Here is a 57671-nt window from a genome sequence, read left to right as displayed (position 1 = left end):
CTCGCCGATCCCCGGAGCATCCGTCACTTTAGCTCCTCCTCTCACCGGCATATTGTCAATCGGCAGCATCAGCAACGGAATCACGACAGGGCTGAACATTGCGGTAACTCCTCAAACCCGGCTGTTAATGGTATTCTCCGCCACTGCGACCGGCCTTTCGCTTATTAATACAGTGGCGGGATATGCAAGCGCGGGAGTTACGATTTCTTAAGTGAAAACGGCCAGACTGGTGCGGATCATCTAAGCTTGGAGAAGATATCACTTTTTCTTCAAGCTTTTTTGTTTTTACTTTTTGGGTAAATAAAGGCTGACGGGAATTTCCCGACAGCCGGCAGAAGTATTTACAAGCCTTCTGAAGTTAATCAGTATCTTAATGAAGACGTTTTTAGTGAGTTCGAATCATCCGTTGTGCCGGGAGTGTGGATCATCATCGAAACAGCGGTGCCCTCATCCGGGGTGCTGGTGATCGTCAATTCACTTCCGCAAAAATGCTTCAGCCGCCGATTGATATTTTTCAAGCCGACACGGCGATTAACATCAGAAGACAAAATATCTTCCTGTATGTCCGGCATGATGCCGGTTCCATTATCCTCCACTTTGATTAAATACGTGTTTTCGCCTTGTTTTTTCGCTGTCAGCTTTATCCGTCCGCCGCCTCTTTTCTTACTGATCCCGTGATGAACGGCGTTTTCCACCAATGGCTGTATCATTAAAGGCGGAAGGGGGAAGTCAATGTCCTGTTCAATATCAAAAGAGATATCAAGCCGTTTGCCGAAGCGTGTTTTTTCTATAGAAAGATATGACGTAATGATAGAAAGTTCGTTTCTGAATGAGCTGATGTCCGAAGTGTTTTGAAAATCAAAACTCATCCTTAAATAGTTTGTAAATGCAGCAGTCGTTTCCCGGGCTTTTTCAATATCCAAATGGCTGAGCGCGATGATCGTATTTAATACATTGTAAAGAAAATGAGGCTTAATTTGCGACTGAAGAAAAGCCATTTCCAAATTTGTGGCTTGGTGAGCCGTATGCTTCATCAAAATTAAATTTTTAATACGCGCGGTGAATTCAGAGTAATGATAAGGCTTTTGTAAAATGTCGTTTGCTCCGGCATGAAACGCCTTGTATTTGTCATGGCTGATAATGGCTGCCGTAACGATAAGAACCGGCAGATCGACCATGCTGAATCTTTCGCGGATGATTGTGCAGACTTCAAAACCCGTCATGTCGGGCATCATCAAGTCTAATATGACCAAGTCAAGCTTCGAGGAAGAGACAGCTTGAAGCGCCTCTTTTCCGCTTTTTACTGCGATTACGTTATAAGGAACACCTTCCAGCATATCCGTTAAAATTTTCAAACTCTCGATGTTATCGTCGACGATCAGAATCGTCGGAGCATCGATTTTTTCTGAGTGATAAGGCGTGACCAGCGAAATATCCGACATTCTCTGTCCGGGCTGTGATTTAGGAAGTTCGGTCTTTGCTTCCGGTAAAGAATCAATTTGAGCGGCGGGTAACGTAAAATGAAAGGCTGATCCTTGCGCCGCCGCTGACTCCGCCCAGATGTCCCCGTTTTGGAGCTTGACGAGCTGTTTCACAATACTTAAACCTAAACCCGTTCCATCTTCTTCCGTTCCTTCCGCTTGCTGAAAAGAATCAAAAATGGTTTCAAGATCAGCCTCAGGAATGCCGCTGCCGGTATCGGCCACCGTGATTTGAATCATTTTGTCATTCAGGCTTTCAGCAGAAAGAATAATGTTCCCCTCGGATGTGTACTTGATTGCGTTTTCAACAAGATTGGTTAAGATTTGCCGGAAACGGTTTTCATCTGCAAGCACCAAAGGGAGATCGTCCGGCACATGATTAAGAATGGCAAGTTTTTTATGTTTGGATAAAAGCCGGTAGAAGTTCATCTCACTGCATATGACGGCATGCACATCGACGGGAACCGGACGAATCTGCAGCATACCCTGCTTCATTTTTTCCAAATCAAGAATATCATTTACGAGATCAGAAAGTCTGTAGCCCATACGGATGATCAGCTGCATATTTTCTTTCTCTTCCTCTATCGTCTTCTTTTTTCTGCCGGCTACAAGGGTTTGGCATATATTAATAATGCTGTTCAGCGGCGTCTTGAATTCGTGTGAAGTTTTGGCGATAAATTCATCTTTCAGTTGGTCGATTTTGACTAATTTCCGTGAGAGGACTTCATTGTCCCGGAAAGCTCCGGCGAATTGCTGCGCCATCAGAAGAACCACCGCCAATAAAGCAATAACTGTCGGCAATGAATAGATCGAATTAAAAGAAAAAGCCGTTTTGCCGCTGTAAGCTGAAATGGTCGTAAGAATCACAAAAGCGCTCATCGAGACGGATGCGAGTGTAAGGTACGTGCTTCCTTTTATTTTTCTTATGGCGGCAATCGTAAAAATGTATGTAATATAAAACAGAGTCGTAACGGCAAGCACAGAATGTAAAATGTATGAGAGGTGGTCAATGAAACTTCCGGACATAAAATCAGTGATCAAGATAATCCCGGATAAAGCGGTTAAAAAGGTGATCGTCGTTTTTGAAACAATTTCTCTGTATGCATAAAAGAGATAAAGAAAAACCGCCATGCTGACAAGCACGGTTGAGATGATACGCAAGGAATTCAGCAATGAAAATGAAATAGACGGAAAGAGGAGAAAGATAATTCTTTCTTTCCCGATCATAAGAATAATGGCTGAAAAAAGCAGACACATCACGGAAAAGAACAATAAATGTTTATCCTTTGTCCGTTGGAGAAAAAAGCCGAGAAAATATAAACCGGTAATGAAAAAAGCCGTAATCATAATGGAATCATTGAAAAAGGAAATTTGATTCTCGCGTATAATTTGTTCTTGAGTCCCAAACGTTATCGGTTTTGCGATCCCCCAGCCGGGAACTTTTCCGAAATTCGAAAAATGCAGGACAAGTTCATTGTCACCTTTGCGAAGCGTGAAAAAGCTGCTGTACGGTTTGTTCTGCGCCTTAAAATCAGCTTTTTCTGAAGGATTGCCGCTCTGTCCGATTACTTTTCCATTAAGGTAAAGACGGTTTGAACTGTAGATAAAAGATGTGCTGATCCCCAAAACCTGATTGTCTTCATTTGATCGGATTGTCAGTTTGTACGTCCCGTAATCCACATCGGCCGTTTTTCCGAACAGCTTCACATTGACAGGGACATCAACGAGTACGGGATTTTTTCCTTTTGCTGAATGAAGCGCCTGCGGTGACAGCATCTGATTTGGATATAGAATCCATTTCCCGTTCAGCTGGACATTTCCATCCTTTTGAAAATCCCACTTTTCCAGATTGATCACTCCCTGTTCCGCTTGAGGGAGGGATGATCCTGAAAAATGATCCATGGCCATAAAAATCATAAAGAAGGCAGCATAGCCGCAAATAATCGAAATCGAAATGAATTTTTCTTTCACATCATTACTCCTTTATCCCATTCAGGGGCATTCTATTATCCTATTTAATGTACAAATATTGTAATCACAAACTTTATAATACAACAAGAGAAAGAAAAAGAATCCAACTATATAGGGCGTTAGACATGGTATAATTGAAATTATTTTCAGATATCTATATTGACGGGTGGGATGCGGTTTGAAAGCGTTAATTGTGGATGATGAGGAACTGGCATTGCTTCATTTTAATCGTATGCTTGAGCGGACAAACGCCTTTCAATCTATTATAACGTTTCAAGATCCGGCGGAAGTTCTGGAGCATTCGGAGCTTTCAGCAGCTGATGCGGTGTTTCTTGACATTGAAATGCCCGGGATAAACGGTATTGAGCTTGCTGAATCGATTCAGGAGGTCAATGAACATATCCAAGTCGTTTTTATCACCGCTTATAATGAATTCGCGATCAAAGCGTTTGAATTAAATGCTGTCGATTATCTTTTAAAACCGGTTGACCATGCCCGGCTGCTGACAACTGTTGAGCGAATCCGAATGAATAAAAAACTCAGGACGGCAGACGAGAATACCGGGACGGATTATGTTATACAATGTTTTGGGAACCTGGACTTTTATCAATCGGTAAATGGTGTCAAAACATACATAACAGTCAAGTGGAGAACATCCAAAGCCCGTGAACTGTATGCATTTTTACTTCTTAATCAAGGGCGCACGGTCAGTAAAGACATGCTGATGGAAATGTTTTGGCCTGCTTATGATGTATCAAAAGCAAGCACCCAGCTCTACTCGACAATATATCAGATACGGAAATTAATCGGTCAGCTGCCCTTCAGCCAATCAATAGAAAATACCGATATAGGATACATTCTCCGGCTTTCCGGGGTAAAGATTGATACAGTTGAATGGGAAAAAACATTAAAAGAGGCTCCTCCGCTCAGCGCAGCTGCACTAACCCGGCACATGAACATTGTCATGTCATATGAGAACCATTACTTCATGGAGAATGGCTATCTGTGGGCGGAGCCGGAAAAAGCGCGTCTTGCCCATCTGTGGCTCAGCAAAGCGTACGAACTGATTGGTTTTCTCATCCAAGAGAAGAACGATCATCAAGCGATGGACATTTGCCTGCAGGTCGAGAAAATAGAGCCCGGTGACGATAAAATTATACAATACAAACTGCAGTTATTTAATAAACTGGGAAAGGTAGAAGAGGCGATAAAGGAATACGAACGCTATAAACAATTGAAGGATAAAATCAATTGACGATTGAATGACCGGACCGGCTGATGCCGGTCTTTTTTTGTGCGCTATTTCTGAAATGATCCCATGTACAGAATTTGTATAGGCCGATTTCATACAATGTAGTTTGGTTCGGATAAGGAGAATCCCATACTTACCGGCTTGTTCGAACGTAAGTCTATATAAAAGGGGAGGAATAAGACTTGGGAGTGAGGAACTTTTCGTTCAGCCCGAAAAAAAGCAAAAGGCTGAGGCCGGCATTGATTTCATGCTTCACGCTGTTTTTCATCTTCAGCCAAGTTGTCAGCTTTACTCCGATCGCAGCCGCTTCCGGATCACAACAAAGCGAGAGCGGGTTCTTTGATTCAGTTGCAGTCAAAGACGGCAGACAGCAGACTGTTGACGGGTCAAAAGCCAGTGAACCGGCTTTAGCACCGGGAGATAAAGTGACACTGACATACGAATGGTCACTAAAACACAAGGAAGATGCAAGTGACCGGAATATCACCATAAAGATTCCGGAAAGTTTTACATTAGATAACGATGCCGAAGGTGAGCTGACATCAGCTGATCGGGTGATCGGTATATATAAAGCTGAAGCAAAAAGCAGCACGCTGGAAGTGAAAGTGAACGATGCTGAAGCGGATGCCGGGAATGCCAAAGGCGTCATTACACTGTCGGCGAAGTTTACTCCCGACATAACAGATGAGACAAAAATGGCAAAAGCTCTTTTTCAACTGGATGCCGGCAAGACCCAGCAGGTGTTAATCCCTGTGAAGAAAGACGGAACAACGGATTCCGATACAGAAAAAAACACCTCTTCAACACCTGCTGAACCTCAGGAAAAGACAGAGAAAAAGTCAGCATCTGCAGGCGGCGGGGAGAAAGCAGAACAGACAACGAAATCAAAACCTTCTGCTAAACGCAGTCAATCAAAAATGGTGATTACAAGCAAATCTGCCGCTAAAAGCCTTCAATCAGGCGGAAGCCGGATTACGCAAAATATTTTAACTGATGTGAAATTGACGGATGAAAAAGGAAAACCATATGACAAAAACAACCCTGCGAATACGAACTCTCCGGCAAATATCACCATTCAATGGGCGATTCCGAATGAGCTGGGAAAAACAATAAACGACGGTGATCGATATGAATTTGATCTGCCTAAAGAATTTATCATGCATAATGACATTACGAACCAGCCATTGACCAACGGCGATAGTACGTACGGAACTTTTTCCATTAATACGAGCGGCCATGTCATCATGACGTTTAACGGCGAGGTAAAAGAAGATTCTAACGTCAAGGGGTCATTGTATGTAAACACCCAATTCAATCAGAAAGAAATAAAAGGATCAACCACACAAAAGATTAAGTTTCCGGTTAACTCTGATACGCCGGACGTAACGGTTTATTTTAAACCGAATGTCAATAAAACCATTGAGAAATCAGGGTCATTGGATAAAGGTATTAATCCCGGAAAGGTAACGTGGACGGTTGATCTTAATAAAAAAGAAGAAGAAGTTAAACATGCGAAATTGACTGAAAGCCTTCCGGACGAATTGACTTTCCGGTCTGTGAAAGTGTATGAACTTGATGTGAATATTGACGGCTCGGTGAGTCAGGGAAATGAGATAACTTCAGGTTATACCGTTGGCGAAAACGGTAATGTCACCTTCGCCGGGACGATCGATTCAGCCTGCCGGCTCATATATGACACGGAAATTAAAGATGAGGCAAAGCCGGGTAAAGGCGGAAAGATCACGCTGACAAACAAGGCGGCATTCAGCGGAGACAATGCGGAGCCGATTTCTGCGGAAGCTTCCGTAACAGCGGGTTACGGAAAAATGATAGAAAAATCTTCGACAGGTTATAAAGGAGAATCCCAAACGTTCAGCTGGGCTGTTATGTACAACTACGGTGAGAAAAAGATTGATCAATCCAAAGCCGGCATCAAGGATACGTTCGGATCAGACGATCTGCATCTTGTTCCCGGTTCATTGAAAGTCCTTCCGATTACATTCAGCCAGAACGGAAGCGAACAAGAGGGCGCCCCATTAAAAGAGGGTGAAGATTATACGCTGACTGATAACGGGAACGGCTTTGAAATAAAATTCAAGCAAAGTGTCACAGGAGCATATAAGATCATTTATCAATCTCAAGTCAACGATGGGGTCATTATTGACAGTCCTGTCAAATACACCAACACAGCAGTGACAGATACGGGGGACTCGAAGGAAACTCCGGGAACCGCCATTCAGCAGAATCTGATCAAAAATTATTCAAATGCAGACTATGAGAAGAAGACGGTTGATTGGACAATCACAGTTAACAAAAACGGTTACACAATGAAAGACTGGACGCTGGATGATCAATTCACCAGCGGAGGCCTGGCGCTCATTGACGATTCATTTCACATGCAAGACACGACTGATAACAAAACGCTGAAAGAAGGAACAGACTATACATTAACAAAAAAAACCGGAAATCAAGGCTTTACAATAGCATTGATCGGGGATTATGCAGAAACAAACAGTCAGTTTAAGATCACGTATACGACAAAATTCAACGCTGACTTTTCAAACGAACCCATTAAGAATACGGCGGAGTCGACATGGACGGATAAAAACGGCGGCAAACGCACAAATAAGGAATCGAGCGGTTTCACACCGAACAATCAGACGTCCCATAACGGATTCAAAAACGGCTCATACAACGCCGTTTCAAAAGAAATCACATGGAAAGTCGGCATCAATTACAATGGCGAACCTTCAAAGAATCCTTATATAAAAGATACGATCACAGATGGTCAGCAATTTTTGCATGGGTCGGTTGCTGTTAAAACGTATACCATCAGCAAAAACGGCTCCATCACTGAAGGAGAGTCGCTGGATTCTTCAAAATATGAAATAGAAGAGCCGTCAGACGGCAACAAAAATACGTTAATCGTACGTCTCAAAACTGATGACGCTTTACCATACCTGATTGAATTTAAAACGTCATTAAAAGGCCAGGCCATCAAACAGAATCAATACACAAACAAAGCAGAGTACTTTAATAATGACCATGCAGACCGAACGCTGACGGGTTCAGTTTCCATCGCAAACGGAGGAAACCTGATTTCTAAAGGCGGCAAGCAGAACGGAAACAATATCGATTGGAACATTAATGTCAATGCCAGCCAATCGACACTGGATGACGTAAAAGTCAAAGACACACCGGATGAGAATCAAATAATAGATGAAGATTCTTTTAAAGTATATCAAGCAAAATATAATGAGAACGGCGTTATGAAAGACAGCAGCGGAAATCTTATTCCGGGTGATGTGAAGCTTGAAAAAGATAAGGACTATAAACTAGATATAAAAACTGACAATGCCACCGGTGAACAATCATTTGTCCTCACCTTTACAGGCGGCTATAAACAAATCGACCGCGCGTATGTCATACAATATCGTTCTCTCATTAATATTTCCGGCAGCAGCGGTCAGGTCAGCAACAAAGTGTCGATATCAGGGACAAATGTTGAGGAGCAGACCCAAGAGAACAACAGCTCAGTGTTTGTCGCCATTTCAAGCGGCGGCGGCTCAGGATCAGGAGAGAAGGGAAGCCTGACGATATCTAAAACAGGATCAGACGGAACATCTCTTTCAGGAGCCGGCTTTCAATTATGGTCTAAAGACGGCAAGCAGCTGCTGCGTACGGGCACAACAGACGATGCCGGTAAACTTGTGTTTGGGAATATCCGTTACGGAACCTATGTACTGAAAGAAATAAAAGCTCCGGACGGCTACACCATCAGCGACGCTTATGTAAACGGGGTCTCCGTTACGATTGACGGCAAATCCTCCGCAGCAGGAGCACTCTATAAAGTCATAAATCAAAAAAATAAGGTGACGCTTATCAAAAAAGACGAAAACAATAATCCTTTGGCCGGTGCTGTATTTAAGCTTGAGAAAAAATCAAGCGACGGCACCTATACTCTGATAAAAAATAATATTGAAAGCGATAAAAATGGGAAAGTTGAGATCAACGGTTTGCCCGCCGGATACTATCGGCTGATGGAGACGAAAGCCCCGTCAGGGTTTATCGTAAACACAAAAGCCATTCACTTCTCAATCGCAAAGAACGAAAAGAATCAAGTACCTGATGTTGAATTGGGATCAATGGTGAATTATAAAGGAAAAGCCGCTTTAACGAAGAAAGATGCAGACGGCCGGAATCTTGAAGGCGCAGTTTTCAAAATCATCGACAGTGATGGTAAAACGGTTCAGGAAGATCTGGTTTCAGAAAAGGACGGAAAAATAGAAACATCCGGCCTTGCACCCGGTCATTACGCCTTCATCGAAACGAAAGCGCCTGACGGTTATGTGTTAAATACGGAGAAAGTGGAGTTTACCATCTCAGAAACAGCGGAAGGAAAGCCGGAGTCAACTGACGCAGGAACGGCCGTCAACTATAAAGGCTCTGTCCGGCTGACGAAGGAAGATACGGACGGCCGGAACCTAGAAGGCGCAGTTTTCAAAATCGTCGACAGTGATGGAAAAACGGTTAAAGAAGATCTGGTTTCAGATAAGGACGGAAAAGTAGAAACGTCCGGCCTTGCACCGGGGCATTACGCCTTCATCGAAACAAAAGCGCCCGACGGTTATGTGTTAAATACGGAGAAAAAAGAGTTTACCATCTCAGAAACAGCGGAAGGAAAGCCGAAGCCGTCTGACGCCGGCACCTTTGTCAACTATCAAGGCTCTGTCCAGCTGATCAAGAAGGATCAAGACGGAAACGTTTTAGACGGTGCAGTATTTAAAATCATTGACAGTGATGGAAAAACCGTAAGAGACGATCTGATGACAAAAGAAGGCGGCAAAATTGACGCCGGCGGTTTGGCGCCCGGAAACTATCAATTTGTTGAAACAAAAGCGCCGGATGGTTATCTGCTGTCAACAACCCCTGTGCCGTTTACGATTAAGGCTGAGAACAGCGGAAAACCGAATCAGGCTGCCCTGACTGCAGTTAACATCAAGAACAGCGTTGTTCTCACAAAATTGGATCAAGGTGACAAACGGAAAGTCCTGCAAGGTGCGAAGTTTAATCTGACAGATGCAAACGGCAAAGTACTGACAGAGGGTCTGACGACAGATGAGCACGGACAAATTATTGTACGGGGACTGAAAGCGGGCGAATATCAATTTATCGAAACAAAAGCGCCTGAACTTTACAGTTTGGATCAAACGCCAATATCATTTAAGATCACAAATACCGACATAAAACCAGTCGAAATCAGTGCGGAGAATACACTGACGCCTGGTGATGTCACACTGACAAAAGTGGATCATGACGATAAAAATAAGGTGCTGGAAGGTGCTGAATTCAAGATCACGGATTCTTCCGGACATCCGGTAAACACCGGCGGCAGCAAAGAACGGCCGGCGGTATGGAAGACGGATCAAAAGGGCCGGTTTACGGTGAAAGGATTAGCGCCCGGGCAGTATCAATTTATCGAAACAAAAGCGCCTGACGGTTATCAGCTGAACGAAAAACCAATTGAATTCACAATTGAAAAAGGACAGTCAAAAGCCGTTGAGGTCGTCGTTTCTAATAAGAAATTAAAAAATCCCGCACCTGGGAAAGACACACCGAATCATCAAACGAATCAAGGCGGGCATCACCCTGATACCAATGGTAAAACCAATCACTCGGATACAGGAAAAAACCTGCCGAAAACCGGTGATACGGACGGTATGATGCCGGTCACGGCCGGTATTCTGCTGCTATTAGCCGGCGGAGCCGCGGCTGTTGTATCAAGAAAGAAGAAAGCAAGGAATAGATAGACGTTATCGCACCTGATCATGTAAGAATCGATCAGGTGCTTTTTTAAAAAGAGAATCATTTCTCACCAAATACTCACCGCATGGCGTACAAGAAAGGAATTTTCTTCATGGTTAAAAAAATGATCATTGCCGTTCTTATTTTGTCCGGGCTGCTTCTCATTTCCTCTCCTCTCATGAAAGGCTGTTTGATCGCGTACCTCAGTAAAAGCCAAATTGAAACGGAATTGACCGCAGAACAAGCGCGGAAAAATAACATGAAAAAAGCGGACTATGATTTTGAATCCATTCATCCGCCCGGTTTCAGTGAAACAGTTCAGTCAAGTTTTAATCGCAAACCAAAACCGATAATCGGACGGATAACCATCAGCAGCATCGATTTAGACCTTCCGATTTTAAAAGGCACAACCAATGAAAACCTGCTGATCGGCGCGGCAACTATGCGTCCGGATCAGAAAATGGGCGAGGGAAACTACCCGTTGGCAGGCCACCATCTGAAGCAGGAGAACCTATTGTTCGGCCCTCTTTTACACATAAAAAAAGGCGCGAAAATCGTGATGACCGACTTTAGAAAAGACTATATTTATTCTGTAACATCAAAAACCATGATTTCAGAAATAGAAGCAAACGCAATTCAGGAGACAAAAGATAAAGAGATTACATTAATCACATGCGACAAAGCGGTAAGAACCGAAGGGCGCCTGGCCGTCAAAGGAAAATTGATTGATATTTCCGGTCATTCAAATGTATCTCGGCCATCATAGAGAAACACTTTGTCAACTGAATATATGTCCGTTGTTAAACATCCCGAGACTGGCTTCTGTCAGTCTTTTTTTTGCGCATCGATTATAAAAAGTTCATCCTTCTTATCTCTCTTAAGGGAAATTATACCAGACTGCACTTTTTGAAAGAAATGACAAGAGAAAAAGATCACGAAAATTCTCAAAAATGAGAAACAAAGATTTAAAAAGTGGTATGATTTTAGGAGGAAAGGACGGCTGGTGCTGTGTTGGAAGCGAAGCGGTTTTATGTCTCTCTGCAAATGAAAATCGCCGGATTAATCACGGCTTTATTAATACTTGTCATCGGGACGCTCACTGTTATATTTGCCTTTCAGCAATTAAAGGAAGGCCAGAAGCAGGCTGAACAGCTGGCGGTGCAAACGGCAAAAACCATTTCATACATGCCTCCTGTAAAAGAGGCATTCCGGCTTGCGGATCAAGAAGCTTTTACAAAGTTAGACGTCATTGAACAAATGAAAGAACAGGCAGGCGCGCACGCCGTCTACATTACTGATCAAAAAGGGCATGTTGCATTTCAGTCGGCCCGCAGCAGCATTCCGAAAGAAAATCAAAATCTGCAAAACAAAACCGTCATGTTCGGCGGGTCTCCGGTTTCCGACGGAATGACGGCCGTCCGGGGAAGCGCCCCGGTTATTCTGGAGGAAAAAAATCATAACGAAGTTGTCGGAACGGTGACAGTCGAGTTTTTACAAGATGAGATAGAAAAAGATATGAAAGCGCATCTGCGGCATTTAGGCTATTTTGCATGTTTGGTGTTTCTTATCGGCATCGGGGGAGCGGCGGCGCTCGCAAAAAGCATCCGTAAAGATACACTCGGCCTTGAACCGCATGAAATTGCAGCGCTGTACCGGGAGCGCAATGCGATGCTCCTTGCGATGAAAGAAGGGATTATCGCCGTAAACAAAGAAGGCGCGGTAACCATGATGAATTTATCTGCGGCTGATATGCTGAATCTTCCGGCACCGATGATCGGAAGGCATATAAAAGAAATCATGCCGGGCGCAAATCTTATGCCGGTTTTGGCAGGGGGAGAATTACCGCCGAACGTGGAGGTGCGTGCCGGAGATAAAGTGTTTATCTTAAACGTGAAAGAAATGAAGCAGACCGGACAAGTATACGGAGCGGTGATCAGCTTCCGCGAAAAAACGGAGCTCAAGAAACTCATTAACAAGCTGACTGAAATGAAAAAATACTCGGAGGATCTCCGGGCGCAAACGCATGAATTCTCGAATAAGCTTTACGCGATCCTCGGTCTGTTAGAGCTGGGAGAATATAATGAAGCCATTGAACTGATAAAAGAAGAGTACGCCATCCAGAATGAACAGCACGAAATCCTCTTTCAAAACATTCATTCACAGCGGGTTCAGGCCATATTATTAGGAAAAATGGGAAAGGCGTCTGAGAAGAAAGTGAAGCTTTCAATAGATGAAAACAGCTTTTTAGAATCGCTGCCGGAGCATGTGGGCTCATCCCAGCTCATTACGATCATCGGAAATCTTATTGATAACGCTTTCGAAGCTGTCGCCGAAAAAGAGAAAAAAGAGGTCGCCTTTTTTATGACCGATATCGGCAGAGATATCGTCATCGAAGTGGCGGATTCAGGAGACGGCGTGCCTCAGGAAAAAACAGAAACCATATTTGAGAAGGGCTACTCTTCAAAGGGGACGAGGAGAGGATACGGCTTAGCCAATCTGAAAGAAGCCGTCAGTGAATTGCAGGGATCGATAGAGATTTCGCAGCAAAAGAGCGGCGGTGCCGTATTTACGGTGTTTATACCGAAAGAAAGGTCAAAGGGGGAATCGGTGTGATTAACATCGCGATTGCAGAGGACGACTTTCGAATAGCGCAAATTCACGAAAAATTTATCGAACATCTAGATGGATTCAATGTCATCGGCAAAGCAATCAATGCCAAAGACACCATATCGCTGCTTGAGAAACGGCAGCCTGATCTGCTGCTTTTGGATATTTATATGCCGGATGAGCTGGGGACAGATCTGCTTCCCCTTATCCGCGGCCGTTTTCCTTCCGTTGATATCATCATTATTACGGCTTCTGCCGAAACAAGACTGCTGCGGGAAGCGCTCAGATCAGGCGTTTCTCACTATGTCATAAAGCCGGTGTCGGCACAGAAATTTACAGAAGTGCTTTTGCAGTACCGTGAAAAAAGAGAATGGCTGCGCTCACAGCCGGAGCTGAGCCAGTCCGTTATCGACATGTTTTTCGGAAGCGGTCAGAAAGAACAAAAACAGCACAATGATCTGCCGACCGGGATTAATTCAATTACACTTCAAAAAATCAAAAACGCGCTCAGGGCAGCCCAAAAAGGGATGACGGCTGAAGAACTGGGCGAAAAAATGGGCGCCTCCAGAACAACGGCGCGGCGCTACGCCGAGTTTCTCGTTTCTCGGGAAGAAGCGCTCGCTGAATTAGAGTACGGCATTATCGGCAGGCCGGAACGGAAATATTATTTAGCACATGAATAAGGGATGGGAGAAATGAAGCGGTTGGGAGTGCTTCTTGTCATGCTGGCGGCGCTGGTTTCTTATGACGGACGGCAGATGGCGGGCATCCGTTCAGCTGAAGGGCCGGTTGAAATTGTCGTCCCGGCGGCGCCTCAAGGGGGCTGGGACGTAACGGCAAAAGCTTTGCAATCGGTAATAGAGCGGAAGCAAATATTAGGCCGGCCCGTAAAGATCGTCTATAAACCCGGCGGAGGCGGAGACAGCGGCTGGAAATATGTAAACGAACGAAAAACGGATGTCATCAGTATGAATTCAAGCCTGCTGTTAAGCAATGAAATTTTGGGACAAAGCCGGCTGAAGGCAGCTGATTTTACGCCTTTGGCCATTATCGCAAAAGAGTGGCAGACCGTCGCTCTTCCGAAGGATTCAAAGATAAAAAGCGGAAAGCGGCTGCTCGGCGATATTAAAGCACATCCGGGCGGCATAAAAATCGGATTTGCGCCCGGCCTCGGAAATGATGACCAGCTCTCCTTTGCGAGAGCGGCGGAAATGGCCGGAATTTCTCCGTTTGATATCCGCTTTTTTCAATACGGGAGCAGCAATGAAGTCATTGAAGCTCTTATCAGCCACGAGATAGACGCCGCCTCAATGACCATTTCAGAAGCGAGAGACGCCTATCGGAAAGGGAAAATCACATTGGCGGCCGTTACGTCGGACAAAAGGCTCTCCGGCTTCAGCGATGTGCCGACATGGAAAGAGCAGGGGGTGCCGTTTGTCTTTGCGCACTGGAGAGGCATCATGGGGCCGAAAGACATGACCGAAGGCGAGATCGCCTATTGGGATCAGGCTTTGAAACAGATTACCTCATCCGCGGAGTGGAAGCAAATGCTGAAAAAACGGGATTGGGAGAGCTTTTATAAAAACAGCAGCGGCGCAAAACGCTTTTTAGAAGAGCAGACCGAGTTTTATAAAGAGATGATGAGCAGCGAAAAATAAGCCTTCCGCATATTTGCGGGAGGCTTTTTATTTATAAATGAACAAAATGAACGAAAAGGTTATAAAAAATTAAAAATCTTTAAAATCCAAAATATTTACTTCAATATCCAATTCTCATAAGATAGCAAAAAGGCGGATAAAGGGGATCGGGCCTTTAAAATGTAAGCGTATTCATGATAAGGGGGACATACTGTGTTAGCAATCTTAGGCTTTCTTATGATGCTTGTTTTTATGGTGCTGATTATGACAAAACGGCTTTCAGTGTTAACGGCGCTTGTATTAACGCCGATCGTGTTTGCGCTGTTTGCCGGGTTTTCTTTTAACCGGGTCGGCGAGATGATGATCTCCGGTATTGAACAGGTGGCGCCGATCGCAGTCATGATTATGTTTGCGATTCTTTATTTCGGCATTATGATTGATACCGGTTTATTTGATCCGATGGTGTCGCGTATTTTAAAGCTGGTTAAAGGCGATCCGCTCAAAATTGTAGTCGGAACAGCCGTTTTGACCATGCTTGTCGCACTGGACGGAGACGGCTCGACGACGTATATGATTACGACAAGCGCAATGCTGCCTTTGTATATCATGCTCGGAATCCGTCCGATTATTTTAGCGGGAATCGCCGGTGTCGGCATGGGTATCATGAACACGATACCATGGGGCGGCGCGACGCCGCGTGCGGCGAGTGCGCTCGGCGTTGACCCGGCAGAGCTGACGGGGCCGATGCTGCCTGTCATTGCGAGCGGAATGGTGTGTATGATTGTGGTCGCTTACGTACTCGGAAGGATGGAAAGGAAACGGCTCGGGGTGATCGAATTAAAGCAGCCGTCCCATACAAATGAAACGGCTGCGGCTGCGGAAGATGAATGGAAGCGGCCGAAACTGTGGTGGTTCAATTTAATGTTAACGCTTTCTTTAGTGGGATTTTTAGTGTCAGGAAAAGTGAATTTAACCGTGCTGTTCATCATTGCGTTTTGTATCGCGCTGATTGTCAACTATCCGAAGCTTAACGATCAAAGGGAGCGTATTTCAGCCCATTCGAGCAATGTGCTTGCGATCGGTTCGATGATTTTTGCCGCAGGCGTGTTTACCGGAATTTTAACGGGGACGAAGATGGTCGATGAGATGGCCATTTCCCTCGTATCGCTTATTCCGGAACAGATGGGGGGATTTATTCCGGCGATTGTTGCCTTAACGAGCGGTATCTTTACGTTTCTGATGCCTAATGACGCCTATTTTTACGGCGTGCTGCCCATTTTATCCGAGACCGCCGTGGCGTACGGTGTAGATAAGGTGGAAATCGCCCGCGCTTCGATTATCGGCCAGCCGATTCATATGTTAAGCCCGCTCGTGCCGTCGACGCATTTATTAGTCGGGCTTGCCGGGGTCACCATTGATGAACACCAGAAATTTGCGATGAAATGGGCGGTTCTAGCCGTTATCGTCATGACGGCCTTTGCGCTCATCATCGGCGCAATCACGATTTTTTAACATAAAACACCCGGTTCGTCGCACACTAAAGGCATCAGAGGAGGTGCCATGATGAGTGATCCGTTTATGCCGCTTTTTTCAGTGAGAAGCGGTGCCGGTTTTAAAGCGGCGGACGGCGTTTACGGACTGACCGTGCAGATTGCGAATGTTTATTTTATCGAAAATCCCTCAGCTCCGCGGGAAATCATTCTGGTTGACGCGGGAATGCCGCAATCGGCGGAGATGATAACAGAAGAAATGAAACGCCGGTTCAAAGAGGGGTATCAGCTGAAGGCGGTCATTTTGACACACGGTCATTTTGATCATGTCGGTGCGATTGAAGAGCTGCTTGAGCTTTGGAATGTGCCGGTTTACATTCATGAAAAGGAGCTCCCGTACGTCACGGGGAAAGCGGATTATCCGCCTGCCAGGCCCGATGCGAAAAAAGGGCTTGTCGCAAAGCTGTCACCGCTGTTTCCGCGCCATACGATCCGTATTCCGTCCGTTCAGGCACTGCCTTCAGACGGTACCGTTCCGTTTCTTGAAGAATGGAAATGGGTGCATACGCCCGGCCACACACCCGGCCATATTTCATTATTCCGGGATAAAGACCGCGTTCTGCTTGCCGGTGATGCCGTGATCACTGTTGAACAGGAATCGCTTGCGGACGTTGTCATTCAAAAGCAAGAGCTTCACGGGCCGCCCGCCTATTTTACAGCGGATACACAGACGGCGGCCGCATCCGTTCAGAAACTGGCCGAACTGGAGCCGGAAGCGCTTTTGACGGGTCACGGAATTCCGATGACGGGAAAAAACTACCGTGAGGATTTGCTTACACTGGCTGAAAAATTGCATTCCGTTTTGTAAAACACCTGCGAAAATCACAGGTGTTTTTTTTGCAGTTTCCAGTATGATACAAAAAAACCATTGTGTTCACTCCTAAAAACGATACAATGGGAAACAGATGTAAATTGAAGGAGAGAGTTTTTTGAAACATACGGAAATACTTTGGGATGAGGCGAAGGATTTTATTGATGTCTGCTATCAGGAACTCGGAATGGAATCGCAAATCAACGCGCGACTACACGCGATAAAAGATGAGATAGAGCGGACGGGAAGTTACGTCCATACGGCGGAAGAGCTTGAACACGGGGCGAAAATGGCGTGGCGCAACAGCAACCGCTGTATCGGGCGTCTGTTCTGGCAATCGCTGAACGTCATTGACCGGCGCGGTGTGAACACGAAAGAAGAGGTGCGCGACGCATTATTTGAACATATTGAAATCGCCACGAACGGCGGAAAAATTAAACCGACAATTACGATTTTCCCTCCTGAGCAGAATGGGGAGAAACAAGTGGAGATCTGGAATCACCAGCTCATCCGCTATGCGGGATATGAGACTGAAAAAGGAAGAGTCGGTGATCCGGCATCATATGAGCTGACGGCTGTCTGCGAAAAACTCGGCTGGCGCGGGAAGCGGACCGATTTTGATATTCTGCCGCTGCTTTTTCGGATGAAAGGGGACGGGCAGCCGGTCTGGTATGACCTGCCTCAGGCGCTCGTGAAAGAAGTGCCGATCACCCATCCGGATATTGAAGAGTTTGCCGATTTAAATCTCAGATGGTACGGGGTTCCGATTATCGCCGATATGAGGCTTGAAATCGGCGGACTGTCGTACAACGCGGCGCCTTTTAACGGATGGTATATGGGAACCGAAATCGGCGCAAGGAACCTTGCAGACGAAAAACGGTATGATATGCTCAAAAAAGCCGCTGCGGTCATGGGGATTTCCGCCAGCCTGAATACCGACCTGTGGAAAGATCAGGTGCTGGTGGAACTGAATAAGGCAGTGCTCTATTCATACAAAAAACACGGTGTCAGCATTGTCGATCACCATACGGCGGCGAATCAATTTAAACGCTTTGAAGAACAGGAACAAGACGCGGGCAGAAAGCTGACGGGCGACTGGACTTGGCTGATTCCGCCGATCTCGCCGGCTTCCACCCACATTTTCCATAAATCATATGACAATACGATTGTGAAGCCGAATTATTATTATCAGGACAAGCCTTATCAGTAACTGATGGAAAAAGTGCGGTATCCTTTCAGACGGTGTGATTCTTCGATGGTTACGCCTGTGACATTTGAGAAGGGGCTGCCTTTTCTGACTGCTTCGGCAAATTGTTTTAACGACTCTTCAGGGCCTTCGGCAAGGATTTCCACCCGGCCGTCATCACGGTTTTTTACCCAGCCGGCTATCTTATGTCTGTCGGCTTCCATCTGGACGAAGTAGCGAAAACCTACGCCCTGAACCCGGCCGTCTGCCATCATATGATATTGAAGCATGGAAAAACCACCTTTTTCTTACTATGATAAAGGAAAGATATGAGATTTCGCAAAGGATGTGAACGAGGTGACGCAAGACTATTCTGTCTTATCTATCAATCTCGGAAAGCCCGCAATTCATGAATTTGCCGGCAGACAAATCAATTCCGGCATCATAAAGCGGCCCGCAGATTCTCCCGTCATGCTGTATAAAACCCATTTTGACGGGGACGGGCAGGCTGATCTGAAGAATCACGGAGGCCCCGATAAAGCGGTGTGCGTGTATCCCGCCGAGCATTATTCATATTGGGAAACAACGCTCGCGAGAAAACTTCCCGCCGCCGCGTTCGGAGAGAATGTAACGGTCAAAGGACTGGCCGAACAAGACGTATGGATCGGAGACGTCTTTCAGCTGGGGGAAGCCGTCGTTCAAGTAAGCCAGCCGCGCCAGCCCTGCGTCAAACTCGCGCTCAAATATGGCATCAAAGATATGGTGCTCCGTGTACAGCAGACGGGATTTACCGGCTTTTATTTCAGGGTGCTTGAAGAAGGATATGTCGATCCGCGTCCCGTCCTCAAGCGTCTGTCGAGAGGCAAAGAAAGCATTTCCGTCTGGTATGCGAATGAAGTGAAATATCGTGATTCCGGCAATCTGTCAGCGATTGAAGAAATACTGCGGGAAGAAGCGCTGTCAGAAAGCTGGAGGGAGTCCTTCCTTAAAAAAAGGGACAGGCTCAGGAATGTATAGAAAAAAAGCCGTGCTGCACTGACAGCACGGCTGATTTACGTTATGCTTGTTTTTTTGTTTCCAGCAGATTGGCAAGGAAGTACTTTTTGAAGCTTTGAAGCTTTCTTCCTTCATAGTGGGTAATTCCTTTTTTCTTTAACTCTTCTACATACCAGCCTTTACTGCCATAATGCATGTCAGAAAACTCCTTTCTCCGTTCTCCCGCTGGGGAGGTTTCTTCAGTTTTTGCCAAACTTTTGGCATTGTAACATCTATAAAAAGACGCTGAAAAGGGATAACACAAAAACTGAGACTTTCGATTCAGAGATGTAAAGCTTTCTTACATATATATGTAAAGGGCGGTCTTTTCATGCTTAATGGCCGGTTAATTTTAACAGCACCGTTCCGAGTGTCATGATTCCGAAAACGACGCCGAAATAAATCAGCATCCCCTTCTTTTTCTTCACCCCGTAAACGGTGAGAATGATGCTTTCAATAAAGAAAATAAACCCGAAGATAATAAACCACATGTTGAAAAATGGCTCCTTTCACAGACATATGTCCAGTGTAGCATAACTCTTATAACGGGGCATAAAAAAGCCGGGCACTGTATCAGTGTCCGGCAAGTTTGACGAGAAGCTGGGCCAAATGCTGTTTTTCATTGTCATCCGCAATGGCCCACAGTTCTTGTAAGAGTTTTTCTTCCGCATTGCGGGGCTCCTCGTGTTTGGCGAGATAGTCCCCGAGGATGGCGGCGCTTTTGATGATTTTGCTGTCATCCAGACCCAGTTTTTTTCCGGCGGAAATTTTCTGATGAAGGTACGCCTTAAATTCCTCGAAATCCTCTAAAATCTGCTGTTTCGTTACGCCGTGCATGGCGTGTATTTCGTTTTCGATTTTGATTTTTTCTTTATCTTTTTTCATGCGTCTCCCTCCTTCGGGTTAGTTGTTGTATACCTGTTTGGGAGGGAGATGAAACATTACAATGCAGTTAAAATAATCGGTTTGTCTTTTGTGATCACGATGGTGTGTTCCACTTGGGCGACAAGGCTTTTATCCGGCGTTTTATACGTCCAGCCGTCTCCCGTTTCAACAATCGTTTCCGCTTTCGTGGAAATAAACGGCTCAAGCGCGATCACGGTTCCGTTTTTAAGAAGCGCGTTATCAAACGGATCGTAGTAATTCATGATGTGGTTCGGCGCTTCATGGAGGTTTCTGCCGATTCCGTGGCCCGTCAGCGTTTTAATGACGGTAAATCCGTTGGAGCGGGCTTCATGGTAGACGGCTCTGCCGATCTGGTTTTGGCGTTTGCCGGCTTTTGCCTGATCCAATCCTTTCTGAAATGCGGATGCTGCGCAGTTACAAAGCTTTTGCAGACGTTCATCGCCTTCTCCGAGTACAAATGAAATGCCCGTATCGGAATAAAAACCGCCGAACTCCGCCGAAATATCGATATTTACAAGATCCCCGGCTTTTAAGATTTTAGAGGCGCTCGGAATGCCGTGAGCGACTTCGTCATTTACACTGATGCATGTCACGCCCGGGAAATCATATTCCTTCTCCGGAGCGGAAGCGGCTCCGTGCTCGTCAAGCACCGCCTTTCCGATCAGGTCAAGATCTTTCGTACTCATGCCGGGCTCGGCTTTTTTCTTCATTTCTTCACGCGCCAGCGCGACGATTCTGCCGATTTTTTTAAGCCCTTCTAATTCTTGATCGTTCGTTACAATCATTGTCATTCCCGCTTTCTATTTTTAATCATCTGATTCAAGCTTACCACAACTGGTTTATAAATAGAAAACCAACAAGCCTTATGTGAATAAATGAAGGAAAATTGGTATAGATCACTAGATAACTTATGTGGTATATTTAAGAAAAAAGAAGGGGGATGGGTAAAATGCTTCAATTTTTGCAAAAACTCGGAAAATCATTTATGCTTCCGATTGCCGTTCTGCCCGCCGTTGGTATTATTTTGGCCATCGGCAGAGAGGACTTATTAAATATTCCGTTCATTTACGCGGCGGGGACCGCGGTATTTGATCATCTGCCGCTGATTTTCGCGATCGGAATCGCGATCGGGATTTCCAAAGACAGCAACGGGGCCGCCGCTCTGTCGGGAGCAATTTCTTATATCATGCTGGACGCGGCTGTAAAATCAATCAATTCGACAAATAATATGGCCGTTTTCGGAGGGATTATCGCGGGGTTAATTGCGGGATACACGTATAATCGCTTTAAGGATACGAAGCTGCCCGAATATCTCGGGTTTTTCAGCGGGCGCAGGCTCGTTCCGATTGTAACGGCGCTGATTACCATTATTTTGGCGGGGATCTTCGGATTTGTGTGGCCGCCGATTCAGTCGGTGATTACGTCTTTCGGGGAATGGATGATCGGGCTTGGCGGAATCGGCGCCGGGATTTACGGGATTTTTAACCGGCTTTTGATTCCGTTCGGTCTTCATCATGTGCTGAATAATATTTTTTGGTTCCAGTTTGGCGATTTTCACGGAAAAACGGGAGATCTGGCCCGCTTCTTTGCGAAGGATCCGACGGCGGGAACTTATATGACGGGATTCTTCCCGATTATGATGTTCGGGCTTCCGGCCGCATGTCTGGCAATGATTGCCGCGGCTAAGCCAAGTAAGCGCAAAGCGACGGCCGGAATGATGATCGGTCTCGCGCTGACGGCATTTATTACCGGAATTACAGAGCCGATTGAATTTGCATTTATGTTTTTATCACCGCTTTTGTACGGGGTTCATGCTATATTAACCGGGTTCTCTTTATTTATCGTGAATGTTCTCGGAATCAGGTCAGGTTTTTCATTCTCGGCGGGGGCGATCGATTATCTCCTCAGCTACGGCATTGCCGAAAAACCGCTTTTGCTGCTCGTTGTCGGGCTTTGTTATGCGGTGATCTATTTTGTCGTATTCTATATGCTCATCAAAACGTTAAACTTGAAAACGCCGGGACGGGAAGATGATGAGGAAGAGGAAGAAGTGCTTAGTGAAGATACGGCCGGTTCCGTCGAAGAACATGCCATGCTCAAGGGGCTCGGCGGCAGGCAAAACCTCGAAACGATTGATCACTGTGCGACCCGCCTCAGGCTGACCGTGCAGGATACGTCTCTCATTAATGAGGCGGCGCTTAAAAAAGCGGGAGCAAAAGGGGTTATCAAAACGGGGAATAAAACGGCGCAGGTCATTATCGGGCCGAACGTCGAATTTGTCGCGGAAGAGCTGAGAGAGGCCGTCAGCCGTGACGACCAGAAGCAGACTTGAAAAATCCGGATCACCTATGTGATCCGGATTTTTTTGAACATATATCAAGTTTCACATAATGTACAAAAAACAATGTTTTCTTCTATGTTAAGATTCATGTAGAACAAGTATGGAGATGATGTAAGGTGACATGGATTGCAGTTGTTTCAATTGTTGTCATAAGCCTGATTAAGATTTTGCTGACATGCCTTCCTACCGGAGCGGTGGAATGGATTCTCCGCAAGTTTGAAACCCATTCAAAGCTCAGTGACGCGTCCGCTGCCGTTTCCCTCGGCGGAAAACGTCTGGAAGGCGAAGACAAACGCCGGGTGATTGATGATTTTAACGAAGCCGTGTTTATCGAACGGCATTATATATACCCAGGGGATGAAGAGCGTTATCTTCATCCGCAAAACGGAGCCGATCCGCTTGTCATTAAGACGAGAAAAGGAAAAAAAGATGTGACGGTATTTGTATACAGCTACGAAGATCATGTAGATGTCGTCAAACAGCAGAAAAAGAAAGTCGTCGCTTATTCAGTTCTTTCCGACAGCCTGCAAAAGCGCTCTATGGCCGCCGGGAGCTGAACATAAAAAAGCCAGATCATTGATATGATCTGGCTTTTGTTTATTCTTTTTGATCATCTGCTGAGGAATCTTCACGCTTCGTATAATCGAATTGTGAAGGGTCCACTTTCTTAAAGCCTTTCGGCTGATAGAAACGAAGCAGATCGCCGTTGATGATCTTATCAGACATTTCAAGCTCAGTCTTGACGAGAGAGTCTTCTTTTTTGTCGACTTCTGAATCATCTAAAAGTCTTCCGGTTTTCGTATCGTAATACTTGCCGGACACTTTCGTATAGTTCGGCGAGATGAAGTCTCCGTTACGGAACGGAATGACTTCTCTGTGCTCTTTCGATAAGATATCTGAACCTGACATGAGATAATCTTTCGTATCGACGCCGAGCAGATGAAGAACGGTCGGCGCAACATCGACTTCACCGGCAAATTTATGATTGCGGCCGCCTTTCACGCCGGGAGCGTGGATAAAGAGCGGCACCCGCTGAAGCTGGGCATTGTCGTATTCAGTGATCTCATCTTTGCCGAGCACTTTCGCCATCGCTTTATTATGGTTTTCGGAGATGCCGTAGTGGTCTCCGTACATCACGATAATCGACTTATCGTACAGGCCGTCTTTTTTCAGGTCATTAAAGAACTGTTCGATTGATTCATCCAGATAGTTCGCGGACTGGAAGTAGTTATTGACGACTGAATCGCCAAAGTCTCCCGCCGGGAAGTCCGTGTCTTCTTTATCCATTCCGAACGGGAAGTGGTTGGACAGCGTAATGAACTTCGTATAGAACGGCTGCGGCAGGCTCTTTAAGAGCGGCATGGATTCTTTGAAATACGGTTTATCTTTCATGCCGTAGTTTTTCGTGTTTTCTTCGCTCATGTCATAATAAGCTGAATCGAAAAACTTATCGATGCCTTCCGCTTTGTACATTTCGTTACGGTTCCAGAAAGTCTGCGTATTTCCGTGGAAAGCGGCAGACGTGTACTTTTTGCCTTTTAGGATCGCAGGAACGGACTGCAGCGTGTTTTGCGCTTTATTGACGAAAACCGAACCTTGCGAAAGCGGGTACAGAGAGTTCTCCATCATAAATTCCGCATCAGATGTTTTACCTTGTCCCGTTTGGTGGAAAAAGTTATCAAAGTAGAATGTTTGATTATCGTGCGCCAGTTTGTTTAAAAACGGCGTCACTTCCTTGCCGTTAATTTTATAGTCAATGATAAAGGATTGCAGAGACTCTAATGAGACGTAGATGACGTTTTTTCCTTCGGCTTTTCCGAAGTAGACGTTGTTCGGCACGTCATAGTTGGCCTTCATATAGTTTTCCACATCCGTTACATCGCTTGAATCGGCAAGCGCGCGCTGGCTGTTTGATTTCACATTCTGCACGGCATCGTAAATCGTAAAGTTGTACGTGCCCAAGTATTTCACCAGATAGTTTCGGTCAAATGAGCGTGTCAAAAGCTCAGGACGATCGGATTCCGCGACGGCGAGGTTGATCAGGAACACAAGCACGGCGGAAGCCAAAACGATTCTGAATGATTTCTTCGCCGGTTTTTCAGCCGGTTTTTTCATCTTAAGGGCCAAAATAATCAAAATGACGGTATCCAGGAAGTAGAAGACGTCTGTCCATCTCATTAACGAGAACGCGCTGTCTCCGAGCTGGCCGCCGTTTGTCTTTGCCTGCATCATGACCGGGATGGTAATGAAATCATTAAAGAATCTATAATAGACGATGTTTGCAAAAAGCAAAAAAGACAATAAAAAATGAATCACAATAATGGCTGTCTGCTGTAATTTTTTCTTGAAAAGAAGCCCAAATCCAAGAAAGAACAAGCTGGAGCTCAGCGGATTCACAAAAAGCAATATTTTCTGGATCGTGTTGTCTATGCCGAGGTTAAAGTTTAAAATATAAGCGACATATGTTTTCACCCACAATAACACGACCGCTATCAAGAAGAAGGCAAGTCCTCTTTCTTTTATAAATGTTTTCATTGTTACACTCCTTTTTTCCGATCACGGTTTACACGGAACGATAGAAAAAATGAACGTAATCAATATACCATGAAACCAGCAAATAGAAAAGGTGGAAAAGGCTCATCGGAAAAAGGGCGAAAAACGCTGTCGCAACGGGGGTTGATCTGTTGAATGACAGCTTTAAAAATCACAAATGGCACAAACTGGGATTTGTGTTTCCGCATGATCACACCCGGTTCTATTGAAAAAAGAGGTGAACAGTGATGGATATTGCCCATATCGTGGCTGAAGATAAAATCAAGCGCGCCATTAAGGATGGAGAGTTCGCCGGCATCAAAGGAATGGGAAAGCCCCTGCCGAAAGACGATGCCGCACATCTTCCGGAATCGCTCAGAATGGGCTACCGCATATTAAAAAACGCCGGGATCGCCGAGGATGAGGGCGCGCTGAAGAAAGAGCTGATGACGCTCGATTATTTGATCGCCAAGTGCCGCAATGAACAGGAGCGGGATCACTTGCGGAACAAACGGACGGAAAAACAAGTCAGACTCGACAAACTGACGGAGGAGAAAGCCATGTTCTCAAAACCCGCATCTTCTCATTATAAGGAGAAAGTGTACAGACGGCTGGGCCGCCCGTAAGCCGGCTCTTTAGATTTTTTTCTGAAAAGGAATGTGCTCCATAAGGCGCGGGTAGGAAATGTGGAGCAGGCCGTTTACGCACTGCGCCTGTAACAGGCGGGGCTCAGCCGGTTCAGGAAGCTCAATCGTCTCATCGATTTCCCCGTAATACCGGTTTTGGCAGACGCCCATGTTCTTTGGAAAAAGGGGTGTGATGTTTCCTCTTATATGCAGCCGTGTTCTTGACAGCAGCCTCAATGTCAATTCTTCTTCGTAAACGCCGGGCATTTCCACAATGACAAATGTGTGCTGTTCATCCTGATAAATATCATAAGTCAGGGTGTTTTTTTGTAAGGAGAAAAAATCTTCGGGAGATTTCCGTTTCAGGACATTGGTCCAAAAGTCGCTGGGCTTGTGCTCGTTCGTAATCTCAAGCCACTTTCTCATTTTTTCGATATCCACTTCGGCAGAACCTCCCTATATTTGATTTGCGATCGGCATTGACGGGTTGGCGATCTGATCTTGGTCGCTCACGTCAGGGTCAAGATGGCCCGAATTCAAACATCCGGCGGCCGGAGAAAAATCCCCTAAAGAAAAGTTCGCGCCGACAAATTTGCTGTTGGCGGTGTGGCTGTTTTGTACGGTCTGACCGATATCGACGTTTCCGTTTTGCGTTGCTCCGTTTACTTTTATATTGACGACGTTAATTTGGTAAGGCATTCATAAAAACCCCTTTAATCTATAGTGGGCGGCACCGGCATAACATTTGCGGTATCTGCGGTTCCGATTTCTGTCTGGTCGTTGACATCAGGATCATTTAACAAGTTCTCCATCATCGATTCTATAGGTGACGTATCGCCGAATGAAGAGTTCAGTCCTTGTGATTTGTTATTTGTGGTGGGACTGTTGTATGCCGCTTCCCCAATCGTAATAGATCCGTTGCCAGAAATACTGTTAATCTTCAAATAGTACAGGTTGATAACAGTGGATGGCATCTCTTCACACCTCTTTAACTTAGTTGTACAGTACTGTATGCTTTTTGTGCTCCTGTTGTGAATTCCGCCCGGACATGTTCCCGATAAAACAAGAAGTCAAGGCCCGGTTCCGGCGGGGCTTTTTTTGTTTCAGGGTCTTTCGCAGTATATTTGTGATGAAAGCGCTATAAAAATAGATTGACGACATGTATATACATCATTACAATAGAGTCATAAACATGTATATACAAGTTTGTGAGACGAAATGAAAACGGTTACGGAGGGGTTGGCATGGGTGAGTTTAACCGGGCTGCGCGGCAGATCGCTGAAGCTGTCGGCGGAATCGAAAATATTGAGGCGGCGACTCATTGTGTGACGCGTTTGCGGTTTGCGTTAATAGATGAAACCAAAGTAAACCAAAAAATGCTTGATGCAATAGACATTGTCAAAGGATCTTTTGCAGTAAACGGGCAGTTTCAAGTCGTGATCGGGCAGGGGACGGTCAACAAAGTATATGCGGAATTAGTGAAGGAAACGGGGATGGGTGAAGCGTCCAAGGATGACGTGAAGAAGGCGGCAGCGCAAAAAATGAATCCTTTACAGCGTGCTGTGAAAACGCTTGCGGACATCTTTATTCCGATCTTGCCGGCGATCGTCACGGCCGGGCTGTTAATGGGTCTGAACAACATTTTAACGGCGGAAGGCATTTTCTACAGCGCCAAATCGATTGTCCAAGTATATCCGCAATGGGCGGATCTCGCCAATATGATTAATCTGATCGCGGGGACGGCTTTCGCTTTTCTGCCGGCTTTAATCGGCTGGTCGGCAGTGAAGCGGTTCGGAGGAAGCCCCCTTTTGGGCATCGTGCTCGGGCTGATGCTGGTGCATCCTGATCTGTTAAACGCATGGGGCTACGGGGCTGCCGAGCAGAGCGGCGATATTCCGGTGTGGAACCTGTTCGGCCTTGAGGTGCAGAAAGTCGGGTATCAAGGTCAGGTGCTCCCGATTCTGCTGGCGTCTTATTTACTTGCCAGGCTTGAGATCTTTTTGACGAAACGGACGCCGGAGGGCATTCAGCTGTTGGTCGTCGCGCCGGTGACGCTTTTGGTCATCGGTTTTCTATCCTTTGTCATCATCGGTCCGATTACCTTTGCGATCGGTAACGCGCTGACGGCGGGATTGATTGCCGTTTTCGGCCAATTCTCCGCCATCGGAGGCCTGCTGTACGGAGGGCTGTATTCGGCGCTTGTGATTACGGGGATGCACCATACGTTTCTCGCGGTCGATCTTCAATTAATCGGCTCAAAGCTCGGCGGCACATTTTTATGGCCGATGCTCGCATTGTCAAATATCGCTCAAGGATCGGCGGCTTTGGCCATGATGCTGATTACAAAAGATAAAAAACAGCGGGGGCTTTCACTGACGGCCGGCATTTCCGCATATTTGGGCATTACCGAGCCGGCGATTTTCGGCGTGAATCTGCGTTACAAATTTCCGTTTGTGATCGCCATGATCAGTTCGGGAATCGCGGGGATGTTCATCTCCGTCAAAGGCGTTCTCGCAAGCTCGGTCGGAGTCGGCGGCGTGCCGGGGATCTTCTCCATTATGAGTCAGTACTGGGGTCCGTTTGCGATCGGAATGCTGATCGTGCTGATTCTCCCGTTTGCGGGAACATACGGGTATGCGCGGCTGAAACGGCAAAAATAGAAAACCTGCGGGGCGCCTTCTATCAGGCTGTCCCTTTTCCCTTTCAATTCAAAACATTACAGGCGGTGAAGAAAAATGAAAACAGACAGCACACCATGGTGGAAAAAGGCAGCGGTATATCAAATTTATCCGAAGAGCTTTAATGATACGACGGGAAACGGGATCGGTGATCTGAACGGCATTATCAAGAAGCTTGATTATTTGCAGAAGCTTTTGATTGATGTCATTTGGCTTACGCCGATTTACGATTCGCCGCAGAATGACAACGGTTATGACATTCGCGATTACTGCACCATTTATGAAGAATACGGAACGATGGAGGATTTTGAACGCCTTCTCGATGAAGCGCACAAAAGAGGAATCAAGGTCGTCATGGATCTTGTCGTAAACCATACATCAGTCGAGCATCGGTGGTTCAAAGAAGCGGTCTCGTCACCCGACAGTCCGTATCGGGATTTTTACATTTGGAAAGACGGAAAGGAAGACGGCCGGGCGCCGAACAACTGGGAATCAAAATTCGGCGGTTCCGCTTGGGAGCTCGACCCGGCGTCAGGCCAGCACTATCTGCATTTATTTGATGTGTCGCAGGCCGATTTGAACTGGGAAAATGAAGAGATGAGAAAAAAGGTCTACGACATGATGCATTTTTGGTTCCGGAAAGGGATCGACGGCTTCCGGCTGGATGTGATCAACCTCATTTCTAAAGACCAATCGTTTCCTGATGCCGAGGATGGGCGTGACGGGCGCCCTTATTATACGGATGGGCCGCGCGTGCACGAATTTCTTCATGAGATGAACCGGGAAGTGTTTTCGAAATATGACAGTATGACGGTCGGGGAAATGTCCTCGACAACTGCTGACCACTGCATCCGGTACACAAACCCTGAGAATAAAGAACTCGATATGACTTTTAACTTTCATCATTTAAAAGTGGATTATCCGAATGGTGAAAAATGGGCGCTCGCTCCGTTTGATTTTCTGAAGCTGAAACGGATTTTAGCGTTTTGGCAGACGGAGATGCAAAAAGGCGGAGGCTGGAACGCATTATTCTGGTGCAACCATGACCAGCCGCGGGCCGTATCCAGATACGGAGACGACGGCGTATACCGGACGAAATCAGCCAAAATGCTGGCGGCGGCCATTCATATGATGCAGGGCACGCCTTACATTTATCAAGGTGAGGAGATCGGCATGGGCAATCCGAAGTTCGATGACATCGGCTCATACCGCGATGTCGAATCACTGAACATGTACAAAAAGATGAAGGAAGAAGGCGTGCCCGAAAAAGACATTATCGCCATTTTAAAAGAGAAATCAAGAGACAATGCCAGAACCCCCATTCAGTGGAACAGCGGGCCGCACGGCGGTTTCACGACGGGCACGCCTTGGATTCCGGCGGCGGATGATTATCGGGACATTAACGCGGAAGCGGCTTTGCGGGACCCGGATTCAATTTTCTACCATTATCAGAAGCTCATCAAGCTCAGAAAGGAATATGACATCGTGACTGAAGGAACGTTTGAGCTGCTCGCTGAAGACGATCCGGCGGTTCTGGCGTACGTCAGACACGGCAAGGATGAAAAACTGCTGTGCATCAACAATTTCTACGGGAAAGAAGCGGACTTTACGGTTCCGCTTAAAGACACGGACGGCTGGCGGTTTACGGTGCTGCTGACGAATGATGAACCGAGGGAAGGGCGGCCGGAACGATTGACGCTTCGTCCGTATGAATCGATCGTTTATCATCTGACAAAAGCGTGATACACTAATCTGGGTGGTCAAATGAAAGTGAATAAATACATCACAATCTATAAAGATATGGTGCGGCAGATCGAAAGCGGCCAGCGGAAGGCTGAAGACGTTCTTCCGTCTGAAAATGATTTGTGTGATCAATATGGCACATCACGAGAAACCGTCCGCAAAGCCCTCAATATGCTGGCGCAAAACGGCTACATCCAGAAAATCAAAGGCAAAGGCTCCGTCATATTAGATAGAGAAAAAATGCGTTTTCCCGTCTCAGGCCTGATCAGCTTCAAAGAGCTTTCGGAAACGCTCGGAAAAGAGACGAGAACGATGGTTCACCGTCTCGGGCTGATCCTGCCTCCCTCAGAAGCCGCAAAAGAGCTTGGTACAGAAGCGGATGAAAAGGTGTGGGAAGTCGTCAGATCAAGACGGATTGACGGAGAACATATTATTTTGGACAAGGATTACTTTGTGAAAAAACACGTGCCTCTATTGACGAAGGCGATTTGTGAAGATTCGATCTATGAGTATCTCGAAGGAGAGCTCGGCTTGTCCATCAGCTACGCGCAAAAGGAAATTGTCGTGGAGCCGGCGGGGGAAGAGGACCGGAAGTATTTGGATCTCGGCGGATTCAGCCATATGGCGGTCGTGAAAAACCGCGTCTTTTTGGAGGATACCAGCCTCTTTCAGTACACGGAAAGCCGGCACAGGCTCGATAAATTCCGTTTCGTCGACTTTGCGAGAAGGGAAAAATAAAAACGGACTGCCGCGGCAGCCCGTTTTTTTTGTCAGTATCAAAATGAATACTATCCAACAAAAATGTGCGTACTGGTACTTTCAAAAATAATGGCTACAATAGTACATAACGATTGAAAAGGAGAGATCATGAATGTCAGATAAAAAACAGCAGATCATCGAAGCGTATCAATTCAGACACGCCACAAAGGAATTTGATCCTGAGAAAAAAATTTCAGAAAGCGATTTTGAATTCATTTTAGAAACGGGAAGGTTATCCCCAAGCTCACTCGGTTTGGAGCCTTGGAAATTTGTCGTCGTTCAAAATCCGGAGCTTCGTGAAAAACTCCGCGAGTTCACATGGGGCGCGCAAAAGCAGCTGCCGACCGCAAGTCATTTCGTACTTCTGCTTGCCCGGACGGCAAAGGATATCCGTTTTGACGCCGACTATGTCAAAAATCACTTGCGGGAAGTCAAAAAAATGCCGGAAGATATGTATGAAGGCTATATCAGCAAAACGGAAGACTTCCAGAAAAATGATTTCAATCTGCTTGAATCAGATCGCGCGCTGTTTGACTGGGCATCCAAACAGACTTACATCGCCCTCGGCAATATGATGACAGCCGCTGCGCAGATCGGAATCGACTCCTGCCCTGTAGAAGGCTTCAACTACAAAGAAATTCACCGGATTCTTGAAGAAGAAGGGCTTCTGGAAAACGGAAGTTTCGACATCTCTGTTATGGCCGCATTCGGCTACCGTGTCAGAGAACCGCGCCCGAAAACAAGATCTGCCTCAAAAGACGTAGTAAACTGGGTATAAGATAAAAAAAGCTGCCGGGCGTGTCCCGGCAGCTTTTAACGTTTATTTGGTTTTGCTAAAAAACAGGCGGTGATCCAGGATGTAACGGGAATGATGATGCCGATCCCGATTCCGGCACAAAGAATGGTGACGGCTTCCGCACTGAATACTTTTGAGTTCACAATTTTTTCAGCTGAGTATGATAAGTCTTTAAACCAGATAATTAAAGCCAAATAGCTGCCGAAAAAAGCAAAGAATAACGTATTCGTATTCGTTCCTAAAATATCTCTCCCGATGCTTAATCCGAATGTGTACAGATCTTTTCTGCTTATGGACGGATTATGACTGTAAATTTCCCGCATGGGTGAAGTAATGGAAATCGCGACATCGGTAATCGCCCCTATCGTGCCCATGATGATCATGGCTGCGGTAACCTTCACAAAATCCACCCCGACAAACAGTGTGAATATGCCGATATCACCCAATTCTTCTTCACCGAATCCCTGAATCGAAGTATGTTTTGTTACAGACATAATAAAAAACAGCAGCAGTACAATCGTCAGCATTGCAGAAATAAAGGCGGTTACGGTTTTGACGTTTCCTCCATTAATATAAAAAAGAGTAATGCTGCAAATCACGGCGGAAGAGAGCAATGTTAAAATAATCGGATTGATATGCGGGTCTGTCATGAAAATAATGGTGAGAAAGAGAACACCGAAATTTAAGAATAACGCAATAAAAGACCTCGCTCCTTTTTTTCCGCCGATGATGACCATTAATAGAAATAAAATCGCCGCGAGAATTACGATGACATTCATGAGCTTGCCTTCTTTCGTTTAATAAAAAAGATAGAAGCATACAGACTGGCGGGTATGGCTAATACGATTCCGATCCCTCCGGCCAATGCTCTGGCTATTTCCAAGGAAATGTTCATAGAAAGAGTGAATCCTATCGGGGAATCATTTTTCAAATACAACAGCATCATCGGAATAGAGCCGCTTATATAAGCAAAAAACAGAATGTTGGTCATCGCCCCCATGATGTCTTTTCCGATCTCCATCCCGGAACGTCTGAGTGCTTGTAATGAGATACCCTTGTTTTCTTCATATAATCCGAAGACAGATGACGTCATGGTAATGGCTACATCCATGACCGCTCCCAGTGATCCGATAAATACCCCGGCCATGAACACCGTGTGATAAGGGCGGGTTAAATACTGCATTTCCTCATATCTGAGACCTTTCTCTCCGGTTGCCAGCATTACCAGATACGTAATCAGCAGGGAAACGAAAGTGCCTGCGAGCGTCGCGGCAATGGCGGCGTATGTTTTCGCGTGAAAACCGCTGACAAGCAGCAATGAGATGACAGTAAAGATGAGAATACAGACACCGCAGATGAAAATTAATCCTATATTAGGATGCTTCCTGTACAAATCTAATGCAAACGACAGTAAAACGGCGTTGAACATCAGGCTGACGATCGAAAAGAAGCCTTGTTTTTTGCCGACGATAAGCAAGGTGAAGATGAAAACCCAAGCGATCAGCAAAAGCTGTTTATCCCGTTTTTTATCTATAATGCTTCCCGATATATCCTTGTTTGATGGTTTCCCTTTATCAATAGAAACGAATACTTCATCGCCAATCGAATATTTCTGATCGTTCGCTCCGGATGATGAATACTGATTGGACAAATGAATGAGCTGTCCTTTCTGACTGCCGTTTTCAAGTCTGGCAGTGATCGTCTGACTGAAAATCTTATCTTTGTTTTTATGCATGTCCTGTACGTCAGACTGGTGTTCCAATGTTGTTTTCGTCACTTTGGCAATCGGGCGCTCATAAAAAGAAGCGTTGTGAGTGACGAAAATGAGCGAGCTGATAAAACAGAGCGCTGTTATCACGTAAAACAGCTTTTTCTTGTAAGACATGCGGTTTTGTTTGTTTCCTGTTATCTTCAAAAAAAGTCCTCCAAACAGGCGGCGCCGTGTGAAAGAGAGGCCCTGCCGTGAAGTGTTAAACGATGCGGATGCAGTCTTTCGCGAATAACGTTCATATTTTATCACTCGGCCGTACGGCTGTCGACTCAGAGGGGGACCGAGAGAAAAAGCTCCCCTGAAATCAGATCAGGAGAGCTCTTGGGATGAACCGCCCGATAAAAGCGGTCTTTTTATGCTTCGTTCACTTTTTTTGCTTTTCTTCTTTGATGCAGATACAGTGCCGTTCCGAGCGCGCTGATGAGTAACCCGGCAAGAAGGATGGAATACATCGTCGTGGCCGTATCAGGAAGCAGGCCGCCCGGCGATACTCCGTCCTGCGCAGGCCCGGATGACGGTTTTTGTCCGCTTGGCTGCTTTCCGGAGCCGTGATCTCCGCTTGTCGGCGGCGCGCTCTTCGTGTTTGCGTTTAATATGGTGTATTCACTGAAATGATTTGTATAGCCCGTGACGAGATCGTGTGAAACCGAACCGTTGTCTGTTTTTGTATAGACGTTCTTTTTCCGGTCTACATGGTAAATGCCCGGCTGTTTCGCCTTTTTCGTATTCTCAATGCGCAGGGTGAGCTTTACCGGCGCTTTGAATGTTTTGATGTCTTTGTTTTTCTGCTTCATTGTAAAGTCGTATACATTTGAAAGCGCCCCGCTTACTTTTCCTTTCGGCGTCACGCCGAATCGTGTATCAGCTGAAGCAGCGTTTGCCATCGGCATTTTCATGCTGAACTTGTCATGCAGGATCGTAAGGGAAGAATCCGATGTTCTGTCCTTTAACAGGCCGATTTGTTTTTTTGTCACGCTGAGATCAATCGGCTTTTTGGCGCCGTCATTCTTATCGTAATACACGATCGGCGTGTTAGCGTTTTTGGCATAGACGGCAAATGCGCTGTCATCTTCAAGCGTCCACGAGCCGTTTTTTTGTTTCGTCGGCAGGTACACTTCCTGCGCGCGGCCGTCAACTTTCGGTTCCACCGCTTTTCCCGCTTTTTCAAGCTGCTCGGTGAAGACCTCATAGTCGACAAAGCCAAGGTCTTCTTTATGGGACGCTTCGTTAAAGACGGAATATCCGTCTCCGCCTTCACCGACAAAGTTACTGGTGGCGACTCTGTATGTCTTCTTATCAGAAATCGGCTTTACGCTGCCGTCATCCTGTACGGCCGCAGCTTGAAGAACGCGGTGTCCCGGCTTTTTATTCAGTGTAAACGTGTATGTTAAACCGGCAACTTGAGGGAAGGCGCCGCCTTGAGCCTCAATTCCGCTTAACCCTTGTTCCAAGGCTTGTTTGATCTGTTTTCCGGTTAAATCCGCGACGTAAAGCGTGTTGCCGAACGGCATCACATTCAGCACCTCGCCGAGTGTGATGTCTCCTTTATCAATGCCCGCGCGGATGCCGCCCCCGTTTGTGATCGCGATTTGGGCGCCGGCCGCTTCCTTCGCTTTTTGCAGCATGCCGTCTGCGATGAAGTTTCCGAGATTGGTTTCTTTGGAGCGGACATGCTCGCGCTGGCCGTCAAGTGCGACCTTCGTTGAACCGACTTTTTCATTTTTGACTGAGACGAGCTCTTTTTTAAACGGATCAAGCTCTTTTTTCAGATCCGGGTCTTCTTTCGTCTGCTCGTTCACCGGCAGCGCCTGAAGAGAGGATTGTTCCGGCAGGACGACGCCGTTTTTGTCAAATGCGACATCGACACGGCCTAAATATTCGCCGTATTCTTTTGCCTGGGCGACGATGGTCGGCTCTTCGTTTTTGACAATTTCCATTTTATCTACAAGCGTATGCGTATGTCCGCCGACGATCAAGTCGATGCCTTTTACCTTTTTGGCGAGATCGAGATCACGCTGATGCCCGATATGGGTCAGGGCGATAATTTTATTGACATGTTCCTTGTTTTGTATTTCTTTTACTGTATCTTGTGCGGATTGGAAGGCATCATGAAAGACAATGCTTTTTCCCGGGCTTGATGTGACGGACGTATCTTCTGTCGTTAAGCCGAATACGGCGACTTTTTCTCCGTTTACATCAAGCAGAATGTATGGATAGATGCCTGCTTTTTTCTTTTTCCCTGCCGTAAATGTGTCTGCTTTTTTCATGAATGGTCTGAGTTTTGACTCTTTGGACACATCGACATTTGAGCTGACGAGCGGAAAGTCAGGCGCTTGAAAATTGTATTTTCCGGACGGATCAGCCGCGCTCCCGTTACCGCTCAGGAAGCTGGCGAGAGCACCCGGACCTTTATCAAACTCATGATTTCCGAAGGTCATTGCGTCGTAGCCCATGCTGTTCATCAATTTTAAATCAGCCAGCCCCTGCCACTTTGTGAAATAGAGATCACCTGAGAAAACGTCTCCCGCATCCAGTAAAATGCTGCGGTCGGTTTCGCTTCTGATTTCTATGATTTTCGTCATCCGCCTCGCCGCGTTATCAAGGTGGGCGTGCGTGTCGTTTGTATGCATAACGGTGAGTTTCCATGCATCATCTTTCGGCGGCTCTGTGCCCGGTTCATCATCTTTGAATTGGAGCTTGTACTGTCCGTAGCCCGCGTTTTGTGATTCACCGATATAGGCGACGTCATCTGCGCGGTCGGCAAACGGCTTTGCGGCCAAGGAAGATTCAAATGTCAGGTTTGTCCCTTTGACCGGAAGGATGGACCAGTTATGATCAGCCTGCGGATTAATCGTTTTCTGCTGGATGATGTAATCCATTAAGACCTGCCTGTTCTCATCGGCAGAAGAGTATACGATTTTATCATTGCTTAAGTGAGGGAATCCTCCGCCGCCTGAAGCGCGGTAATTATTTGTGACGATCAGAAATTCCTGCTTGGCGCTGACGGGCTTTCCTTGATAAGAAAGGTTGACGATCCGGCTTGCATCGGGATGAATGACTGTTCCGTTTTCGTTGTATTTCGCCGGTTTTGTGACATCGACCTGATAGGTGACACCGTCAATGACATCAAAATTGTATGAGCGGTAGGCGTCATTTAAAAGCGCTTGGCTGCCGCCTTTTGCCTGATCGATCTGATTAAATTGCCCCGCGGACATTTCGAGCCAGTCTTTCACTTCGCTTCCGTTCAGCTTGACGATCTGAACCGTGTTGTCATACAGGTACAAATCGCCGATATTTTTGATGGCGAGGTCGCCAGCGGAAATGTTTGTATAGTAGTTTGAGCCGTTTCGCCCGCCGGCTTTAAACGGGGCGCCCGCCGAGAGGATAGGCAGATCTTTGTATTCCGTATCCTTCATCTTATTTTCGGCGTACCATTTTTGCGCATCCGTTACGATTTGAATAGACGGATCATCTTTGACTTGGGCGAAGAAGCTGTTGATATCGGCTTTTGTCTGGCCGACGGGTTCTCTGATGTATTTCAAAGTGCCTTCGTGCGCTTTTTTGACGGTATTGACGACGGTTTCGTTTTCCGACGTCACATTGCCGGCAATCGGCTCGATGCTGCCTTTTGCATCTTCCACATGCCACGCGCTGTCTGTTTTTTCAAGCCGGAGGTCGATGACGCCCGCATATTTGCCCCAGCTGCTTGACATGACAACGGGGATGCCGTTAATCGTGCCTTTATCGACGTCGAATTGATCAGCGCCTTTGTATTCGGCATCAGGGAAAAGCCCGTGCTGATGGCCGGATACGATCGCGTCAATTCCGCCGACTTTCGTTGCCAGGTCAAAAACGGCATTTTCCGCTCCAGAAGACTGCGCTTTTTTTTCGATGCCGCTGTGGGCGAGGGCGATGACGATATCGGCTCCTTCAGCTTTCATTTTCGGAACGGTTTTCTTTGCGGATTCCACAATGTCCTCGACCTGAACGCGGCCTTCGAGATTTTTCTTATCCCACGTCATGATTTGGGGAGGAACAAAGCCGATGTAGCCGACTTTTATCTGATGCTTGCCGCCGTTTTCATCCGTGACGGTTTTATCTTTTATGACATAAGGCGTATAACGGTTTTCGCCGCTTAATGTTTTCACATTGGCGTTAACGATCGGATAATCAGCGCCTTTGATTGTCCCGTCCAGAAATTCAAGCCCGTAATTAAATTCATGATTGCCGAGTGTTCCTGCGTCATAATGCAGACTGTTCATCACTTCAATGATCGGATGGGTCTTTGCGCCTGAAATGATATCATTTTTCTCATATTTTACGGCGTATTCTCCGAGGGGATTCCCCTGAATCAGGTCTCCGTTATCGACAAGCAGCGTATTCGGGTTTTCGCGCCTGTGCTTCTCAATAAGCTGAGCCGTTCTGGCCAGCCCGAATTCCGTTGTCGGTTTGTCGCTGTAGTAATCGTAGTCCATCATGTTAGCGTGAACGTCAGTTGTGGCTAAAATGCTGAGATTCACACTGGAGGATTTGTTTTCTTCTGCTTTAATGGGTGATGTTGGGAGGATTAGACTAAGTATCATAACTAGGGGCAGCAGAATACGGAGTGTCATATTGACGCTGCATCGTCTTTTCTGTATTCTCACCTGTTCTCCACCTTTCAACAAATTTTGTCATGCAGTACCATTGTAAGAATATTTTGTGAAAGTTCATATAGATTTCATGATGATTCTTGTAAAAAGATGAAAAATGAGGATAATGACCTATGTAAAACGGATGAGCGGCAAACGCGTTACCTATGTTTGATGTTAGTGTGGCTGGGGTACATGGATTTATGTAGACTTCATCAAGCAGGAGGTAGTAACTATGGGTAAAAAAATTGCAGTTGTATTAACGGATTATTTTGAGGATGTCGAGTATACTGAACCTGCGAAAGCTTTTAAAGATGCGGGTCATGAATTAACCGTAATTGAACAGGAAAAAGGAAAGACAGTCAAAGGCAAACAAGGGGAAGCGGAAGTGAAAGTGGACGCGTCCATCGATGATGTGAATCCGAAAGACTTTGACGCATTGCTGATCCCGGGCGGATTCTCTCCTGACATGCTGCGTGCGGATGACCGTTTCGTCCAATTTGCCAAAGCGTTCATGGATGATAAAAAACCGGTGTTCGCCATCTGCCACGGACCTCAGCTTCTCATCAACGCGAAAGCATTGGACGGGCGCAAAGCGACAGGGTTTACTTCAATCCGAATCGACATGGAAAACGCGGGCGCGAATGTTGTGGATGAAGAAGTCGTCGTCTGCCAGAACCAGCTGGTTACAAGCCGCACACCGGATGACATTCCGGCATTCAACCGCGAATCATTAAAACTGCTTGCGTAATATAAAAGCGGAGCGCCGTATCAGGCGTTCCGCTTTTTTTGTGAAGATTCCCGGATGACCAGCTCAGGCGCCAGAATAATGCGTTGTTTTTTGTGCTGGGAGCTGGTGATTTTATGATGCAGCAATTGAGCCGCTTCTTTTCCCGACTGCCGCGGAAAGGAAGAAACGGTTGTAAGCGGGGGATAAGAAATTTCAGCTTCCGGCACGTTATCAAAGCCGATAATGTCAATATCTTCGCCCGGAACGAGCCCGGCTTTTCTGATCCCTTGCATGACGCCGAACGCGACCAAATCACTGAAGCAGAAAATTGCGGTCGGGCGCTCAGACCGGCGGAGGAGCTCCGTCACGGCTTCACAGCCTGCTTCGCGGGTCGGCGCGCTGTCAATGACATATTCATTTTTCACTTCCAGATCCGCTTCACGGAGCGCTTTTTTAAACCCTTTCATACGCTTCGTCCATGTTGATGAGTGCTTCACGCCGCCCAGAAACGCAATCTCCTGATGGCCTTTCTCAATGAAATGACGCACTGCCTTATAGGTGCCTTCCTCATAATCGGCTCCGACAAAATCACAATCTGCATCGGCAATCTCCCTGACGGCGAGCACGACCGGAATGTCAAGCTGCTCAAGGCGGGAAAGGGTTTCCTCAGCTGTACCTGAAACCGGACACAAAATCAATCCGCCGACCCTGTGCTCCAGCATGGTCGAGATCAGCTGCTCCTGCTTGGCGACGGAATCAAATGTCGTGCCTAACAGCACCGTTAATCCGACTTCCTCAAGCGTATTCTGAACGCCGATCAGAAACTCTGAGAAAAACGTATTGGAAATGTCAGTAATAATCAATCCTACCGTTGTGGACGTCTGTGATCGTAAATTCGCGGCGACCCGATCATATACGTACCCCAGCTCCCGCATGGATTGCAGCACTTTCTCACGGGTCGCTTCGGAAATTCGCGGATTGTTGCGGACGATTAATGAAGCGGTGGATGTTGAGACGCCGGCATGTTCAGCGACCTGCTGCAATGTCACCCGGCGTTTTTTTTGCTGTTTCATACGTCGCATTCCTCACTTGGTTTTTATTCGTTACATCCATTATAAGCGTTTTGGCGCATGAGAAGAAAGAGAGAGGGGAGAAAATGACAAAGCGCCGGAAGACGGATTGTCCTTCGGCGCTTCTATTACAATAGGTTATTCAAACATTTGCTCTTTAATATACTGAACCGGCATTTCACGGCCTGTCCAATATTCAAACGCCATGGCGCCCTGCCAAAGCATCATGCCGAGGCCGTTAATGGTGCTGCAGCCGGCCGCTTGAGCTTGTTCAAGCAATTTCGACGTAACGGGGTTGTAAACGACGTCTGTCACAATCAAATCAGGACGGAGCATGTATGTATCTTCAATGACGCTCAAGCCTTCAAGCGGTTTCATGCCGACACCTGTTCCGTTTGTGAAAATATCGCTTGAAGCGATTTCAGCACGCAGCGCATCTTGATCTTCGAGCGGGAAGACTTTCGCTTTACAAGAAGATCCCTTCATTTCTTCATTGATAATGCGGACGTTTTCTTCCGCTTTTTCGAAAAACGCGTCATTACGGGCGAAAATAGAGATTTCTCCGAGGCCTTCCAATGCGGATTGAATCGCTATCGGAGTGGCGGCCCCGCCGGAACCGACCAGCGTCATTTTTTTGCCTGTGATATCGATGCCGTGTTCTTTTAAGTTGCGGACGTATCCCATACCGTCAGTCGAGTGTCCGATCAGTCTGCCGTTTTCATTAACGACTGTATTCACCGCGCCGGTGAATTTCGCTGAATCCGCGAGTTCATCGAGGTAAGGGAGAATGTTCATCTTGTTCGGCATCGAGACATTGAATCCTCTGACGTTTAAGGCGCGCATTCCCGTTACCACATCTTCCAGCTGTTCATTGCCGACTTCAAACGCGAGGTAAGCGTAGTTCAATCCTAATTTTTTAAACGCCAGGTTGTGCATCGCCGGAGATAAAGAGTGTCCGATCGGTGTCGCGAATAATCCGATAAGCTGAGTTTTTCCGTTAATCCGTCCTAAATCTTTCTTCATGATGTATTCCTCCGTTAGTCCATTCATTTGTTTTTCATCCCGCTTTGAGGGCAGAAAAACGCTGATTACATATGTTTATTTAAAATGCTGAGTACGCTGCGCAATTCTTCAACGGGAATCTGTCCGGGCGCTGATGCTTCTTTGCCCGCTCCGAACGTGCACGCTGAGCCGAAGACTTCGCCGGCCAGGCGGCTGATCAGGCCTGTCCCCGCCATTGACATCGTGATGATCGGCCGGTCTGCGTATTGTGTTTTCATCGTGTGAGTGGCATCCAATAAGACGAAAACATCTTCAGTGCTTTGCGGCATCACCGCGATTTTCGGAATGTGCGCGCCGTACGCCTGCATGTTCCGCAGCCGGGAAATGATTTCTTCTTTTTTCGGTGTCTGATGAAAATCATGATTGGACATGACGACATATACGCCGTTATCTTCAGCGGTTTTCACAATTGATTTGACTTCCGCTTCTCCCGTAAACAACTCAACGTCTGCAAGGTCAATATGTTTTGTTTCGATGGCGGTTTTAAGCAATTCAATGTAAAAGCGGTCATCAATAACTTTATTTCCGCCTTCTTTATGGGTTCTGAATGTGAAAAGCAGCGGTGTTGCGCCTGCGGCTTTCCGCAGCTTTTCAAGCATGCCTTTTACGGCGTCCAGGCTGTCAACATGCTCGTACACATCCGCCCGCCACTCAATGATATCCGGGCAAAGCCTGTTGACGGCTTCCATTTCTTCGAGCAGTTCTTTCTCTCCGGCCGCCATCAGCGGCACAATGATCTTCGGAAGCCCTTCGCCGATGACCGTGTTTCTGATCGTGATAGATTGCATGATAAATCCTCTCCCTTAAAAAATAGTCAGGCTTTCATCACTTGCTTAAAGCGGATTCCGATAAACAATGCGAGAAGGGCGCTGACGGCCGCAATTCCGATATCAAGCAGAAAAACAGGCGTCAGGCCGGCCGCTTTGGATATCGCTCCCGTTACAAGCGGAATGACAATAAAAGATAAGCTTGATGCTATATTAACAAAAGATGTGATCGTACCTTTATTTTTAGGGAATAAAACAGCCATAACCGTCATCGCCAATTGCAGAATGCCCGCAGTTGAAAGTCCGATGACAAAGGAGCTGATGACTGATACGGCCGGCTGATGAATGAAAATCAGAGCAAGCAGCGCGATTGCCGCGATCACAGGGTACAGCACCATTACCGTAATCGGCTGAATCACTCTGTTTAACAGCACAGCCAGCAATAATACGGATACAAGCGCCCCGATGCTGTAATAGCTCAACAATTTGACGGCCTGCACCTCAGGCATGCCCAAAACGGTTTGCCCGAACTTAGGAAGCCATACTTGAACGAGCATAAACAGCGCCGTAGATGAAAAGCCTAACAGAATGATCGCAAGGCCTTCGCGCCATATCGACGGCTGTGATGTGAACGCGTCATCAGACGGGGAGGCTTCCGTCCGGCCGCCGTCTTCTTTTTGCTTATGATTCGGAAACGGAACTTTTAACAGGAAAAAGCCGTTCAGGAAGAAAATAATGCCCGGTACGAAAAACGTCCAGCCGTAAAACAAATGCCTGTCCGCAATAAACGCGATAAAAAACGGAAGCACCGTCGCGCCGATGGATACAAACGCTTTGATTAACACGGTTGCAGAGCTTGCGTTTTTCGGAAATCCTTCAATAAGCGCCGGATATGTCCCGGAATCCAAAAAGGAATTGGCGATCCCGGCGAAAATGGCGAAGATAAACGCGGCCGTGTAGTTTGTCGAAAGCGGAATTCCGATTAGGAAAATCAGATACAGAAAGGCGCCCGACACGATAAACGGCCGTCTCCCGAATGTATCCGAAAGCTTCCCGGCAAACAGAAGCGAAATCAGCTTCCCGATCCCGATGGCGGAGACCAAATAGCTGACCCCGGCTGCGGATGTATGAAGCTGTTTTGATAATGCCTCCATATTTGATGCGATAATAATATTGATCATGCCCAGCAGGAAATAGTTAATATAAAGACCCGCTGCCATTTTGGTGTATATGTTTTTCATGATGACATCCCCTAATGCGGTTAATAAAGAATTAAATTATTTTTTAAATTGATAAAAGAACAGCACCATTCCCCTTTATTGAACCACTGCCTTTCTTTGAAAACTGTTTGATAAAACGGTTGCAAAACAAACTTGAATAACGCTGAGATCACAACGAGTATATCGTTCTACTAAATAAAAAAAGACAAGCGGCCCGCTCATTTAGTATATCGTTCTACCAAGTTCACAGTTACTATACTCCTTCTTTTTATATGTGTCAAACCGATGAACTTTATTCACTTTTTTAAATCAAAAAAAGACCTGCCGTTTTTCGGCAGGTCTGACATGGGTTTATTTTCTGAGAGAGGCGAGCTCCTCGGCAATGGCCTGCATTTCACTCGGGCTGAATGATGCTTTTTTCATGACCATTTGATGAAGGTATGTAAGATCTTCTATTTTTTCATCACTGAAATCTTCCGCTCTGATGACGCCGACATTGAGCATGTTGAGCTTTTGCGAAATGTCTTCAATCATTTTGTTTAACGTTTCTGTTTGTTGGCTCGGCAAATTCATGCATCCTTTCATGACCTTTTTCGTACCCTTTATTCTAACAGAATTCATTTAGAATAAAAGCTTATTTCCACAGCCGCAGAAAAGTTGCTAAGATGATGATAAGGTTTTTGATCCTCAGAATGCGGGGAAAGAATAGGGAGGTTATCGATATGATACAAGTGCTGTTTGTCTGTCTGGGAAATATTTGCCGGTCGCCTATGGCAGAGGCGGTATTTTCTGATATGGTGAAGAAAAACGGGCTGAACGGGCAGATTAACATTGATTCAGCGGGAATCGGCGCCTGGCATGCGGGAAATCCGCCGCATGAAGGGACAAAGGAGATCCTGAAGAAGAAAGGGATCAGCACAAGCGGCATCACGGCGAGGCAGGTGCGTGAGTCTGACCTGACCGATTTTGATTACGTCATTGCGATGGATGCAGAAAATATCGGACATCTGCGCAGCATGGCCGGTTATAAAAAAGCGGCGCCGCGTATTGCAAGGCTGCTTGATTATGTACCGGAGTCGGACCTTGCGGACGTGCCCGATCCGTATTATACCGGGAATTTCAGCGAGGTGTACGCTTTGGTCGAATCCGGGTGCCGTCATTTGCTGGAGACAATAAAGAAAGACCATCATTTATAAGGGGGATTGACCGATGAAGCAGACACGCATCATGGCAAAAGCGATTCTGATCGGCGCTGCCGCCGGCGGAGCACTGTCCTTATTACATAAGCCGACGAGAGAGGCATGTTTCCGCAACATGGACGCGTGCAGGCGCCGTGCGGCATTTTACCGGAAACATCCTGAAGCCCTGAAACAGCAGGCTTCTGCAAAACTGGATCAAGTGAAAATCATCGCCAATACCGTATCGGAAGATCTGGGTTTTTTAAACGGGCAGATCACCAAGCTGAAGCAGACGACGCCGCAGGTCATTGACCTGTTAAAAGAAACGAAGGAGCATTTTTCGAAAAACGATCATTGAGGTGGGATGTCATGAGTTTTATAAAGGAGCTGTTTGCAAGGTTTTCTCTGCATGAAGGACAAAGTAAATCGGCGGAGCTGGCGTATTTTTTCCTGCTGTCATTGTTTCCGTTGATGATTTTCATGCTGACGCTCACCGCCTATCTTCCCATATCTGCAGAAGACGTGCTCGGGGCGGTCGATCAATACGCGCCCGACAGCGCCATGTCCATGGTGAAATCCATTACGGAGCAAACGCTGAACAAGCGCAGCGGCGGACTTTTGTCATTCGGGATTATCGCCGTCATCTGGTCGGCTTCGAATGGTATGAACGCGATTGTCAGAGCATTTAACCATGCCTACGAAGTCGAGGAAAACCGCTCATTTATCATCATTCGCCTGACCTCAATTTTTTTAACCATCGCGATGGTGGTTACGATTTTAATCGCATTGCTTCTGCCGGTGTTCGGCAGAGAAATCGGAATGCTGGCCGCGGATTTCATCGGCGCCTCAGGCCTGTTTTTGCAGGTGTGGTCGGTTGTCCGCTGGGGTATCAGTCCGCTTATCCTTTTAATCGTGTTTACCGCGCTTTACATTTTCGCGCCGAATAAAAGGCTTTCCCTCCGTTTTGTGCTGCCGGGAGCCGTGTTTGCGGCAGCCGGCTGGATTATCGTCAGTATGCTGTTCTCATTTTACGTCGGCACCTTTGCCAACTACAGCGCCACATACGGGAGCATCGGGGGAATTATCGTCCTTATGATCTGGTTTTATCTTACGGGAACACTGCTGATTTTAGGAGGAGAAATCAACGCGCTTTTACATAAACGTAAAAAGCTTCCTGATGAAAATCCGTACCGCGGGAGCAAGCTATAGAGGAACGGATGACGTTCAAGCTGAAAAACGGAGGGGAATCAATTATGACCAAGCATACGAAAAAAGGCGGAAGCCATAATAAACAAAACTCCAAAAACGGCCCGAAGAATAAAACAAGCGGAAGCGCTAACGGGCAGAACGGATACCACTAGAAAGAAGCCGCCTGACTCAGATCAGGCGGCTTTTTTATGAGGCCGGAAAAGAATGGGATTCGGATGCGGGACTGTGCTTTGTTTTCCCGAAGACGAGCGCAAGCCAAATACAGACCAGAATCACCGTAATAAAGTAAAACAAGTTGGCGCTTTCAAACCGCTGCATATACCAGCCGCCCGCCACCGGGCCGATCATGCTGCCGAGGCTGAAGGAAATGCCGCAGAGCAGATTGCCCGCCGGCAGCAGATGGGACGGCAGCAGGTCGCTCATATAGCTGATGCCGAGGGAAAACATACTGCCGACCGCCATTCCCGCCGTGAAAAAGCAGCAGCCGATGACAGAAGGTGACGGAAACAGTCCGGCCGTCAAAAAGCAAAGGGCACCCGTTAATAAGATGACGAGCAGGACACGTTTTCTCCCGAATCGATCGCTTAATAAACCGAGAGGGAACTGGAATACAATACTTCCGATAGCAAAAGCGGGCAATATCAGCGCGACGGCATCAACGGATATGCCTAAACGCAGGGCGTACACGGGAAAGCTTCCGTTCAGCGCCGTTTCTAAAAAACCGTACCCGAAAGCCGGGAGAAAAGCGACCCAGCCGAAAAGAAGGGCGCGGTAAAACCGTTTTGCGCTGTTATCCCCGGATGTTTCATCCGGACCTTGCGCCGGGTACTCGTTACGTAAGACAAACACAAACAGCCAGGCGGCAAGACTGATACAGCCGGATACGATAAACGGAAGGGACGGACTTGTTTTCACAAGAGGGACCATGAACGGGCCGACAGCGAATCCAAGCCCGAAGGACAGTCCGTACAGCGAAATGTTTCTTCCTCTGTTTCGGGGCGTTGACTTTGACGTCACCCACGTTTGGGTTGAAAAATGCAGCATATGATCCCCGATTCCGATAAGCAGCCGCAGAAAAAACCATAACCATATGGATTGAAGCCAAATAAAACTGAATAAGCTGATGATAACAAGAAATCCGCCCATGACCATCAGAGGTTTGAACCCGAGCTTGCGCAGCGGGGCCTCCATAAACGGCGACGCCAGAAGCACGCCGATATAAAGGCCGGTTGCGTGAAGTCCGTTTATGGCTGCGGATTCTCCGTTCGTTTCAAAAATGACGGAGATCACCGGCAGAAGCATGCCTTGGGAAAATCCGGAGATGGAAACAAGCAGAACCAAAATAAAGAAGTACAGTCGTGACATCGCGTATTTTCTCCTTCTTCAGTATCTTTCTTGATCGTACACGGATTTGTCGCGTCCGGCAACCTGAAAATGCCAATTCGGGCTGCCGCGGAAGTGTAATTGAGGGAGTTTTTGAGAAGGATATAAAAAGACTCATTCGAAAAAAGGAGCCAGGCAGATATGAATCGGATTTTTTTCTTTACGGCTGCGGCGGGAGTGCCGCTTTCAGTCATCGGCGGCCTGATGCACTGGCCGTCAGCGGTTTTGTTTATTATTTATTGCTTGACGATTATTGCGCTTGCAAGTTATATGGGGAGAGCGACCGAATCTCTTGCCATTATCGCGGGACCGCGGATCGGCGGTCTGCTGAATGCCACGTTCGGCAATGCGGTAGAGCTGATTATATCGCTTTTTGCCTTAAAAGAAGGGCTGACGGGCATCGTGCTTGCTTCACTGACCGGTTCGGTGCTCGGCAATCTTCTGCTCGTCGCGGGACTGTCGTTTTTTATCGGCGGTTTGAAATACAAGCGGCAGGAATTCAATATTCATGATGCCCGGCATAATTCTGGCCTGCTGATTTTTGCCATTATCGTAGCTTTTGTCATTCCCGAAGTGTTTTCCATGGATATGGGGGAAAAAAACAAGCTTGATTTGAGTGTCGGCATCAGCATCATCATGATCCTTCTGTACGTGGCAGCTCTTTATTTCAAGCTCGTCACCCATCGCGGTGTTTATCAGCCGAACCAGCCGGAGGCAAAGGAAGAAGAGGAGCAGCCTGAATGGTCGGGGAAAAGAGCGACAGCCGTCTTATTTATTTCAACCATTATCGTCGCCTACATATCTGAAAACCTTGTCCATACGTTTCATGCGGTGGCTGAACAGTTCGGCTGGAGCGAGCTGTTTATCGGAGTGATTATCGTCGCAATCGTCGGAAATGCCGCAGAGCATGCGTCGGCGATTATTATGGCGTACAAAGACAAAATGGATGTCGCCGTTGAAATCGCGGTAGGCTCGACTTTGCAGATCGCCATGTTTGTGGCTCCGGTTCTTGTGATCTGTTCCATCTTTTTTCCGGTCAATATGCCGCTTGTATTCACATTGCCCGAGCTTGTCGCGATGATATCATCCGTCCTTTTGATGACGATGATTTCAAATGACGGTGATTCGAACTGGTTTGAGGGGGCTACGCTCCTTGCCGCTTATGTCATTATGGCGATCGGATTTTTCCTGCTTTAACCTGTAAAAAATGCGGATAACAACGATTGCGGAGGAAAAGACTAAAGGAAAATGCTATAGAAAGAGTGATATGATGAGAAAGCTGTTTCATGCCACACTGATTCTGCTGTTATCCTTTAGTTTTTTCGCAACGCCATCTGCCGGTGCAAAGAAACCGTTTAAAGTTCCCAACTCTGTCGTAAGCATTTCAAAGGAAAATACGTATCCGAATGCTTCACAGGACCAGCCGATGCTTCAGCCGAGCAAATTGGCGAAGGAATTGTTAGATACATCCGATATCAATATCGAAAATCCGCATCTGATAAAGATGCTGAATGAATCCTCGGTTTCCGGTTCACCGCTTGCCATTGGATACCGGGCGACAATATTTCTCGGGAAATGGGCGCTCGGCTATCAATCGAACGAAACGGTCGCCAACTGGGAATATAAAAAAATCAATACGAACAGAGCGGATAACCGGGGCGGACAGCAAACCGCGGTTATCTCATACGCCCAAGAACAGCAATACAAAATCAAAGGCGGGCTCACAGCGAAGGTGCCGAACGCAGAAGACGTAAAAAGCATGATGATGCAAAAGGCGATGAAGAAAACAAGACTGCCGCTCGCGTTTGAAACGGTTATCGGCGCAGGCACAAAACGCGATCAAACCTACAAAATTTCTCCACAGCGGCTCGGCTACCTGCACGCCTACGCTCCGGCCGTTAATGAAAAAGGAAAAGTAACATACGGTGAAGTGTATTTGGTGCTGAAAGGCAGCAAGCGGAAACTTGTCGTCAAAAATGTGACTTCGCAAGGAATCGGGGCATGGATTCCGGTGCAGGATCACGTCACATTCGGTTTTCAAATGACAGCGCAGCCGAGATAAATAAAAAAAGCTGATTCCGGTTCGGGAATCAGCTTTTTTGTGTGTGATACATTTCCTCAAGCAATTGCACATTGTTGTTGTACAGCTCCCGGGCAAGAACGCGTCTCACCGCAAGGCTCGCCGAGAAGTATTCTTTATCTTGAACCATGCCTTTGACGGTAAATTCAATGCCTCTGGTCAATTTGTTCAGACTCATGATTCCATGCACTTGAAACGGCTCCGCCGCATTGAGAAATTCATCCCGTTTCAATGAATCGCGAAGCTCATCATTGAGCATGTCACACGCTTTTTCTAAGATCGCATATACCCGCTCGGGATCTTCCTTGTAACTGATCACGACGGACTCGGTAATCCGCATATAATCAATGTTATAGTTTTGAAGCTGTCTGACCTCACCGTTAGATATGGTAAGCAGCTTGCCGGTCCACTCACGGATCTGGAGGGAACGGAGTCCGATTTCTTCCACTGTGCCGTTGAACAGATTGTTAATCGTCACGTAATCGCCTTTATGCAGCTGGCGTTCATATATTAAAAAGATACCGGCCAAAATGTCCTTGATTAACGACTGGGCGCCGAAACCGATGACGATACCGGCAACGCCCGCCCCGGCTAAAATTCGGCCGAAATCATGAACAAATAAAGAAATGACGTAAAAGATAAAACCGATCGTCGCCGTATACTGGGTGATGGATCGGACGAGGCTCTCAATCGTTTTCCCTTTCCGTTCCTCTAAGAAATCCGTGCGTTTAAATAACACCTGTACAAAGCGGTTGATCAGAAAAACACCGGCGTAAAGCACGAGAGCGACGATGATGATCTCAACCACTTTGCTTTTCAAAATGTCCGTAATTGTCGTTTCCATCTTCTGTTAACCTCTGGCTTTTCGTAATGAAAAATCCGTGTCCTGATAATAACTGTTTTTGACAAGGACGTTCGGGCCGAGGCACCGGACGTTTGTGCAGCGGCAGTTCAGCTCTTTGCTCAGCTTCGTCTGTCTCCACTTGTCATATGCTTCAGGAAGGCTGTCTGTTTTAATATTGCCGAGCGGCGGTGTATCGCCGAAATCCGTGACAATGATATTTCCGTCAAAAATGTTGACATTCAGGCGGGAGCGGCCGTCAGGGTCGTTTCGCACCGTAACGTTTTTCGCTTCCCGCAGGCGGCGGAGGAGCTTCTGGTCTTCTTCATCAGGGCTGCATGCGTAAAACGGGAGCGTACCGAACAGCATCCATGTCTCTTCATCGCGAATGTCGAGCAGATGATGAATAGCCTGTCTCATGTCCGTCAGGCTGAGTGATTCAAGCGCGCTGGCGAAATCACTCGGATACATCGGATGGACTTCGTGCCGCTGGCATTTCATTTCTTCGGTAATTTGCCGGTGAATATGTTCAATATGCGGCAGCGTCCGTTTGTTCAGCATCGTTTCCGCTGAAACCATTACGCCTGCTTCGACCAGCGTGCGGCTGTTTTCAATCATTTTGTCAAAATAGCGCGCCCGCTGTTCAAATGTCGGTTTCTTCTCCATCATCGCAAATCCGATGTCAGCAAAGTCCTCGACCGTTCCCCAGTTGTGAGAAATGTGAAGGACGTCCAAATAAGGAATAATCCGTTCGTAGCGCCCGATATCAAGCGTCAGGTTTGAATTGATCTGTGTGCGCACGCCGCGTTCATGCGCATATTTTAAAAGCGGGACGACGTATTCCTTTACCGATTTCAGCGAAAGCATCGGTTCGCCGCCCGTAATGCTGATAGAGCGTAACAGAGGAATTTCATCAAGCCGCTTTAATAAAAGGTCGATCGGCAGCGCATTCGGGTCTTTCGGCTGGAGCGTGTACCCGACGGCGCAGTGCTCGCATCTCATATTGCACAAAGTCGTCGTTGTGAATTCAACGTTCGTCAGTTTCATATCTCCATACTGGTCGACATCCATGTACGCTTCCCAAGGATCGTACTCCGGTGTGATCGGACGCAGTGTTGTGTTTTGTGTCATGACTATCTAACTCCTTTATAAATGGGGCATACTAACGTCTGCCAACTGTTAATTTTAGACCTGATCTGCCAAGATCGCAAGTAGCGGAACCATTGAAAAACGGCAAAAAATACGCTACCATTATAAAAAATGAATGGAGTGAAAGTATGGGGAATGCAGTAAACAGCAAAGATCAGCAGCTCGATTACTTAAAGAACAGACTCGATATGTTTATGAATGTCATTGATTCATTAGACCCTGAATCAACGGACGTTGAAGATATAGACCGGCTCATCGGCATACTTGATGATCTGGAAGCAAAATACGAACGCTTTAAAAAGGATTGGGAATAAACCCCGGCGGATGCCGGGGTTTTTCTTTTTCCATAATGCGGCTGTATAAAAGGGCAGGGCCTACTGCAAAATAAGGAAAAATGCAGAAGGAGTGCTGGGCATGAAATGGTTTTGTTCAATTTGCTGCATGGCCGTTTTACTTGCGGGAGGCATCAACAGCGCAGAGGCCGTTCCGAATGAACGGATAAACTGGGGCTTTAAACGCAGCGTCAATCATCAGCCGCCGGATGCCGGCAGACAGCTGGACAATCTGGTCAAAAAATATGATGCTTTTTATTTGGGCAATACGAAAGAAAAGACCATCTATTTAACGTTTGATAACGGATATGAAAATGGGTACACCCCGAAAGTGCTTGATGTGTTAAAAAAACATCACGTCACGGGCACTTTTTTTGTCACGGGTCATTTTGTGAAAGAGCAGCCTGATTTGATTAAACGGATGTCAAAGGAAGGCCATATCATCGGCAATCATTCTTTTCATCATCCTGATCTGACGACAAAAACGGGCGATCAGATTCAAGACGAACTCGATTCCGTCACGGAAGCTGTGTACAACATTACCGGAAAGCGGGACAACCTGTATCTCCGTCCGCCGCGCGGCGTATTCAGCGAATATGTCCTCAAAGAAACGAAACGCCTCGGCTACCAAACCGTTTTCTGGTCCGTCGCATTTGTCGACTGGAAGGTTAACGAGCAAAAAGGGAAACAATACGCCTATGATCACATGATAAAGCAGGCGCATCCCGGCGCGATCTACCTTCTTCACACCGTTTCAAAGGACAATTCAGAAGCTCTGGACGATGCCATTACCGATTTGAAAAAAGAAGGCTACACGTTTAAAAGCATTGATGACCTGATGTTTGAGAAAGAAATGAAGCTGCCGCGCCTGTAGAAAACACCTCTCCTGGTAATGGAGAGGTGTTATTTTGTTATTTTAAGCTTTTAATCAGTGCAGCCCAATCCAGATCCCCGAAGCCTTGTGCGATCCCGCTTTCAAAATGGCTCTTGGCCAGCTCGGCAAGAGGGAGTTTTGCGGAAACCTGTTCAGCGGCGGCGAGCGCCAGATTGGTATCCTTCAGCCCTAAAGACATTTTGAAACCGGCCGGCTCAAATTTCTCCTCAGCCATCATGGTTCCGTAATTTTGATAGACGGGAGAGCCAAAGAGCGCGCCGGCGATTTCTAAAAATTGTTTCCGTTCTAACCCGTATTTCTCCATCATTAAGAATGATTCAGATAACGCCTCCAGCATAGAAACGAGCAAGAAATTGACGCTGATTTTCGCGGCATTGGCCGTTTTTGTTTCTTCACCAGTGTCCAATACTTGCTGACTCAGGATGTTAAGCAGCGGTTCGGCCTTTTTCTTCGCTTCTGCCGGTCCGGCTGTGATGATGCGGAGTTCGGCCTTCTCAGCGGCATCGGGTCGGCCGAGGACGGGAGCGGCGATAAAGGACTGCCCTCTGCCCGAATGTGCGGCGGAAAGCTGTTCTGACAGCGCTGTACTGATCGTGCTCATCGAAATATGAATGCCGTTTTCAGATAACCCGGCAATAATGCCGCAAGCTCCGAACGTCACCCCTGTTACGGCCTCATCGTCTGACAGCATGGACAGCACGATGTCGGCTTGTTCAGCTGCCTGTCGGGGCGTTTCGGCATATTCGGCCCCTTTATCCAGCAGGTCAGCCGCTTTTTCTTTCGTCCGGTTATATACAGTCAGACTGTATCCGGCTTTCATGATATTTTCGGCGATGGGGCGGCCCATATTGCCGAGTCCGACGATGGCGATCTTCATTTGACAGTCCCTCCAATCAAAAGTTTTCCACCATTATACATGCAAAATGGTTAATCCGCTGTGTACAGGATTGCCACTTTCAGTTCAGGTTCTGAAGACCACCCGGAGTCTGAGGCGGCTTTCCCCTTATAAAATCCGGTAAACCGCGTTTTAATGATTGTTTTTGAACGGGGTTTTACAATGAATGTTTTTGATTTGAATGTGACGTCCTTTATGTTTTCTGATAAATCCGGGGTGACAGAAATGGTTTGTTCCCCTTTTCCGTAATGATTGATATAAAGCGTGCAGCTCATGCCCGCTCTTTTTCGCTCAACCAGATGACTGCATTCGCTGCGGTGCTTCAAATATTCGACAGCCTCTTTTTCGGGCGCGAACTGTTTTAAGGAAAAAGCAGCATATTCAGTGGCGGGACTGATACCGGAAGCGGCCCCCATACTGAGAAAGATCAGAAACAGCCCCGCTGCGGGAAGCGTCCGCCTGAACGCGGCGGCACACCAGATTAACGCCGCAAAGTAAAGCAGGACCCCGGGGATGACGGAGATATGGGCTCCATCTTCCGGCCAAGAGGAATAGCCGAGCGACTCAAAGATGTAATCAGACACCGTACGGCCGTTATACAGCGGGGCAATGGACATGACACTGAAAGCCAGGAGGACAGAAGAAATGATTTTGTGAGAAAAGATGGTAACGGCGCACACCTCTTTACGTTTTTTTCCAGACTATCATGTTTTCTCAAAAAAAAGAACAGCCGGCAGCCGTTCTTACTTGAAAATATTAAACCAGCCTTTGCGGGCGAACCAAAACAGCATGGCGGCCACAAGAACGGCCATTACGCCCAAAACGATAAAATACCCGTATTTCCAATGAAGCTCAGGCATGTTATCGAAATTCATGCCGTAAACCCCCGCGATGAACGTCAGCGGGATAAAAATGGTCGAGACGATGGTTAATGTCATCATAATGGCGTTCATCCGGTTTGAATTCAGCGTCACATAGCTGTCCCGCAAATCTGACGTCATATCACGGTTTGACTCGATCAGCTCAGCCAGTTTTAACAGGTGGTCATAAATATCGCTGAAATACGCCTTTGTTTCACGGCTTTCTTTTACATGGTCAAGGCTCAAAATCCGGTACATTAAATCGCGCATCGGAATGATCGTCCGTCTCAGGTTCAAAAGATCAGTCCGCAATTCAAACACTTCATTCATTAAAGTGCCGTAAGATTTATGGGTTCTGCTGTCTTCAATTTCATTCAGCCGGTCTTCAATTTTGTACAGCACGGGGAAATATTCATCGACAAGCTGGTCCATAATCATATAAGTGATGTGCCCGGGCCCTTTTTTGGCTAATCCCGGAGAAGCGAAAAACCGTTCTCTCACCTTTGAGACGCCGGGCGATTCGTGCAAATGGAAGCTGACGATAAAACGGTCGGACTGAAAAATGTCCACCTCTTCCATTTCCAGTGTGTCCGGGTTCAAGGCGTGGAGCACATAAAAACGGTAGCCATCATAATGGTCGATTTTCGGCCGCTGCATATGCTGAAAGCAATCCTCGATCGCAAGCGGATGAAAGTGAAAATAATCCCGCAGCAGCTCGGTTTCATGCATCTCGGCGCCGAAAAAATCAATCCAGTACCATGCGATGTCCGGTTGTTCTGTACGTGATAGGGGGATATTATCTAATATCTCATTATGTGTTGTGATTGCGGTTATATGTATCATAAACAACCCTCCGCCTGCCATTATATCATGCGGCGTTATGAAGAAAAGTATACGAATTGCCGCCCGGCCGCTTCATGATATACTTGGACAAAAAGGGGTGGAGCATATGTGGAAGGAAACGGTTTCGGTCACGCCGCCGTATCATTTTGATAAAGTCCTTGAAAGGCTGTCGCTCGATCCGCTGAATGCGGTCGATCTTAAAGCAAGGTCAATCAAAGTGCCGCTCAGAACACGGGACGGCAAACTGTCCGTCATCACGGTTCAAGGGGAAGGCACCGCCGCAGACCCGGTTTTTCTCGTCAGCGGAGAAACGGACCGCAAAGAGATGATTGAACGGATCAAACACATTTTTCAGTGGGAACAGCCGCTTCAGCCTGTGCTTGATCATTTCTCAAAAACAAATCTGTCGGCGCTTTTTGAGGAACATGCGGGAACCCCGCTCGTCTTGGAATATGACGTCTACAACTGTCTCATGAAATGCATCATCCACCAGCAGCTCAACCTGTCTTTCGCATTTACCTTAACGGAACGGTTCGTCCATGCCTTCGGTGAACAAAAAGACGGCGTCTGGAGCTATCCCGAGCCGAAAACGATCGCGGCGCTTGAGTATCAGGACTTGCGGGAGCTCCAGTTCAGCATGAGAAAAGCGGAATATGCGATTGACATTTCACGGATGATTGCAGAAGGAGCGCTCAATCTGGCGGAACTTACCCATTTGTCGGATGAAGACATTATGAAAAAGCTGATCGCCATCAGAGGCATCGGCCCGTGGACCGTCCAAAACGTCCTCATGTTCGGTCTCGGCCGCCCGAATCTGTTTCCTTTGGCGGACATCGGCCTGCAAAACGCCGTCAAACGCCGCTTCGCCCTAGAGGATAAACCGTCAAAAGACTTGATGCTTCAGGTAAGCAGCGAATGGGCGCCGTATTTAAGCTATGCGTCCTTGTACTTGTGGAGAAGCATTGAATGATGAGGATTTTTGGAAACTTCCAGTGAAAAACATGAAGGAACCGCCGGCTGCATGTTATACTGAACAGATGTGATATTTCAAATCAGCCGCTTTCCCATGAGAAAGGCTTTATATAGAAACGGAGAGAAAAAAACGTGAATCAACATCAAAAAAAGGCGCCTGCCGAATTGAAAATCGGACAGACATTTCCGCTGACCATCAAACGTCTCGGCATTAACGGAGAGGGCGTCGGCTATTTTAAGAAAAAAGTTGTCTTCGTTCCCGGCGCTCTGCCCGGTGAAGAAGTCGTTGCCGAAGCGACAAATGTGCAGCCGAAATTTTCAGAAGCACGCGTCAAAAAAATCCGCAAGCCGTCTGAACACCGTGTCACGCCGCCATGCCCGGTCTACGACCAGTGCGGCGGCTGTCAGCTTCAGCATCTGGCATACACCCAGCAGCTTCGCGAAAAACGCGACATCGTCATTCAGTCTCTGGAACGTCATACGAGATTCAATGTCGAAGAAATGAACATTAAAGATACGATCGGAATGGACAACCCTTGGAATTACCGGAACAAAAGCCAGTTCCAAGTCGGACGCTCGCAAAGCGGCAGCATCATTGCCGGCTTATACGGACTTGATTCCCATAAAATCGTCCCGATTAAGGAATGCATTGTCCAGCATCCGGCAACAAACAAAACAACGGGTATCGTCCGCCGTATTTTAGAAAAACACAACGTGTCCGTTTATAACGAACGGACCAAAAAAGGCGATGTCCGCACCATCGTGACGAGAGTCGGTTTTGAAACAGGCGAAGTGCAGGTCGTGCTTGTCACCGCGAAAGAGACACTGCCGAATAAAGACGAGATCGTCAAAGCCATTCAGAACCGTCTGCCGGAAGTGAAATCGATTATTCAAAACGTCAACGGCGCGCGCACATCCGTCATTTTCGGTGACAAAACAAAAGCGCTGGCCGGAAGCCATGCCATTCAAGAAGTGCTAGGTGACGTGTCATTTGAACTGAGCGCCCGCGCCTTCTTCCAGCTCAACCCTGAGCAGACGGTTAAGCTGTATGACGAAGTGAAACAAGCGGCTCAGCTGACAGGAAAAGAAAAAGTCGTAGACGCGTATTGCGGCGTCGGTACGATCGGCATGTGGGTTTCAAACGGCGCAAAAGAGATCCGCGGCATGGACGTCATTAAAGAATCAATTGACGATGCGAAGAAAAACGCCAAAAAACACGGCATCAAAAACGCGGCATATGTCACAGGAACAGCCGAACACTGGCTCCCGAAATGGACGAAAGAAGGCTTCCGCCCTGACGTGGTCATCGTCGACCCGCCGAGAACGGGCTGTGACAGAACATTTTTAGATACCATCAAAAAAGTAAAACCGAAACGCTTCGTCTACGTATCCTGCAATCCTTCCACACTGGCGAAAGACTTGCAGACGCTGTCGAAGGACTATCGCGTCGAATATATTCAGCCTGTTGATATGTTTCCGCAGACGGCTCATGTGGAAGCCGTGGCGAAGCTTGTATTAAAATCGTCTAACTAAAATAAACAATTCGTAATCAGACCTGGATTTCGGTATAAACATTTCCGATTTCCGGGTCTTTTTCATGTTTTGCCCTTGTCCTGACTGTTTTTTGTCTTTATTTAACTGATAAAAAGAGTTGAAAAAACGTATGGAAAAGCAAGTGAAAAACAGCCAAGCAGGCTGCTTTCTATTAACTCTTTCTTTTTCCGTTTGGAAACGGCATTACAGACAAAATATGAAGATCTTGTTGTGAACCAGAAGCAATAACAAGTCGTTCAAGTTCCGTGAATACTTGTAATTTCCGTTAATATTTTGTAAACTCCTTTCTTAAAGAATACTATTAGCAATAGTTGTAATAAATGATAAAAAGGAGGTGGAATCGAATAAGAGATGTATTGGAACTTCAACAACTGTTTGAAGGTTCTGATGTAGAAGCTGCAAAAGGCAAAGGTGGTTTACTTTAATGTATAACATATTAGCATTACAACAATTAAATAATAGCGCCGAGGCGGGAACGCAAGTGATAACAACTATTACAGTAATACCTGCGAT

The 57671-nt window shown here is 46.8% G+C and carries 53 protein-coding genes and 1 pseudogene (2 of these 54 only partly in view); 29 read left to right on the top strand and 25 right to left on the bottom strand.

The features are described 5' to 3' along the window. Nucleotides 1-211 carry the 3' portion of an exosporium glycoprotein BclB-related protein gene (locus CXL14_RS19610; RefSeq protein ID WP_101287921.1) on the top strand. The gene continues 2213 nt to the left of window position 1, outside the view, so the window shows 211 of its 2424 coding nt (coding positions 2214-2424); the start codon falls outside the window, past its left edge; the stop codon is at nucleotides 209-211. Nucleotides 212-362: 151 nt separating this feature from the next. Here the strand turns inward: CXL14_RS19610 and CXL14_RS20475 are convergent, their stop codons facing one another. Next, nucleotides 363-1337 carry a histidine kinase gene (locus tag CXL14_RS20475; protein WP_232789962.1) on the bottom strand — a complete coding sequence of 325 codons (975 nt, stop codon included), beginning with the start codon at nucleotides 1335-1337 and terminating at the stop codon, nucleotides 363-365. A gap of 225 nt (nucleotides 1338-1562) precedes the next feature. Next, a pseudogene (locus tag CXL14_RS20470) lies at nucleotides 1563-2828 on the bottom strand (ATP-binding protein); the annotation flags it as partial. Between the two features lie 802 nt (nucleotides 2829-3630). Here CXL14_RS20470 and CXL14_RS19600 point away from each other — a divergent pair. The 9 genes from CXL14_RS19600 (at nucleotide 3631) to nosA (ending at nucleotide 18324) form a co-directional block, all read left to right on the top strand. After that, nucleotides 3631-4707 (top strand): response regulator, encoded by a 1077-nt coding sequence (locus CXL14_RS19600; protein WP_088056283.1) that lies wholly within the window; start codon nucleotides 3631-3633, stop codon nucleotides 4705-4707. Between the two features lie 179 nt (nucleotides 4708-4886). Continuing rightward, a complete protein-coding gene (locus CXL14_RS19595; RefSeq protein WP_088056282.1) occupies nucleotides 4887-10514 on the top strand; it encodes a SpaA isopeptide-forming pilin-related protein in 5628 nt (1875 codons plus the stop codon). A gap of 107 nt (nucleotides 10515-10621) precedes the next feature. Further along, the gene (locus CXL14_RS19590; protein WP_014417171.1) at nucleotides 10622-11275 is read left to right on the top strand and encodes a class A sortase; all 654 of its coding nucleotides are present in this window, start codon (nucleotides 10622-10624) and stop codon (nucleotides 11273-11275) included. Nucleotides 11276-11517: 242 nt separating this feature from the next. Then, nucleotides 11518-13122 carry a sensor histidine kinase gene (locus tag CXL14_RS19585; RefSeq protein ID WP_101287920.1) on the top strand — a complete coding sequence of 535 codons (1605 nt, stop codon included), beginning with the start codon at nucleotides 11518-11520 and terminating at the stop codon, nucleotides 13120-13122. Next, entirely contained in the window at nucleotides 13119-13799 is a 681-nt protein-coding gene (locus CXL14_RS19580) for a response regulator (RefSeq protein WP_014417173.1), read from the top strand. Before CXL14_RS19585 ends, CXL14_RS19580 begins: the two co-directional genes overlap by 4 nt. Before the next feature lie 12 nt (nucleotides 13800-13811). Further along, the gene (locus CXL14_RS19575) at nucleotides 13812-14774 is read left to right on the top strand and encodes a tripartite tricarboxylate transporter substrate binding protein (protein WP_014417174.1); all 963 of its coding nucleotides are present in this window, start codon (nucleotides 13812-13814) and stop codon (nucleotides 14772-14774) included. Nucleotides 14775-14966: 192 nt separating this feature from the next. Beyond that, entirely contained in the window at nucleotides 14967-16265 is a 1299-nt protein-coding gene (locus CXL14_RS19570) for an Mg(2+)/citrate complex secondary transporter CitM (protein ID WP_014417175.1), read from the top strand. 51 nt (nucleotides 16266-16316) lie between these two features. Beyond that, the gene (locus CXL14_RS19565; protein ID WP_014417176.1) at nucleotides 16317-17111 is read left to right on the top strand and encodes an MBL fold metallo-hydrolase; all 795 of its coding nucleotides are present in this window, start codon (nucleotides 16317-16319) and stop codon (nucleotides 17109-17111) included. A 121-nt stretch (nucleotides 17112-17232) separates the two neighbouring features. Next, complete coding sequence (gene nosA / locus CXL14_RS19560; protein WP_014417177.1) at nucleotides 17233-18324, top strand: nitric oxide synthase; 1092 nt, start codon at nucleotides 17233-17235, stop codon at nucleotides 18322-18324. Here nosA and CXL14_RS19555 read toward each other — a convergent pair. Continuing rightward, complete coding sequence (locus CXL14_RS19555) at nucleotides 18318-18590, bottom strand: acylphosphatase (protein ID WP_014417178.1); 273 nt, start codon at nucleotides 18588-18590, stop codon at nucleotides 18318-18320. The two genes, nosA and CXL14_RS19555, sit on opposite strands and share 7 nt — an antisense overlap. 67 nt (nucleotides 18591-18657) lie before the next feature. Here CXL14_RS19555 and CXL14_RS19550 point away from each other — a divergent pair, with 67 nt between their 5' ends. Further along, entirely contained in the window at nucleotides 18658-19317 is a 660-nt protein-coding gene (locus CXL14_RS19550) for an MOSC domain-containing protein (protein WP_014417179.1), read from the top strand. A 40-nt stretch (nucleotides 19318-19357) separates the two neighbouring features. Here CXL14_RS19550 and CXL14_RS19545 read toward each other — a convergent pair whose 3' ends face one another. From CXL14_RS19545 to map, 4 genes are all read right to left on the bottom strand, one after another. After that, on the bottom strand, nucleotides 19358-19492 hold the full coding sequence (locus CXL14_RS19545) for a YflJ family protein (protein ID WP_003155609.1): 135 nt from the start codon (nucleotides 19490-19492) through the stop codon (nucleotides 19358-19360). A gap of 178 nt (nucleotides 19493-19670) precedes the next feature. Continuing rightward, a complete protein-coding gene (locus CXL14_RS19540) occupies nucleotides 19671-19826 on the bottom strand; it encodes a hypothetical protein (RefSeq protein WP_003155608.1) in 156 nt (51 codons plus the stop codon). A gap of 82 nt (nucleotides 19827-19908) precedes the next feature. Next, nucleotides 19909-20220, bottom strand: a complete 312-nt coding sequence (locus tag CXL14_RS19535) for a DUF3243 domain-containing protein (RefSeq protein WP_014417180.1) — start codon at nucleotides 20218-20220, stop codon at nucleotides 19909-19911. 56 nt (nucleotides 20221-20276) lie between these two features. Continuing rightward, nucleotides 20277-21026 (bottom strand): type I methionyl aminopeptidase, encoded by a 750-nt coding sequence (map, locus tag CXL14_RS19530; protein WP_014417181.1) that lies wholly within the window; start codon nucleotides 21024-21026, stop codon nucleotides 20277-20279. Nucleotides 21027-21190: 164 nt separating this feature from the next. Between map and nagE the strand changes: the two genes are divergently transcribed. Beyond that, nucleotides 21191-22573: an N-acetylglucosamine-specific PTS transporter subunit IIBC gene (nagE, locus tag CXL14_RS19525; RefSeq protein WP_017419100.1), complete on the top strand. Its 1383-nt coding sequence runs from the start codon at nucleotides 21191-21193 to the stop codon at nucleotides 22571-22573. Between the two features lie 125 nt (nucleotides 22574-22698). After that, nucleotides 22699-23139 carry a YfmQ family protein gene (locus CXL14_RS19520; protein WP_088056281.1) on the top strand — a complete coding sequence of 147 codons (441 nt, stop codon included), beginning with the start codon at nucleotides 22699-22701 and terminating at the stop codon, nucleotides 23137-23139. A 40-nt stretch (nucleotides 23140-23179) separates the two neighbouring features. Here the strand turns inward: CXL14_RS19520 and CXL14_RS19515 are convergent, their stop codons facing one another. After that, complete coding sequence (locus CXL14_RS19515) at nucleotides 23180-25117, bottom strand: lipoteichoic acid synthase (protein ID WP_088056280.1); 1938 nt, start codon at nucleotides 25115-25117, stop codon at nucleotides 23180-23182. Between the two features lie 245 nt (nucleotides 25118-25362). On the opposite strand from CXL14_RS19515, the gene CXL14_RS19510 reads away from it, so the two are divergent. Then, complete coding sequence (locus tag CXL14_RS19510; protein ID WP_007610033.1) at nucleotides 25363-25740, top strand: DnaJ family domain-containing protein; 378 nt, start codon at nucleotides 25363-25365, stop codon at nucleotides 25738-25740. A gap of 9 nt (nucleotides 25741-25749) precedes the next feature. Here CXL14_RS19510 and CXL14_RS19505 read toward each other — a convergent pair whose 3' ends face one another. From CXL14_RS19505 to CXL14_RS19495, 3 genes are read right to left on the bottom strand one after another with little or no spacing between them, the layout of a single operon-like run. Then, a complete protein-coding gene (locus CXL14_RS19505) occupies nucleotides 25750-26181 on the bottom strand; it encodes an Hsp20/alpha crystallin family protein (RefSeq protein ID WP_017419105.1) in 432 nt (143 codons plus the stop codon). Between the two features lie 15 nt (nucleotides 26182-26196). Continuing rightward, the gene (locus CXL14_RS19500) at nucleotides 26197-26439 is read right to left on the bottom strand and encodes a spore germination protein (protein ID WP_003155595.1); all 243 of its coding nucleotides are present in this window, start codon (nucleotides 26437-26439) and stop codon (nucleotides 26197-26199) included. A gap of 14 nt (nucleotides 26440-26453) precedes the next feature. Beyond that, nucleotides 26454-26714 carry a spore germination protein gene (locus CXL14_RS19495; protein ID WP_014417185.1) on the bottom strand — a complete coding sequence of 87 codons (261 nt, stop codon included), beginning with the start codon at nucleotides 26712-26714 and terminating at the stop codon, nucleotides 26454-26456. 270 nt (nucleotides 26715-26984) lie between these two features. On the opposite strand from CXL14_RS19495, the gene treP reads away from it, so the two are divergent. The 4 genes from treP to CXL14_RS19475 all read left to right on the top strand — a co-directional run bounded on the left by treP (nucleotide 26985) and on the right by CXL14_RS19475 (nucleotide 31698). Then, nucleotides 26985-28400 carry a PTS system trehalose-specific EIIBC component gene (treP, locus tag CXL14_RS19490; protein WP_014417186.1) on the top strand — a complete coding sequence of 472 codons (1416 nt, stop codon included), beginning with the start codon at nucleotides 26985-26987 and terminating at the stop codon, nucleotides 28398-28400. Nucleotides 28401-28475: 75 nt separating this feature from the next. Next, nucleotides 28476-30161, top strand: coding sequence for an alpha,alpha-phosphotrehalase (gene treC, locus CXL14_RS19485; RefSeq protein WP_014417187.1), 1686 nt, complete (start codon nucleotides 28476-28478; stop codon nucleotides 30159-30161). A 21-nt stretch (nucleotides 30162-30182) separates the two neighbouring features. Beyond that, nucleotides 30183-30899: a trehalose operon repressor gene (gene treR, locus CXL14_RS19480; protein WP_014417188.1), complete on the top strand. Its 717-nt coding sequence runs from the start codon at nucleotides 30183-30185 to the stop codon at nucleotides 30897-30899. 133 nt (nucleotides 30900-31032) lie between these two features. Then, entirely contained in the window at nucleotides 31033-31698 is a 666-nt protein-coding gene (locus CXL14_RS19475; RefSeq protein WP_014417189.1) for an NAD(P)H-dependent oxidoreductase, read from the top strand. Between the two features lie 35 nt (nucleotides 31699-31733). Here CXL14_RS19475 and CXL14_RS19470 read toward each other — a convergent pair whose 3' ends face one another. From CXL14_RS19470 to CXL14_RS19460, 3 genes are all read right to left on the bottom strand, one after another. Next, nucleotides 31734-32495, bottom strand: a complete 762-nt coding sequence (locus CXL14_RS19470) for a YibE/F family protein (RefSeq protein ID WP_101287918.1) — start codon at nucleotides 32493-32495, stop codon at nucleotides 31734-31736. Further along, a complete protein-coding gene (locus tag CXL14_RS19465) occupies nucleotides 32492-33631 on the bottom strand; it encodes a YibE/F family protein (RefSeq protein WP_014417191.1) in 1140 nt (379 codons plus the stop codon). The genes CXL14_RS19470 and CXL14_RS19465 overlap by 4 nt, the downstream gene beginning before the upstream one ends. Nucleotides 33632-33840: 209 nt before the next feature. Further along, nucleotides 33841-38133 carry a multifunctional 2',3'-cyclic-nucleotide 2'-phosphodiesterase/3'-nucleotidase/5'-nucleotidase gene (locus tag CXL14_RS19460; protein ID WP_088056279.1) on the bottom strand — a complete coding sequence of 1431 codons (4293 nt, stop codon included), beginning with the start codon at nucleotides 38131-38133 and terminating at the stop codon, nucleotides 33841-33843. A gap of 220 nt (nucleotides 38134-38353) precedes the next feature. Between CXL14_RS19460 and CXL14_RS19455 the strand changes: the two genes are divergently transcribed. Further along, nucleotides 38354-38869 (top strand): type 1 glutamine amidotransferase domain-containing protein, encoded by a 516-nt coding sequence (locus CXL14_RS19455; protein WP_003155578.1) that lies wholly within the window; start codon nucleotides 38354-38356, stop codon nucleotides 38867-38869. A 20-nt stretch (nucleotides 38870-38889) separates the two neighbouring features. Here the strand turns inward: CXL14_RS19455 and CXL14_RS19450 are convergent, their stop codons facing one another. From CXL14_RS19450 to CXL14_RS19430, 5 genes are all read right to left on the bottom strand, one after another. Beyond that, nucleotides 38890-39921 carry a LacI family DNA-binding transcriptional regulator gene (locus CXL14_RS19450; RefSeq protein WP_017419112.1) on the bottom strand — a complete coding sequence of 344 codons (1032 nt, stop codon included), beginning with the start codon at nucleotides 39919-39921 and terminating at the stop codon, nucleotides 38890-38892. A 135-nt stretch (nucleotides 39922-40056) separates the two neighbouring features. Further along, a complete protein-coding gene (locus CXL14_RS19445) occupies nucleotides 40057-40941 on the bottom strand; it encodes a shikimate dehydrogenase (RefSeq protein WP_089072416.1) in 885 nt (294 codons plus the stop codon). A 65-nt stretch (nucleotides 40942-41006) separates the two neighbouring features. Beyond that, the gene (gene aroD, locus CXL14_RS19440; protein WP_021493872.1) at nucleotides 41007-41768 is read right to left on the bottom strand and encodes a type I 3-dehydroquinate dehydratase; all 762 of its coding nucleotides are present in this window, start codon (nucleotides 41766-41768) and stop codon (nucleotides 41007-41009) included. Between the two features lie 26 nt (nucleotides 41769-41794). Further along, nucleotides 41795-42988 (bottom strand): MFS transporter, encoded by a 1194-nt coding sequence (locus tag CXL14_RS19435; protein ID WP_007408506.1) that lies wholly within the window; start codon nucleotides 42986-42988, stop codon nucleotides 41795-41797. A gap of 330 nt (nucleotides 42989-43318) precedes the next feature. Then, a complete protein-coding gene (locus tag CXL14_RS19430; protein WP_003155571.1) occupies nucleotides 43319-43534 on the bottom strand; it encodes a DUF1128 domain-containing protein in 216 nt (71 codons plus the stop codon). A gap of 155 nt (nucleotides 43535-43689) precedes the next feature. Between CXL14_RS19430 and CXL14_RS19425 the strand changes: the two genes are divergently transcribed. From CXL14_RS19425 to CXL14_RS19415, 3 genes are read left to right on the top strand one after another with little or no spacing between them, the layout of a single operon-like run. Further along, on the top strand, nucleotides 43690-44163 hold the full coding sequence (locus CXL14_RS19425; protein WP_101287916.1) for a low molecular weight protein-tyrosine-phosphatase: 474 nt from the start codon (nucleotides 43690-43692) through the stop codon (nucleotides 44161-44163). A 13-nt stretch (nucleotides 44164-44176) separates the two neighbouring features. Next, on the top strand, nucleotides 44177-44503 hold the full coding sequence (locus CXL14_RS19420; protein ID WP_095061139.1) for a hypothetical protein: 327 nt from the start codon (nucleotides 44177-44179) through the stop codon (nucleotides 44501-44503). An 11-nt stretch (nucleotides 44504-44514) separates the two neighbouring features. After that, on the top strand, nucleotides 44515-45354 hold the full coding sequence (locus CXL14_RS19415) for a YihY family inner membrane protein (RefSeq protein WP_007408509.1): 840 nt from the start codon (nucleotides 44515-44517) through the stop codon (nucleotides 45352-45354). A 186-nt stretch (nucleotides 45355-45540) separates the two neighbouring features. Here the strand turns inward: CXL14_RS19415 and CXL14_RS19410 are convergent, their stop codons facing one another. Beyond that, on the bottom strand, nucleotides 45541-46719 hold the full coding sequence (locus CXL14_RS19410) for an MFS transporter (protein WP_025284425.1): 1179 nt from the start codon (nucleotides 46717-46719) through the stop codon (nucleotides 45541-45543). A 159-nt stretch (nucleotides 46720-46878) separates the two neighbouring features. Between CXL14_RS19410 and cax the strand changes: the two genes are divergently transcribed. Both cax and CXL14_RS19400 read left to right on the top strand, forming a co-directional pair. Beyond that, entirely contained in the window at nucleotides 46879-47934 is a 1056-nt protein-coding gene (gene cax / locus CXL14_RS19405) for a calcium/proton exchanger (RefSeq protein ID WP_007408511.1), read from the top strand. Nucleotides 47935-48004: 70 nt separating this feature from the next. Continuing rightward, a complete protein-coding gene (locus CXL14_RS19400; RefSeq protein WP_101287914.1) occupies nucleotides 48005-48799 on the top strand; it encodes a YfkD famly protein in 795 nt (264 codons plus the stop codon). A 28-nt stretch (nucleotides 48800-48827) separates the two neighbouring features. Here the strand turns inward: CXL14_RS19400 and CXL14_RS19395 are convergent, their stop codons facing one another. Continuing rightward, entirely contained in the window at nucleotides 48828-49661 is an 834-nt protein-coding gene (locus tag CXL14_RS19395; RefSeq protein WP_101287912.1) for a mechanosensitive ion channel family protein, read from the bottom strand. Between the two features lie 6 nt (nucleotides 49662-49667). After that, nucleotides 49668-50789 (bottom strand): radical SAM/CxCxxxxC motif protein YfkAB, encoded by a 1122-nt coding sequence (gene yfkAB / locus CXL14_RS19390; RefSeq protein ID WP_032872324.1) that lies wholly within the window; start codon nucleotides 50787-50789, stop codon nucleotides 49668-49670. A 146-nt stretch (nucleotides 50790-50935) separates the two neighbouring features. Here yfkAB and CXL14_RS19385 point away from each other — a divergent pair, with 146 nt between their 5' ends. Both CXL14_RS19385 and pdaA read left to right on the top strand, forming a co-directional pair. Next, on the top strand, nucleotides 50936-51121 hold the full coding sequence (locus CXL14_RS19385; protein WP_095061135.1) for an SE1561 family protein: 186 nt from the start codon (nucleotides 50936-50938) through the stop codon (nucleotides 51119-51121). Between the two features lie 100 nt (nucleotides 51122-51221). Beyond that, nucleotides 51222-52013 (top strand): delta-lactam-biosynthetic de-N-acetylase, encoded by a 792-nt coding sequence (gene pdaA, locus CXL14_RS19380; protein ID WP_003155556.1) that lies wholly within the window; start codon nucleotides 51222-51224, stop codon nucleotides 52011-52013. Between the two features lie 37 nt (nucleotides 52014-52050). On the opposite strand, the gene CXL14_RS19375 is transcribed toward pdaA, so the two are convergent. The 3 genes from CXL14_RS19375 to corA form a co-directional block, all read right to left on the bottom strand. Then, nucleotides 52051-52911: an NAD(P)-dependent oxidoreductase gene (locus tag CXL14_RS19375; protein ID WP_095061133.1), complete on the bottom strand. Its 861-nt coding sequence runs from the start codon at nucleotides 52909-52911 to the stop codon at nucleotides 52051-52053. Between the two features lie 50 nt (nucleotides 52912-52961). Next, nucleotides 52962-53609, bottom strand: a complete 648-nt coding sequence (locus CXL14_RS19370; protein WP_101287910.1) for a hypothetical protein — start codon at nucleotides 53607-53609, stop codon at nucleotides 52962-52964. Nucleotides 53610-53672: 63 nt separating this feature from the next. Continuing rightward, on the bottom strand, nucleotides 53673-54632 hold the full coding sequence (corA, locus tag CXL14_RS19365) for a magnesium/cobalt transporter CorA (protein ID WP_007408518.1): 960 nt from the start codon (nucleotides 54630-54632) through the stop codon (nucleotides 53673-53675). Between the two features lie 106 nt (nucleotides 54633-54738). On the opposite strand from corA, the gene CXL14_RS19360 reads away from it, so the two are divergent. The 3 genes from CXL14_RS19360 to CXL14_RS20680 form a co-directional block, all read left to right on the top strand. Then, complete coding sequence (locus tag CXL14_RS19360; RefSeq protein ID WP_101287909.1) at nucleotides 54739-55602, top strand: DNA-3-methyladenine glycosylase family protein; 864 nt, start codon at nucleotides 54739-54741, stop codon at nucleotides 55600-55602. Between the two features lie 134 nt (nucleotides 55603-55736). Then, nucleotides 55737-57137, top strand: a complete 1401-nt coding sequence (gene rlmD / locus CXL14_RS19355) for a 23S rRNA (uracil(1939)-C(5))-methyltransferase RlmD (protein WP_021493862.1) — start codon at nucleotides 55737-55739, stop codon at nucleotides 57135-57137. Nucleotides 57138-57582: 445 nt separating this feature from the next. Continuing rightward, nucleotides 57583-57671, top strand: partial view of a class III lanthipeptide gene (locus tag CXL14_RS20680; protein ID WP_198555341.1) — the 5' portion only. It continues 76 nt past the right edge of the window; 89 of the gene's 165 nt are visible here — the first part of the coding sequence; the start codon lies at nucleotides 57583-57585; its stop codon lies beyond the right edge, outside the window.

Source organism: Bacillus sp. SJ-10 (assembly GCF_002843505.1).
Classification (GTDB): Bacteria; Bacillota; Bacilli; order Bacillales; family Bacillaceae; genus Bacillus; species Bacillus velezensis.
The sequence above is the reverse complement of the archived record's forward strand: the minus strand, read 5'-3'. Positions and strand labels throughout refer to the sequence as shown.

Excerpts from the sequence above, each read along its gene's own strand:
- CXL14_RS19420 (WP_095061139.1), top strand. The coding sequence starts at position 44,177 with ATGAAGCAGACACGCATCATGGCAAAAGCGATTCTGATCGGCGCTGCC.
- CXL14_RS19415 (WP_007408509.1), top strand. The coding sequence starts at position 44,515 with ATGAGTTTTATAAAGGAGCTGTTTGCAAGGTTTTCTCTGCATGAAGGA.
- CXL14_RS19510 (WP_007610033.1), top strand. The coding sequence starts at position 25,363 with ATGGATATTGCCCATATCGTGGCTGAAGATAAAATCAAGCGCGCCATT.
- CXL14_RS19410 (WP_025284425.1), bottom strand. The coding sequence starts at position 46,719 with ATGTCACGACTGTACTTCTTTATTTTGGTTCTGCTTGTTTCCATCTCC.
- CXL14_RS19540 (WP_003155608.1), bottom strand. The coding sequence starts at position 19,826 with ATGTGGTTTATTATCTTCGGGTTTATTTTCTTTATTGAAAGCATCATT.
- CXL14_RS19470 (WP_101287918.1), bottom strand. The coding sequence starts at position 32,495 with ATGAATGTCATCGTAATTCTCGCGGCGATTTTATTTCTATTAATGGTC.
- CXL14_RS19565 (WP_014417176.1), top strand. The coding sequence starts at position 16,317 with ATGAGTGATCCGTTTATGCCGCTTTTTTCAGTGAGAAGCGGTGCCGGT.
- nagE (WP_017419100.1), top strand. The coding sequence starts at position 21,191 with ATGCTTCAATTTTTGCAAAAACTCGGAAAATCATTTATGCTTCCGATT.
- yfkAB (WP_032872324.1), bottom strand. The coding sequence starts at position 50,789 with ATGACACAAAACACAACACTGCGTCCGATCACACCGGAGTACGATCCT.
- treC (WP_014417187.1), top strand. The coding sequence starts at position 28,476 with ATGAAAACAGACAGCACACCATGGTGGAAAAAGGCAGCGGTATATCAA.
- CXL14_RS19590 (WP_014417171.1), top strand. The coding sequence starts at position 10,622 with ATGGTTAAAAAAATGATCATTGCCGTTCTTATTTTGTCCGGGCTGCTT.
- CXL14_RS19500 (WP_003155595.1), bottom strand. The coding sequence starts at position 26,439 with ATGCCTTACCAAATTAACGTCGTCAATATAAAAGTAAACGGAGCAACG.
- CXL14_RS19535 (WP_014417180.1), bottom strand. The coding sequence starts at position 20,220 with ATGAAAAAAGATAAAGAAAAAATCAAAATCGAAAACGAAATACACGCC.
- pdaA (WP_003155556.1), top strand. The coding sequence starts at position 51,222 with ATGAAATGGTTTTGTTCAATTTGCTGCATGGCCGTTTTACTTGCGGGA.
- CXL14_RS19555 (WP_014417178.1), bottom strand. The coding sequence starts at position 18,590 with ATGCTTCAATATCATATGATGGCAGACGGCCGGGTTCAGGGCGTAGGT.
- CXL14_RS19545 (WP_003155609.1), bottom strand. The coding sequence starts at position 19,492 with ATGCATTATGGCAGTAAAGGCTGGTATGTAGAAGAGTTAAAGAAAAAA.
- CXL14_RS20475 (WP_232789962.1), bottom strand. The coding sequence starts at position 1,337 with ATGCTGGAAGGTGTTCCTTATAACGTAATCGCAGTAAAAAGCGGAAAA.
- CXL14_RS19375 (WP_095061133.1), bottom strand. The coding sequence starts at position 52,911 with ATGAAGATCGCCATCGTCGGACTCGGCAATATGGGCCGCCCCATCGCC.
- CXL14_RS19395 (WP_101287912.1), bottom strand. The coding sequence starts at position 49,661 with ATGGAAACGACAATTACGGACATTTTGAAAAGCAAAGTGGTTGAGATC.
- CXL14_RS19455 (WP_003155578.1), top strand. The coding sequence starts at position 38,354 with ATGGGTAAAAAAATTGCAGTTGTATTAACGGATTATTTTGAGGATGTC.
- treP (WP_014417186.1), top strand. The coding sequence starts at position 26,985 with ATGGGTGAGTTTAACCGGGCTGCGCGGCAGATCGCTGAAGCTGTCGGC.
- CXL14_RS19515 (WP_088056280.1), bottom strand. The coding sequence starts at position 25,117 with ATGAAAACATTTATAAAAGAAAGAGGACTTGCCTTCTTCTTGATAGCG.
- treR (WP_014417188.1), top strand. The coding sequence starts at position 30,183 with ATGAAAGTGAATAAATACATCACAATCTATAAAGATATGGTGCGGCAG.
- CXL14_RS19425 (WP_101287916.1), top strand. The coding sequence starts at position 43,690 with ATGATACAAGTGCTGTTTGTCTGTCTGGGAAATATTTGCCGGTCGCCT.
- CXL14_RS19475 (WP_014417189.1), top strand. The coding sequence starts at position 31,033 with ATGTCAGATAAAAAACAGCAGATCATCGAAGCGTATCAATTCAGACAC.
- CXL14_RS19385 (WP_095061135.1), top strand. The coding sequence starts at position 50,936 with ATGGGGAATGCAGTAAACAGCAAAGATCAGCAGCTCGATTACTTAAAG.
- CXL14_RS19450 (WP_017419112.1), bottom strand. The coding sequence starts at position 39,921 with ATGAAACAGCAAAAAAAACGCCGGGTGACATTGCAGCAGGTCGCTGAA.
- CXL14_RS19445 (WP_089072416.1), bottom strand. The coding sequence starts at position 40,941 with ATGAAGAAAGATTTAGGACGGATTAACGGAAAAACTCAGCTTATCGGA.
- corA (WP_007408518.1), bottom strand. The coding sequence starts at position 54,632 with ATGATACATATAACCGCAATCACAACACATAATGAGATATTAGATAAT.
- CXL14_RS19400 (WP_101287914.1), top strand. The coding sequence starts at position 48,005 with ATGATGAGAAAGCTGTTTCATGCCACACTGATTCTGCTGTTATCCTTT.
- map (WP_014417181.1), bottom strand. The coding sequence starts at position 21,026 with ATGATTGTAACGAACGATCAAGAATTAGAAGGGCTTAAAAAAATCGGC.
- CXL14_RS19495 (WP_014417185.1), bottom strand. The coding sequence starts at position 26,714 with ATGCCATCCACTGTTATCAACCTGTACTATTTGAAGATTAACAGTATT.
- aroD (WP_021493872.1), bottom strand. The coding sequence starts at position 41,768 with ATGCAATCTATCACGATCAGAAACACGGTCATCGGCGAAGGGCTTCCG.
- CXL14_RS19575 (WP_014417174.1), top strand. The coding sequence starts at position 13,812 with ATGAAGCGGTTGGGAGTGCTTCTTGTCATGCTGGCGGCGCTGGTTTCT.
- CXL14_RS19360 (WP_101287909.1), top strand. The coding sequence starts at position 54,739 with ATGTGGAAGGAAACGGTTTCGGTCACGCCGCCGTATCATTTTGATAAA.
- CXL14_RS19435 (WP_007408506.1), bottom strand. The coding sequence starts at position 42,988 with ATGAAAAACATATACACCAAAATGGCAGCGGGTCTTTATATTAACTAT.
- cax (WP_007408511.1), top strand. The coding sequence starts at position 46,879 with ATGAATCGGATTTTTTTCTTTACGGCTGCGGCGGGAGTGCCGCTTTCA.